The organism is Arthrobacter sp. H35-D1 (genome assembly GCF_030063185.1).
In the GTDB taxonomy this organism is placed as follows: Bacteria; Actinomycetota; Actinomycetes; order Actinomycetales; family Micrococcaceae; genus Specibacter.
In genome coordinates this window covers 57,672-115,342 of record NZ_JASISP010000005.1, presented here as the reverse complement: position 1 = coordinate 115,342, position 57,671 = coordinate 57,672, and the positions used below count along the sequence as shown (strand labels likewise).

The 57,671-nt window shown below is 62.7% G+C and carries 50 protein-coding genes (2 of these 50 cut by a window edge); 38 read left to right on the top strand and 12 right to left on the bottom strand.

Going from position 1 to position 57,671, the window contains the following annotated elements; genetic code table 11:
• On the bottom strand, positions 1–1,052 hold the 5' portion of the coding sequence (locus tag QMG25_RS08385) for a LysM peptidoglycan-binding domain-containing protein (protein ID WP_283459193.1). Its footprint begins 388 nt before the window's first position; the window shows 1,052 of its 1,440 coding nt (coding positions 1–1,052); its start codon is at positions 1,050–1,052; the stop codon falls past the left edge of the window.
• A 176-nt stretch (positions 1,053–1,228) separates the two neighbouring features.
• Here QMG25_RS08385 and QMG25_RS08380 point away from each other — a divergent pair, with 176 nt between their 5' ends.
• Positions 1,229–1,582 (top strand): Rv2175c family DNA-binding protein, encoded by a 354-nt coding sequence (locus QMG25_RS08380; RefSeq protein WP_283459191.1) that lies wholly within the window; start codon positions 1,229–1,231, stop codon positions 1,580–1,582.
• A gap of 194 nt (positions 1,583–1,776) precedes the next feature.
• Here the strand turns inward: QMG25_RS08380 and QMG25_RS08375 are convergent, their stop codons facing one another.
• Entirely contained in the window at positions 1,777–2,880 is a 1,104-nt protein-coding gene (locus tag QMG25_RS08375) for a polyprenyl synthetase family protein (protein ID WP_283459190.1), read from the bottom strand.
• A 62-nt stretch (positions 2,881–2,942) separates the two neighbouring features.
• Positions 2,943–3,542: a hypothetical protein gene (locus QMG25_RS08370; RefSeq protein ID WP_283459189.1), complete on the bottom strand. Its 600-nt coding sequence runs from the start codon at positions 3,540–3,542 to the stop codon at positions 2,943–2,945.
• 197 nt (positions 3,543–3,739) lie between these two features.
• Here QMG25_RS08370 and dinB point away from each other — a divergent pair, with 197 nt between their 5' ends.
• The 26 genes from dinB to nrdR all read left to right on the top strand — a co-directional run bounded on the left by dinB (position 3,740) and on the right by nrdR (position 34,960).
• On the top strand, positions 3,740–4,897 hold the full coding sequence (gene dinB / locus QMG25_RS08365; protein ID WP_283459348.1) for a DNA polymerase IV: 1,158 nt from the start codon (positions 3,740–3,742) through the stop codon (positions 4,895–4,897).
• Between the two features lie 242 nt (positions 4,898–5,139).
• On the top strand, positions 5,140–5,517 hold the full coding sequence (locus QMG25_RS08360) for an SCO2097 family morphological protein (protein ID WP_283459188.1): 378 nt from the start codon (positions 5,140–5,142) through the stop codon (positions 5,515–5,517).
• Between the two features lie 668 nt (positions 5,518–6,185).
• Entirely contained in the window at positions 6,186–6,617 is a 432-nt protein-coding gene (mraZ, locus tag QMG25_RS08355; RefSeq protein ID WP_283459187.1) for a division/cell wall cluster transcriptional repressor MraZ, read from the top strand.
• A 346-nt stretch (positions 6,618–6,963) separates the two neighbouring features.
• On the top strand, positions 6,964–7,962 hold the full coding sequence (gene rsmH, locus QMG25_RS08350) for a 16S rRNA (cytosine(1402)-N(4))-methyltransferase RsmH (protein WP_283459186.1): 999 nt from the start codon (positions 6,964–6,966) through the stop codon (positions 7,960–7,962).
• Positions 7,959–8,675: a cell division protein FtsL gene (ftsL, locus tag QMG25_RS08345; RefSeq protein WP_283459184.1), complete on the top strand. Its 717-nt coding sequence runs from the start codon at positions 7,959–7,961 to the stop codon at positions 8,673–8,675. The genes rsmH and ftsL overlap by 4 nt, the downstream gene beginning before the upstream one ends.
• A gap of 110 nt (positions 8,676–8,785) precedes the next feature.
• A complete protein-coding gene (locus QMG25_RS08340) occupies positions 8,786–10,558 on the top strand; it encodes a peptidoglycan D,D-transpeptidase FtsI family protein (protein WP_349307120.1) in 1,773 nt (590 codons plus the stop codon).
• Positions 10,559–10,571: 13 nt separating this feature from the next.
• Complete coding sequence (locus QMG25_RS08335) at positions 10,572–12,341, top strand: Mur ligase family protein (protein WP_283459183.1); 1,770 nt, start codon at positions 10,572–10,574, stop codon at positions 12,339–12,341.
• On the top strand, positions 12,334–13,881 hold the full coding sequence (locus QMG25_RS08330) for a UDP-N-acetylmuramoyl-tripeptide--D-alanyl-D-alanine ligase (RefSeq protein ID WP_283459180.1): 1,548 nt from the start codon (positions 12,334–12,336) through the stop codon (positions 13,879–13,881). The genes QMG25_RS08335 and QMG25_RS08330 overlap by 8 nt, the downstream gene beginning before the upstream one ends.
• Complete coding sequence (gene mraY / locus QMG25_RS08325; RefSeq protein WP_283459178.1) at positions 13,878–14,990, top strand: phospho-N-acetylmuramoyl-pentapeptide-transferase; 1,113 nt, start codon at positions 13,878–13,880, stop codon at positions 14,988–14,990. The genes QMG25_RS08330 and mraY overlap by 4 nt, the downstream gene beginning before the upstream one ends.
• Positions 14,972–16,546 (top strand): UDP-N-acetylmuramoyl-L-alanine--D-glutamate ligase, encoded by a 1,575-nt coding sequence (gene murD / locus QMG25_RS08320; RefSeq protein WP_283459176.1) that lies wholly within the window; start codon positions 14,972–14,974, stop codon positions 16,544–16,546. The genes mraY and murD overlap by 19 nt, the downstream gene beginning before the upstream one ends.
• Positions 16,546–17,904 carry a putative lipid II flippase FtsW gene (gene ftsW / locus QMG25_RS08315; protein ID WP_283459174.1) on the top strand — a complete coding sequence of 453 codons (1,359 nt, stop codon included), beginning with the start codon at positions 16,546–16,548 and terminating at the stop codon, positions 17,902–17,904. The genes murD and ftsW overlap by 1 nt, the downstream gene beginning before the upstream one ends.
• Positions 17,901–19,055, top strand: coding sequence for an undecaprenyldiphospho-muramoylpentapeptide beta-N-acetylglucosaminyltransferase (gene murG, locus QMG25_RS08310; RefSeq protein WP_283459172.1), 1,155 nt, complete (start codon positions 17,901–17,903; stop codon positions 19,053–19,055). Before ftsW ends, murG begins: the two co-directional genes overlap by 4 nt.
• Before the next feature lie 5 nt (positions 19,056–19,060).
• A complete protein-coding gene (murC, locus tag QMG25_RS08305; RefSeq protein WP_283459170.1) occupies positions 19,061–20,536 on the top strand; it encodes a UDP-N-acetylmuramate--L-alanine ligase in 1,476 nt (491 codons plus the stop codon).
• Positions 20,529–21,785 carry a cell division protein FtsQ/DivIB gene (locus QMG25_RS08300; RefSeq protein WP_283459168.1) on the top strand — a complete coding sequence of 419 codons (1,257 nt, stop codon included), beginning with the start codon at positions 20,529–20,531 and terminating at the stop codon, positions 21,783–21,785. The genes murC and QMG25_RS08300 overlap by 8 nt, the downstream gene beginning before the upstream one ends.
• A gap of 332 nt (positions 21,786–22,117) precedes the next feature.
• The gene (gene ftsZ, locus QMG25_RS08295; protein ID WP_283459165.1) at positions 22,118–23,293 is read left to right on the top strand and encodes a cell division protein FtsZ; all 1,176 of its coding nucleotides are present in this window, start codon (positions 22,118–22,120) and stop codon (positions 23,291–23,293) included.
• A 103-nt stretch (positions 23,294–23,396) separates the two neighbouring features.
• Positions 23,397–24,143 carry a purine nucleoside phosphorylase YfiH/LACC1 family protein gene (locus tag QMG25_RS08290; protein ID WP_283459163.1) on the top strand — a complete coding sequence of 249 codons (747 nt, stop codon included), beginning with the start codon at positions 23,397–23,399 and terminating at the stop codon, positions 24,141–24,143.
• A gap of 80 nt (positions 24,144–24,223) precedes the next feature.
• Positions 24,224–25,006, top strand: coding sequence for a YggS family pyridoxal phosphate enzyme (locus tag QMG25_RS08285; protein WP_283459161.1), 783 nt, complete (start codon positions 24,224–24,226; stop codon positions 25,004–25,006).
• A gap of 97 nt (positions 25,007–25,103) precedes the next feature.
• On the top strand, positions 25,104–25,631 hold the full coding sequence (locus QMG25_RS08280) for a cell division protein SepF (RefSeq protein WP_283459160.1): 528 nt from the start codon (positions 25,104–25,106) through the stop codon (positions 25,629–25,631).
• Positions 25,632–25,808: 177 nt separating this feature from the next.
• Positions 25,809–26,099 (top strand): YggT family protein, encoded by a 291-nt coding sequence (locus QMG25_RS08275; RefSeq protein ID WP_283459157.1) that lies wholly within the window; start codon positions 25,809–25,811, stop codon positions 26,097–26,099.
• A gap of 144 nt (positions 26,100–26,243) precedes the next feature.
• On the top strand, positions 26,244–26,927 hold the full coding sequence (locus QMG25_RS08270; protein ID WP_283459155.1) for a DivIVA domain-containing protein: 684 nt from the start codon (positions 26,244–26,246) through the stop codon (positions 26,925–26,927).
• A gap of 153 nt (positions 26,928–27,080) precedes the next feature.
• The gene (gene lspA, locus QMG25_RS08265; protein WP_283459153.1) at positions 27,081–27,737 is read left to right on the top strand and encodes a signal peptidase II; all 657 of its coding nucleotides are present in this window, start codon (positions 27,081–27,083) and stop codon (positions 27,735–27,737) included.
• Positions 27,734–28,657 carry an RluA family pseudouridine synthase gene (locus tag QMG25_RS08260; protein ID WP_283459151.1) on the top strand — a complete coding sequence of 308 codons (924 nt, stop codon included), beginning with the start codon at positions 27,734–27,736 and terminating at the stop codon, positions 28,655–28,657. Before lspA ends, QMG25_RS08260 begins: the two co-directional genes overlap by 4 nt.
• A 223-nt stretch (positions 28,658–28,880) precedes the next feature.
• Entirely contained in the window at positions 28,881–32,444 is a 3,564-nt protein-coding gene (gene dnaE, locus QMG25_RS08255; RefSeq protein ID WP_283459149.1) for a DNA polymerase III subunit alpha, read from the top strand.
• A complete protein-coding gene (locus tag QMG25_RS08250) occupies positions 32,429–32,938 on the top strand; it encodes a hypothetical protein (RefSeq protein WP_283459147.1) in 510 nt (169 codons plus the stop codon). Before dnaE ends, QMG25_RS08250 begins: the two co-directional genes overlap by 16 nt.
• A 98-nt stretch (positions 32,939–33,036) precedes the next feature.
• Positions 33,037–34,374 (top strand): histidinol dehydrogenase, encoded by a 1,338-nt coding sequence (gene hisD, locus QMG25_RS08245; RefSeq protein ID WP_283459344.1) that lies wholly within the window; start codon positions 33,037–33,039, stop codon positions 34,372–34,374.
• Positions 34,375–34,468: 94 nt separating this feature from the next.
• On the top strand, positions 34,469–34,960 hold the full coding sequence (nrdR, locus tag QMG25_RS08240) for a transcriptional regulator NrdR (RefSeq protein WP_283459145.1): 492 nt from the start codon (positions 34,469–34,471) through the stop codon (positions 34,958–34,960).
• Positions 34,961–35,057: 97 nt separating this feature from the next.
• On the opposite strand, the gene ppgK is transcribed toward nrdR, so the two are convergent.
• On the bottom strand, positions 35,058–35,852 hold the full coding sequence (gene ppgK / locus QMG25_RS08235) for a polyphosphate--glucose phosphotransferase (RefSeq protein ID WP_283459143.1): 795 nt from the start codon (positions 35,850–35,852) through the stop codon (positions 35,058–35,060).
• A gap of 35 nt (positions 35,853–35,887) precedes the next feature.
• Entirely contained in the window at positions 35,888–36,766 is an 879-nt protein-coding gene (gene map, locus QMG25_RS08230) for a type I methionyl aminopeptidase (RefSeq protein WP_283459141.1), read from the bottom strand.
• Between the two features lie 112 nt (positions 36,767–36,878).
• On the opposite strand from map, the gene QMG25_RS08225 reads away from it, so the two are divergent.
• Entirely contained in the window at positions 36,879–37,055 is a 177-nt protein-coding gene (locus QMG25_RS08225; protein WP_283459139.1) for an SPOR domain-containing protein, read from the top strand.
• 8 nt (positions 37,056–37,063) lie between these two features.
• Here the strand turns inward: QMG25_RS08225 and panB are convergent, their stop codons facing one another.
• Positions 37,064–37,999, bottom strand: coding sequence for a 3-methyl-2-oxobutanoate hydroxymethyltransferase (gene panB, locus QMG25_RS08220; RefSeq protein ID WP_283459137.1), 936 nt, complete (start codon positions 37,997–37,999; stop codon positions 37,064–37,066).
• Positions 38,000–38,161: 162 nt separating this feature from the next.
• On the opposite strand from panB, the gene glnA (QMG25_RS08215) reads away from it, so the two are divergent.
• Both glnA (QMG25_RS08215) and QMG25_RS08210 read left to right on the top strand, forming a co-directional pair.
• Entirely contained in the window at positions 38,162–39,502 is a 1,341-nt protein-coding gene (gene glnA, locus QMG25_RS08215) for a type I glutamate--ammonia ligase (RefSeq protein WP_283459135.1), read from the top strand.
• A gap of 8 nt (positions 39,503–39,510) precedes the next feature.
• Positions 39,511–42,606, top strand: coding sequence for a bifunctional [glutamine synthetase] adenylyltransferase/[glutamine synthetase]-adenylyl-L-tyrosine phosphorylase (locus QMG25_RS08210; RefSeq protein WP_283459133.1), 3,096 nt, complete (start codon positions 39,511–39,513; stop codon positions 42,604–42,606).
• Here the strand turns inward: QMG25_RS08210 and QMG25_RS08205 are convergent.
• The gene (locus tag QMG25_RS08205; RefSeq protein WP_283459132.1) at positions 42,603–44,084 is read right to left on the bottom strand and encodes an arylsulfatase; all 1,482 of its coding nucleotides are present in this window, start codon (positions 44,082–44,084) and stop codon (positions 42,603–42,605) included. The two genes, QMG25_RS08210 and QMG25_RS08205, sit on opposite strands and share 4 nt — an antisense overlap.
• Before the next feature lie 289 nt (positions 44,085–44,373).
• Positions 44,374–46,785, bottom strand: a complete 2,412-nt coding sequence (locus QMG25_RS08200) for an HNH endonuclease signature motif containing protein (protein WP_283459130.1) — start codon at positions 46,783–46,785, stop codon at positions 44,374–44,376.
• A gap of 379 nt (positions 46,786–47,164) precedes the next feature.
• On the opposite strand from QMG25_RS08200, the gene QMG25_RS08195 reads away from it, so the two are divergent.
• The 4 genes from QMG25_RS08195 to QMG25_RS08180 all read left to right on the top strand — a co-directional run bounded on the left by QMG25_RS08195 (position 47,165) and on the right by QMG25_RS08180 (position 51,016).
• The gene (locus QMG25_RS08195) at positions 47,165–48,703 is read left to right on the top strand and encodes an amino acid ABC transporter substrate-binding protein/permease (RefSeq protein WP_283459128.1); all 1,539 of its coding nucleotides are present in this window, start codon (positions 47,165–47,167) and stop codon (positions 48,701–48,703) included.
• Positions 48,700–49,440 (top strand): amino acid ABC transporter ATP-binding protein, encoded by a 741-nt coding sequence (locus tag QMG25_RS08190; RefSeq protein ID WP_283459126.1) that lies wholly within the window; start codon positions 48,700–48,702, stop codon positions 49,438–49,440. Before QMG25_RS08195 ends, QMG25_RS08190 begins: the two co-directional genes overlap by 4 nt.
• Positions 49,441–49,547: 107 nt before the next feature.
• Positions 49,548–50,459, top strand: coding sequence for a glutaminase (locus tag QMG25_RS08185; RefSeq protein ID WP_283459124.1), 912 nt, complete (start codon positions 49,548–49,550; stop codon positions 50,457–50,459).
• Positions 50,456–51,016, top strand: coding sequence for a GNAT family N-acetyltransferase (locus QMG25_RS08180; protein WP_283459121.1), 561 nt, complete (start codon positions 50,456–50,458; stop codon positions 51,014–51,016). Before QMG25_RS08185 ends, QMG25_RS08180 begins: the two co-directional genes overlap by 4 nt.
• 71 nt (positions 51,017–51,087) lie before the next feature.
• On the opposite strand, the gene QMG25_RS08175 is transcribed toward QMG25_RS08180, so the two are convergent.
• Both QMG25_RS08175 and QMG25_RS08170 read right to left on the bottom strand, forming a co-directional pair.
• A complete protein-coding gene (locus QMG25_RS08175) occupies positions 51,088–52,308 on the bottom strand; it encodes a hypothetical protein (protein ID WP_283459120.1) in 1,221 nt (406 codons plus the stop codon).
• A 16-nt stretch (positions 52,309–52,324) separates the two neighbouring features.
• Entirely contained in the window at positions 52,325–53,587 is a 1,263-nt protein-coding gene (locus tag QMG25_RS08170; RefSeq protein WP_283459118.1) for a metal-dependent hydrolase family protein, read from the bottom strand.
• A gap of 204 nt (positions 53,588–53,791) precedes the next feature.
• Between QMG25_RS08170 and QMG25_RS08165 the strand changes: the two genes are divergently transcribed.
• Both QMG25_RS08165 and QMG25_RS08160 read left to right on the top strand, forming a co-directional pair.
• Entirely contained in the window at positions 53,792–53,977 is a 186-nt protein-coding gene (locus QMG25_RS08165; protein ID WP_283459116.1) for a CsbD family protein, read from the top strand.
• Between the two features lie 106 nt (positions 53,978–54,083).
• Entirely contained in the window at positions 54,084–54,242 is a 159-nt protein-coding gene (locus QMG25_RS08160; protein ID WP_283459114.1) for a hypothetical protein, read from the top strand.
• A 105-nt stretch (positions 54,243–54,347) separates the two neighbouring features.
• On the opposite strand, the gene glnA (QMG25_RS08155) is transcribed toward QMG25_RS08160, so the two are convergent.
• The gene (glnA, locus tag QMG25_RS08155; protein ID WP_283459111.1) at positions 54,348–55,772 is read right to left on the bottom strand and encodes a type I glutamate--ammonia ligase; all 1,425 of its coding nucleotides are present in this window, start codon (positions 55,770–55,772) and stop codon (positions 54,348–54,350) included.
• Positions 55,773–55,957: 185 nt separating this feature from the next.
• Here glnA (QMG25_RS08155) and QMG25_RS08150 point away from each other — a divergent pair, with 185 nt between their 5' ends.
• Both QMG25_RS08150 and QMG25_RS08145 read left to right on the top strand, forming a co-directional pair.
• Positions 55,958–56,395, top strand: a complete 438-nt coding sequence (locus QMG25_RS08150; RefSeq protein WP_283459109.1) for an RDD family protein — start codon at positions 55,958–55,960, stop codon at positions 56,393–56,395.
• A 91-nt stretch (positions 56,396–56,486) separates the two neighbouring features.
• A complete protein-coding gene (locus QMG25_RS08145; protein WP_283459107.1) occupies positions 56,487–56,906 on the top strand; it encodes a VOC family protein in 420 nt (139 codons plus the stop codon).
• 69 nt (positions 56,907–56,975) lie between these two features.
• Here QMG25_RS08145 and QMG25_RS08140 read toward each other — a convergent pair whose 3' ends face one another.
• On the bottom strand, positions 56,976–57,671 hold the 3' portion of the coding sequence (locus QMG25_RS08140) for a DUF4191 domain-containing protein (RefSeq protein WP_283459104.1). 75 nt of this gene lie beyond the right edge of the window; only the last 696 of its 771 coding nucleotides appear in the window; the start codon falls outside the window, past its right edge; its stop codon occupies positions 56,976–56,978.

Sequence of the window (57,671 nt, the reverse complement as noted above, 5' to 3'; positions counted from 1 at the left end):
GAAGGGGAAGGCGCGGCCAGCAAGGCTGCCTTGTTGCGGTTGGCATCATTGACCACCGCGTCGGGGTAGGTGTAGTGCAGGAAGGTGCTGGGCACCAGCTGGTCTTCCGCCAGGGCGGGAGCCTCTTGGGCTTGTGGGGCCTCGGCAATGACTGTGATGTCGCTGGATGCGGCGCTAACACCCGGGATGATGAGCGTCTTGCCGGGGTAGATGGTCGCATTCTGGTCCGTGCCGTTGGCGGATGCCAGGGCGGAAAGTCCCACATTGTGCTCGGCGGCGATGGCCGAGAGCGTGTCGCCGGCCTTGATCACGTATTTGTTCCCGCTGCTCGGCTTTGCTGCCTGTTGGGTGGGGCTCGACGGCGCAGCCGCCACAGCCTGGCCACCCACCTTGACCTTTTGGCCGGGATGGATAATGGAGCTGGCATCGATCCCGTTCAAGGAAAGTACTGAGGCCAAACTGGTCTTGTGCTTGGCGGCAATGCCGCTGAGCGTGTCCCCGGCACGCACCGTGTAGCTGGTGGCAGGGGAGGAGCTCGTCGTTGCCCCTTGGGCCGCGGGGCCTGAAATGGTGAGTACCTTGCCGGGGTGGATGATGGAGCCGGCTGAGAGCTTGTTGCGTGAGAGCAACGACTCCGTGGACACCCCGTAGCTGGCGGCAATGGCCGAAACGGTGTCCCCTGCCGCGACTGTGTGCTTGCCGGAGGCCGGGTTCTGAGCCTTGATGGAAGCCCTGACAGCTGCCTTCATGGAAGCTTTGGTGGCGCCGCCCACGGCGGTGACGGCGCGTGGCACGGACCCGGCCACGACGGCGGCGGGGATGCTGTTGCCGACGGTGCGTAACTGGACGGCGGCCAGGACCGTCTGGGAGTCCAGGGTGCCGTGGGTGCCCTGGGGCATCGGCTGCGCTGGGACGGGGGCTGCTGCGGCCGGACTGGCCAGGGCCAGCGAGGAAAGCATGATTACGGGAATGGCGGCGGTCGCTGCGGCCGCGAGTTGTTTGCCGCCGGTGGTCTGCTTGCCACCGGGGGTCGAAGGGCGTGGGGGCGTCATGGATGCGTACCTCAAGTTTTCGTTACAGTATGGTGCCAATGATGATGATGTTTCTCGTGTGACTAGAAGTGAATTTACACCAAAGTGCGGTCAAGTGGGCTTTGTACCGCCGCATGTCCCACCACATCTCCCACAAGATTTGCACGGCTTGGCGCAATATGTGGGAACCTTTGAGTGTGAGTAATGTTGAAACAGTAGTCAGTGAATGGTTGCCCCTGCCCGATGTTGCCGAGATTCTTGATGTCTCGGTCACCAGAGTTCATGCCCTTGTCAAGGATGGATCCTTGTTAGCTGCGCGTGTGGGCGAGCGTTCGATCCGGGCGGTGCCGGCCGGGTTTATCGACGGTGACCACGTTCTGGACAGCCTTCGCGGCACCATAACCGTCCTTCATGACGCAGGATTCGAAGACGACGAAGCCATCGTATGGCTCTACACGGCCGATGATTCGCTGCCCGGTCGTCCCATCGACGCGCTGCGTGAAGGCCGCAAGACTGAAATCCGCCGTCGAGCGGCAGCACTCGGCTGGTAACGGACCCACTTTCAAGGAAAAAGCCTGCCGGAACCCCGAGCTGACAACGTCGCCATAGAGCTGACAGAGTCACCGTGGGGATACCGGCGGGCTTTTTGACGTTCTCGTTCCTGCCACCGTGCTCATTGACGCGCTGTACATGGGTGTCCCGGCGCTCCAGTACCCGGGGGAGATTTCCTGCGATGTTGAACCGGCTAGGCCGTGCGGGACACCGCCGCGGTGCCCAGAACGGACAAGGCGGAGGCAACGTCAGGGTCGATGGGAAGCCGGGCCAGCGCTCCGAATGCGGCCTGGCCCAATTCGGTGATCAGTGCCTCCGTGCTGGCCAACGCCCCGGATTCCACCATGATGGAGCGCATGCGCGCGACCTCGTCCGCGCTGAGGTCCTGACGTCCCAAATTGCCATCCACAAACTCCCGGTCCTCGGCTCCGGCCGCGTCAATGGTCATCCCCACGAGAACAGTGCGCTTGCCTTCGCGAAGATCGTCTCCGGCGGGCTTGCCGGTTTTCACCGGATCCCCAAAAACGCCCAGGACGTCGTCGCGCAATTGGAACGCTTGGCCCAGCGGGAGGGCAAAGTCGCTGAAACCGGCCAAGAGGCCTTCGTCGGCTCCGGCGAGGGCTCCTCCCAACACCACCGGGTGTTCGGAGGAGTACTTGGCGCTCTTGTAGAGGATGATGGCGGAGGCCCTGTCCACGGCAGTCTCGGGCGGCTTTGAAGGACCCGAGACTTCTTCCAAAATATCCAGGTATTGTCCGGCCATGACTTCTGCGCGCATCAGATTGAAGACGGCCCTGGCCCGGCTTGCCGCCGGGGAGCCGATGCGGGAGAACATCTCCTCGCTGAAGGACAGGCAGAGGTCCCCTGTCAGGATGCCCGCGGCCTGGCCGAAGCGCTCCCCATTCAGCGACCATCCGCTGTCGGCGTGCAGGGTGCTAAATTGGCGGTGCACGCTCGGGCCGCCGCGGCGGGTGTCCGAACGGTCGATGATGTCATCGTGGATGAGGGCCGCGGCCTGGAACAGTTCAAGGGCGGCGCCTGCCTGGATGACTGCGGTGGCGTCGGGGGCGCCACCGGCTCCGCGCCAGCCCCAGTAGCAAAGCAGCGCCCGCATCCGTTTGCCGCCGGTGACAAGTGCCTTGATGGAGTCAACCAGCACCAGGGTTGCCGGTGAGATCTGCTTCATCAGTTCTTGTTTTTCAGCTAGAAAAGCTTGAAGTTCAGTGGCAACAGATGCAACGAATGCTTCGTTTTCGGCAGCAGGGGTTGCGCCGATGCGGACAGGTGTTGCGTTCATGCTTTGAGGATTCCTAGCTGTGGGGTCGGTTGTGCGGCTGCGACGTTGAAAGCGGCGGCTGCTTACTTGAAGGACGCGGGCACCAGCGTGGCGCCCAAGGTGACCGTGGAGGTGTCTCCGGTCTTGACAATGGAGACCGTCACGATCTCCTGTCCTTCGGCACGCACAAACGTCTTGGTGGGTACTCCGTCAACCGCGTCGCCGGGCTGCGCCTTGAAGCCTTGCTTAGTCAGGACCTTGGTGTAGTTTGCCAGTACGGCGGCCGGAGTTGCCGTGATCGTGGCCGTCAGGGATGCCATGGATACGGGGCTGCCATGAACAAGGCTCGAGGCCTGGATTTGGGCACCCTTCATCAATGGCAGAACTGCGGAAGGGAAACCTGCAACAAGCTCCTTCACCGCTGTATCGGCCGACGGCATGGCCGTGCTGCTGGCAGGTGTTGTGCTGGCTGGCGCTTTGCTGGACGCTGACGTGCCAGTTTGAGCGGTGCCGGTTGCGGCAGCAGTTGCTGTTGCCGCACTGCCTGTCGTGGACGATCCAGCGGGCGTTCCCGGGGATGAGCAAGCAGCCAACAGAACGACGGCGGACGCTGCGGCAGCTGCCAACAGTCCCCTGCGGGTCGAAGGGGCTACGAGTCCGTGGCGCGGGGTGGAGCTGGTCATGGCGGTTTCCTTAGCTGCCGGGGCGGTGGCTTCGAGACCAGTTTACCCATGCCCGGCCGAGGCCCTCCTGCCGGTGTGGTTCACCCCACTGCCAGGCGGGACTGCGTGTGGGTGCGGATCACTAGACTTGAAGAGTGAATGATGAACAGCAGTCCTCGGGATCCGGGCGGTCCCCCGACCAAACGGGATGCACCGTCATGCACGTGGACATGGATGCGTTCTTTGTCACCGTGGAGTTGCGCGACCGGCCCGAGCTGGTGGGAAAAATGGTCATTGTGGGCCAGCCCGAGGGACGTTCTGTGGTTCTTTCGGCCTCCTATGAGGCCCGTGCCCTCGGGGTGCGTTCGGCCATGCCCATGGTGACGGCGCTGCGCATCTGTCCGTCCGCCGTCGTCATCCCACCCAGGCAACAGCTGTACCAGCAGGTCTCGGCCAAGATCATGGAAGTTTTCCACTCGATCACCGACACAGTTGAACAGCTCAGTGTGGACGAGGCGTTTCTGGACGTCAGCGGTTCAATGCGCAGGCTCGGCACGCCGCTGGAAATTGGGGCGCTGATCCGTTCGCGCATCGCTGCCGAACTGGGCATCACGGCCTCAGTGGGAATTGCCGCCAATAAGTTTGTGGCCAAGGTTGCTTCGACCCGCTGCAAGCCCAATGGCATGCTGCTGATCGAAAAGGAGCAAACGGTGGCCTATCTGCACACCTTGCCCGTCGAGGCGCTGTGGGGAGTCGGGGCCAAAACGAGGGAAGTGTTGGCCCGGCTGGGAATCTTCACAGTTGCCGACGTTGCGGCAACACCGATTACCTCCCTGCAAAAGGCGTTGGGAAGCACGGGGGCTGCGCTGCATGCACTCTCGTGGGGCATCGATCCGCGGCCCGTAACGCCGGAGCACCGGGAAAAGAGCATTGGGGCTGAAGAGACTTTTGCCGTGGATACTTTCGACGACGCCGTGCTCACCCGTGAGCTGCTGAGGCTCTCGCACAGGGTGGCCACCCGACTGCGGGAGACCGGGATGACCGGACGCACCCTGGCGATCAAGATCAAGTTCACGGATTTTTCCACCATCACCCGTTCAAAGGCACTGAGCGCCAACACCGACAGCGCAACCCAGCTCTATGCCGGAGCCGTGGCCTTGCTGCAGGCGCTTGGCCACCGGCCACAAAGCGTGCGGTTGATAGGGGTGCGGGTGGAACGTTTGGAGTCGGTCGAGAACGCACCCCTGCAGTTCACCCTTGACCCCCGCGACGACCATTCCCGCAATGCCGAAGTGGTGGGCGATGCCATTGCCGCAAGGTTTGGCAGCGCCAAAATCGTCCCCGCACGCCTGCTTAAACCGCGTGGTGACCACTAGTTCCACATGCTGCCCCGGCTTATATGCGAACTGTGTCGCGCTTGGCTTTTAGTTCGGCACAATCAAGCCTATTGTTGATAGTAGGAGTTGGCTCATTGACGACTTCAAAACTTATGGGCGCCCAAGGCACCTAGGCCACACAACGAAGCCGAACGTGTGGAACCGGTTGGCGGGGAACCAATAAGGCGACAATGACGTTAACGAGCAAAGACGCCCATGGCCCTGACCTGAAGGAGGTCGTCATGCCCCTCTCCGAGCACGAGCAGAGGCTGCTGGAACAACTAGAGCAGCAGCTTCATGCCGAAGATCCGAAATTTGCCAGTGCGCTCTCATCAGCGCCGTCTCGGTCGTTGTCAACACGCAACATTGTCATTGGTGTGCTGGTGATGATCGCAGGACTGCTGGTCCTACTCGCTGGCGTGGCGACACACCTGATTCTGTTGGGTATTCTGGGATTCCTCGTCATGGGAGCCGGCGTGTACATAGCCGTCTCCAAGCCAAAGTTTGGCGATGCCGCAACAAGCGCAGCCAAGCCAGGAACGAAGGCCGGGTCCAAGGCAAAAAGCGGATTCATGAACGGTCTGGAAGAAAAGTGGGAGGAACGCCGCCGCGAGCAATAGGCGACGGATCCGTGCTTCCACACCCATCCGAGGTCAGTTGCGCCCTTGATGTGCTGCAGGTGCCACCTGCTGCAGGTCCCATCCGAAGCACGGGCCCGGCCTGGAGCGATGAAGGCGTGCGCAGTCTGTGAGGCTGCGCGAAAATAATCAGTAATGACGGCCACGGTGCGATGCGCCCGCGGCCGCTTTCGTTTGACCCCAAAAACCCGCACCCAGGCCTGCTCTGGCCGCCAGCCCACCCTGGGTCGCCGACCCTGCCCTGGTGGGCACCTCTGGCATTGCCGGCAGCGAACATGGCCCCGCAAAGGGTCGCCGCCCACGGCACACGGGCAGGTCCCGCGCATGCACGGCTGATCCACCACTTCGACGCGGCTTAACCTTCCGTCCCCGTCCGGGGCTCTCCATTTCACACCACCGGGGCCCCCCTGACGCCGAAAATGGCGCATTCAGGACGTTTTGCTGTCTCCGTGGCTGCTGCCAGCCGACATTCGGTCCCATTTCCCTCCACCTGCAAATCCCTTGCCATGGCAAGGATCCTCCCTCCGACACGAAGCGAACACACCCCATTCCTGTGTTGACGGTGGAGGATTGTGGAGTAATGTGGAGCGCGTAGGAGGGAGTGGGGTCATGGTGATCCCTAAGTCTCGATCAATGAAGGTGGTGGGGGATTGTTTCTCGGAACACATTCACCACGCCTTGATGAGAAGGGGCGGATCATTCTCCCCGCCAAGTTTCGGGAGGAACTTGCCAGTGGACTTGTCCTGACCAAGGGACAGGAAAACTGTATTTATGTCTTCAGCGCAAGGGAATTTGAGAAGGTGCTAACCCAAATGCAAGATGCGCCGCTGTCCAACATGGCGGCACGTGACTACATTCGAATCTTTCTGTCAGGTGCCTCCGACGAGGTTCCCGACAAGCAGGGGCGGGTGACCATCCCGGCCACCTTGCGAGCCTATGCAGGTCTTGAGAAGGAGCTGGTCGTCATTGGCGCCGGCAGCCGGGCGGAGATCTGGGATGCCACAGCTTGGAATGAGTACTTGGCAGCAAAGGAGACGGCGTTCTCAGCAACCGATGAAATCGCCATCCCCGGCATCAGCTGACACGGACACGTCAGTGCACCACCAGCACCACCAGTAGTTGGAAACACCAGAAAAGTGTCGCTTCGCAGGACGCCTTTTCGTTGGCTCGGCAGGTGATCTTGAATGAGGTCTCCAGCCGCCCAGCACCTCCAATCCTGGCTCACCTTCCCCGGAGCCAGGCGTGGCAGGGCTTGGCGCGGAGGGGGACCTGGTTCAAGAACACCTTTTGCAAGGACGCGAAGGCGTGGACTGGGATCAACACAGCTACACCGAAGCACAGCACCACCCAAGTTGTTTGCAAGATTTGCATTGCCAATGGGGGAACGAATTTCCCTCCCGGTTTTGACCGAAGAGAAACGGAGGCGTGATGACGTCGGAGAACCCCACGCCACCTACGTCCGAACGCCACACTCCCGTTCTAAAAGATCGCTGCATCAACCTCTTGGCCCCAGCCCTTGAAGCCGCCCGTACAGCCGGGCGCACCCCCTTCGTCATTGACGCCACTTTGGGCATGGGCGGCCACTCCGAAGCAATGCTGCAGCGTTTCCCGGATCTGCACCTGATCGGGATCGACCGTGACACGGAGGCTCTGGGCCTAGCGGGCGAGCGTTTGGCGCCCTTCGCGGACCGCACCGATTTGGTGCACGCCGTCTATGACGAAATCGCCGAGGTCCTTGAAGACTTGGGCATTCCCAGCATCGACGGCATCTTGATGGACCTGGGAGTTTCCTCCTTGCAGCTGGATGAGCGCGACCGTGGCTTCGCCTACTCCTTCGACGCACCCTTGGACATGCGCATGGACACAAGCCGCGGCCAAACGGCGGCCGACGTCCTTAACAGTTACTCCGAAGAAGACTTGGTGCGGATCATTCGCAAGTGGGGCGAGGAGAAGTTTGCCGGCCGCATTGCGAACCACATTGTTGCCGCCCGCGACAAGGCGCCGCTGACCCGCACCGGCGAACTGGTGGAGATCATCCGCAATGTGGTTCCTTCCGGTGCGGCCAAGACAGGCGGGCACCCGGCCAAACGAACTTTTCAGGCACTGCGTATCGAGGTCAATGAAGAGTTGAGTGTTTTGGAAACAGCCATTCCGGCCGCCGTGGAGGCACTGGGACTGCACGGTCGTGCCGTTGTCATGTCCTACCACTCCTTGGAAGACAAGATCGTGAAGTCGGTGTTTGCCGCCGGCTCAAGGTCTTCGGCCCCAGTTGGGTTCCCAGTGGAACTCGAAGAACACAAGGCCATCCTGAAACGTTTGACCAAGGGCACGGAAATACCCACAGACGAAGAAATTGCAGAGAATCCCAGAGCCGCATCGGCGCGGCTGCGGGCAGTGGAAAAGATTAAAGTCAGGAATGCCGCATGAGCCAGCTTGCATCACGTACCGCACCAGTAAGCCTGGGCAGCAATGCCCGTGTGCTGAATATGGGGCTGGCCGACCCTGAGCTTCCCGCCGCAGTACCGGCCGTCAATCCGCGGAAGTCACGCACGCCGCTGTCGCTTGTTGTTTCCACTCCCCGGCGCAACCGCTCCTCGCTGGTGGTGATCTTGTTCATGGTGGTCGTGGCTGCACTGTCGGTAGTGTTGGTCATGAGCATTTCCGTTTCCAAGGGGCAGTACGAACTGGTTGGGTTGAAAAACCAGCAGTCCGACTTGTACAAGTCGAACCAGGCCCTGGAGCAGGAGATAGCCGCCAAGCAGGCCCCGCAGGAATTGGTGTCGCGGGCGGCCGACCTGGGCATGGTCCCAGCCGGAACAGCCGGGCAGATTGATGTGCGGTCGGGCAAGGTCAGCGGATCCCCGCAGCCAGCCGCGGCAGACACCAAGGGTTTGGTCAGCATTCCGCCGGCCCGCATCGACAAGCCAGTGGCCGCCCCGGCGGCCGGGGCGGCGGTGGTGCCGCTCAGCCCCGCGGCCAAGGCGGAGAAGGTGGCCGCAGCCAAGGAGAGCCAAGCCAAGGCGGCTACGGCCAAGAAGGACGCAGTGAAGAAGGACGCGGCCCCGGTGGTGCCTGCGGCAGCCGTGGCGCCGGAACTCAACGGCGGCACCATCCCCGCACCTGCCCAAAAGGACAGTTAGGGTTTAACCAGGATCTGGCAGCATCGACTGCCCCGAAGTCGAGAACGCTAGGATAAGCAGCAGTGGCACATGAACCCCATCAGTCCGCACGTGGTGCAACTGCACGACAATTGAACAAGGTTGGACGCACGCGGATACGCGTGGGGTTCATCTTGATGCTTGCGTTCCTGCTGGTCATTGCCGGCAGGCTCGTCATGGTGCAGGGATTGGACGTGGGCAACCTTGCCCAGGCAGCCGAAAAACAGCGCACAGTGGTGCAAACCCTTCCCGCGGTCCGAGGCAAGATCATTGATGCCAAGGGCAAGGTCCTGGCCGAGAGCATCATCCGGTACAACATCACCGTCTCACAGGTCAACATGGCGGACTACACAACGTACAAGCACCGGAACGTCGATCCGGAAACCGGCATTTCCAGCATCGAGGAGTACACCAAGGACGACGGCCTGCAACAGGTGGCGGACGTGCTCGGCCTGGACGTCGCGGACGTCAAGAAGAGTGCAACGGGAAAGAAGAACTTCGACTACATCACTCAGGACGTCAGCCCGCAGGTGGAGAAGAAGGTTGCCGAACTGGGTGTTCCTGGTATCTACTCCGAGGCCATCACCAAGCGTGTGTACCCGATGGGGTCGGTCGGTGGCCCCATTGTCGGCTTTGTTGACAATGAGGGCAAACCATTGGCCGGCATTGAGCAGACCATGAATGACAAGCTCACTGGAACCGACGGCTCCCGCACCTACCAGGCAGGCAAGAACGGCATCATTATTCCCACGGCGCCGGTGCGAACGGAGCCTGCCGTTGACGGCCAGACAATTCAGCTGACCATTGACCAGGACATCCAGTACTACGCCCAGCAGGCAGCCCAGCAGCAAAAGGAGCAATACAGTGCCGAATGGGCAAGCATCTCCGTCATTGAGGTCAGCACCGGCAAGGTCGTAGCTCTCGCCGACAGCGACTCATACGACCCCAACGACGTCGCTGCTTCGGACCCTGCCAACATTGGTTCACGCACCGTCAGCTCGGTGGTGGAGCCTGGTTCCACCAACAAGATTGTCACGGCCTCGGCCCTGCTCCAGGAGGGCCTGGCCACGCCCGGGAGCAAATTTCTTGTCCCTCCGTCGTTGAACATTGGCGGACAGAATTTCTCCGACTCCTTTGAACACGGCACCGAAAAACGCACCCTGTCCGGCATCATTGCCGACTCCATGAACACCGGCACAGTCATGGCAGGATCCAGACTGAGCCTCGAGCAGAACTACAACTACATGCGTAAGTTCGGGATCGGGGCAAAGACGGGTATTGCGCTGCCGGGTGAAAGTCCGGGCATCCTCGCCGACTGGCGCACTTGGGACGGGCGCCAGAAGTACACCGTGCTGTTTGGCCAGGGTGTGGCCCAAACACCCCTGCAGACCACCATGATCTTCCAAACGATTGCCAACGACGGTGTCAGGCTCAAACCCCAAATCGTCGAATCGGTTGCTGACGCCAACGGCAAGGTTGAAACAGTTCCGCAGGCACCGGGCACGGAGGTCATCAGCCCCAAGACAGCCCAGGGCGCCCGGGACATGCTCGAAGGGGTGGTGACCATGACCGACTACAAGGTGGTCAACATTCCCGGGTACCGCACGGGCGGCAAGACGGGCACCTCCGAAGCCCCGGCGGACAATGGCGTCGGCTTTGACGGCTACACCTCCTCCTTTATCGGCATGGCACCGATGGACGACCCCAAATATGTGGTTGGCATTACTGTCCAACGGCCCAAGGGAAGCATCTATGGCGTCACCCAGGGGTATACGTTTAATCAGGTGATGGGACAGGTGCTGCGCAGTTACGACGTTCCGCCGTCCACCACGCCGCCCGTCAAGCTGCCGAAGTTCTACAAGTAATCCGGGACCAACCATGAACACTGTGAAAGAAGGGGATGTAGTGCCCGTGCCGCAAAACCATGACCCTGCACCGTTGCGACCAATCCACCATCGGGGAGCGGCCTTGGCGCAGCTGGCCGAGCTGGTGTGCGCGACACTCGGGGCCCGGCAGGGTGAGCTGCCGGGTGCGTCCCCCGTGCACGTGAGCGGTGTCAGTCTTGACTCGCGCAGCATTCTCCCGGGGGATTTGTACGCGGCGCTGCCCGGTTCACGGGCCCATGGCGCGGAATTTGCCGCCCAGGCGGTTGCCGCGGGTGCGGTGGCGATCTTGACGGACGACGCCGGAGCCCGACTGGTGGGGGCAGCGGTGGCTGTCCCCGTGCTCACCGTTGCAGACGTGCGCGGTGCCGTGGGAGCCGTTGCGGCCGCTGTATACGGAACAGGCAGGGCCGGGAACGGAGCCGGCCTGGACCTGTTTGCCGTGACGGGAACCAATGGAAAGACCACCACCACCTATTTCTTGAACTCCCTGCTGCGGGCGCTGGGAAAAACAACAGGGCTCATTGGCACCATTGAGATCTTGGCTGGCAGCGAGGCCATTCCCAGCAAGCTGACCACACCGGAGTCCACCGATGTGCACGCCTTGTTGGCCGTCATGGCCGAGAAGGGCTTGGATTGTGCCTCCATGGAGGTTTCCTCGCATGCCTTGGCGTTCGGCAGGGTTGACGCCGTGGTGTTCAACGTGGCTGGTTTCACCAACCTGACCCAAGACCACCTGGATCTGCACGGCAGCATGGAAGAGTACTTCGCCACCAAAGCGGCACTCTTCACTGCCGGGCACAGCCAAGCCGCCGTCGTCACCGTTGACGACGACTGGGGCAGGCGCATGGCAGCGGCCGGCACGGTCCCCGTTGTCACCTTGGCCACGGCCGTGGAGGGGCAGCGCTCGGATTTATCCCACCCTGAAGCCACTGTTCAGCGCACCGACTGGCAGGTGCGCAATGTTCGTCGCGACGGCATCGGCTCGCGCTTTGAGCTGTCCGGACCGAACGGCGCGCTCCTGCACGTCCGCACCGGGCTGCCGGGGGACTTCAACGTTGCCAATGCCGCACTGGCGTTGCTCATGGTCCTCACCAGGCTGCAGTTGGTCCAGCAGGCGACACAACAGACGACGCAGCAGGCGACCCAGCAGCCGGTTGCAAATGAATACGGCGTGTTGGCTTTGCTGCAGGACGCACTTGATGAGCACGACCCCTTCACAGTGGAGGTCCCCGGCCGCATGCAGCTCATCGGCACGGCGCCCGTGGCCGTCGTTGATTTTGCCCACAACCCGGATGCCTTGGCCCGTGCCTTGGACGCCGTCCGTCCCGACACGCAAGGTGCCCGCGTGATTGCCGTTTTTGGCGCCACGGGGGAGCGCGACGCCACCAAGCGGCCCATCATGGGCGAGGTGGTGGCCCGCGGTGCCGACGTGGTCATTGTCACCGACGACGACCCCCACGACGAAGACCCGGCAGCCATCCGCGCCGGTGTGCTGGCGGGGGCCCTGGCGGCCAATGAACGGCTGGGGCTGGGGCGCGTGGTGGAAGAAGTCGGCCACCGTGCCGACGCAATTTCCCGGGCCGTGGAACTGGCGTCGCCACAAGACGTGATCCTTGTCGCAGGGCGCGGCCATGAAGTTTACCAAGAAGTCAAAGGGGTCAATCTTTCCCTCGATGACAGGGTTGAATTGCGGTCGGCGTTGGCTGCCCGCGGATTCCCGTTCACTCAAGCAAGCAAGATAGAGTCCTCATCAAATGATTGAAATTACTGCGGCTACGATTGCCGAACTGACCGGCGGCACGCTCACGGCCGGCACCGACCCCGCCACGCTTGTCGATGTGGCGCGCATTGCCACCGACTCCCGTGAGGTGGTGTCCGGCAGCATGTATGTGGCGAAGTCGGGCGAGCACGCCGACGGCCACGACTTCATGGCAGCGGCTTTTGGCGCCGGTGCCGTGCTGGCCCTGGCCGAACGTGTGGTGCCCGCGGACGACGCCGGCACCGTCTTTCCTGCTGTTGTCGTCGCCGACGCGGTGCTGGCCATGGGGACGTTGGCGTCCGAGGTGGTGCGCCGCATCCGCGCGCACTCACCGTTGAGCGTCATCGGCATTACCGGTTCCGCCGGCAAGACCACCACCAAGGACCTGTTGGCGGGCATTTTGTCCCCGCTGGGTGAAACGGTGGCTCCGGTGGGCTCCTACAACGGCGAAGTTGGCGTCCCGCTGACGGTCTTCCGTGCCGTGGAAAGCACCCGCTACCTCATCATTGAAATGGGCGCCACCAAGAGGGGCCAGATCGCCTACCTCGGGGCGATGGTGCGCCCGGATGTAGGCGTGGTGCTGTGTGTGGGCAGCGCCCACGCTGGCGAGTTTGGCTCCATCGAGAACATCGCAGCTGCCAAGGGCGAACTCGTGGAGGCGCTGCCCCCGCACGGCCGGGCCCTGCTGAACTACGACGACGCACGCGTCCGGGCCATGGCGGTGCGTTCCGGCGCGCCAGTCACGTTCTTCAGCAGCGCCGACGCCCCCGTCCTGGACACGGAAGACGTCCCGGCGACCACGGGGGCATCGACGAGTGCCGACGGGCAGGCGTTCCTGCAGGCCCGCAATGTGCAAACCAATGCCGACGGCCAGCCCGAATTCGACCTGCTCTTCCCCGGTAGCACCGAAGCGCTCACGGTGCGCAGCAAACTGCTTGGCCTGCACCATGTGGCCAACCTGCTCGCTGCGGCATCAGCGGCGCACGCCGTCGGGGCGGCGCCGGAACATATCGTCGCCTCGCTGAACGAGCAGCGCGCAGCCAGCCGGTACAGGATGGAACGCACAGACCGTGCCGACGGGGTGAGCATCATCAACGACGCCTACAACGCCAATCCCGAGTCCATGCGCGCCGCCCTGCGCACTCTGGCCGAACTGGGCGGCAGCGGTGCCCGGCGCACCTGGGCTGTGCTGGGGGAGATGCTTGAACTGGGCGAGGAGTCGGTGCTGGAGCACGACGCCGTGGGCCGGGTGGCTGTGCGGCTGAACATCTCCCGGCTGCTGGTGGTCGGCGCCGGCGCCCGTGCCATGCACGTCGGAGCGGTCATGGAGGGATCGTGGGGGAACGAGTCAATGTTCCTCCCCGACGCCGACGCCGCCTACGAGCTGCTGGTGGCCGAACTGGCCCCAGGCGACATTGTTTTGCTCAAGTCCTCCAATGGCGCAGGCCTGCGGTTCCTGGGCGATCGGATAGCATTGTCCCCGGGGAACCGCCCCACCAACACCACCAATGCCCCCTCAGGCGAAAGGACTGCCCAGCCATGATCGCATTGCTCATGGGTGCAGGCTTGGCCCTGGCCTTTGCCATGATCGGCACCCCGTTGTTTATCCGTTTCCTTGTGAAGAAGGGGTATGGGCAGATCATCCGCGAGGACGGTCCCACCACCCATCAGGTCAAGCGTGGCACCCCCACCATGGGCGGGACGGTGGTGGTCGGCTCCGTGGTGGCCTCCTATTTCATCACGCACTTGATCGTGTGGCTGCTAAACCCCAACTCCGCCGGGCCCTCGGCGTCCGGGCTGCTCATGATCTACCTCATGGTGGGCATGGGTTTGGTGGGTTTCCTTGACGATTTCTTAAAAATCACCAAGCAGCACAACACTGGACTCAACCCCAAGGGAAAGCTCGTCGGGCAGGCCGTGGTGGGTATTTCCTTCGCCGTGATGGCGTTGGGCTTTCCCAATGCCGCAGGCCGTACCCCTGCCAGCACCTTCATTTCCTTCGCACGTGACATCCCCTCCCTGAACCTGGCCTTTGCCGGGGCGGCTTTGGGCGTGGTGCTGTTTGTGATCTGGTCCAACCTGATCATCACTGCCGCCACGAATGGCGTGAACTTGACCGACGGCCTGGACGGACTGGCCACCGGAGCGGCCATCCTCGTCTTTGGCGCCTACACGCTCATGGGCCTGTGGCAGAGCAGCCAGGCCTGCGGATCACGCAAGGTTCCTTCCGAGTCCGTCTGCTACGAAGTCCGCGATCCGTTGGACCTCTCGCTGCTGGCAGTGATCATGTTTGCCGCCCTCATCGGCTTCCTGTGGTGGAACACATCCCCGGCGAAGATCTTCATGGGCGACACCGGCTCGCTGGCCATCGGAGGAGCCATGGCAGGCTTCGCCATTCTCTCCCGCACCGAGATCCTGCTGGCCATCATTGGCGGGCTCTTCGTGCTGATCACCTGCTCGGTCATCATCCAGGTGGGCTTCTTCAAACTCACCAAGGGCAAACGGGTCTTCCTCATGGCACCGCTGCAACACCACTTCGAACTCAAGGGGTGGAAGGAAGTGACCGTTGTTGTCAGGTTCTGGATCCTGGCCGGCCTCATGGTCGCCGTAGGACTTGGGGCTTTCTACGCTGAATGGATTGTTCGACTGTGAGTACCCAAGAAAACCGGCTTGAAACTCTGCGCAGCTGGGACGCCGACTGGTCGGGGTTGCGTGTAGTGGTCACGGGGATCAGCAAAACCGGCTTCTCCGTGGCCGACACCCTGGCAGAGCTGGGTGCCCGTGTGGTGGTGGTTGCCGCCTCGGACGACGACGAAGCCCGGGCCCACGCCGACACTTTGCGGATCGTGGGGGTCGCCGACGTCATTCTCGGCGCGGGCACCTCCACCGTGCTGCCCCTCGTTGATGGGGAGCAGGCGGAGCTTGTTGTCACAAGCCCCGGGTTCCGGCCCAGCCACCCGCTGCTGGCCGCCGCCGCAGAGGCAGGCATCCCCATTTGGGGCGACGTGGAGCTGGCTTGGCGCGTGCAGACCAAGTCCGGGCGCAAAACGGCCCAGTGGATCACCATCACGGGCACGAACGGCAAGACCACCACCACCACCATGGTGGAATCCATGTTGCAAGGCGCCGGGCTGCGGGCCATCGCGGCAGGGAACATTGGCACGCCCATTCTCGACGCCGTCCGCGACCCCGAGGGCTACGACGTGCTGGCCGTGGAACTTTCCACGTTCCAGCTGCACTGGAGCGAATCCCTCGAGCCGGTCTCCAGCGTCTGCCTGAACCTGGCCGAAGACCACGTGGACTGGCATGGCAGCTTTGCCGCCTATGCCGCCGACAAGGCCAAGATTTATGAAAACACCCAAGTTGCCTGCATCTACAACGCCGAGCAAATTGAAACCGAGCGCATGGTTGAAGAGGCCGATGTCAAGGAGGGCTGCCGAGCCGTGGGCTTCACCACTGGCATCCCCGCCGTCAGCATGGTGGGAGTGGTCGAAGGGATGCTGGTTGACCGCGCCTTCATCCACGAACGCAAGGACTCTGCCGCAGAGCTGGCCAAGGTCAGCGACATTGGCGACCTCGTCCCGCGGCACCTGGTGGCCAACGCGGCAGCCGCAGCTGCCCTCGTGCTGGCCTATGGGTTGAGCCCGGCGGACGTGCAAAAAGGCCTGGTGAACTACCACAATGGCGAGCACAGGATTCAGCCGGTGGCCAGCGCGGACGGTGTGCTGTGGATCAACGATTCCAAGGCCACGAACCCGCACGCCGCCGCAGCCTCGCTGGCGGCCTTCAACCCCGTCATCTGGATTGCCGGCGGGCTGTCCAAGGGCGTCGACTACGACGAGCTTGTCAAGGCCCAGGCGGCACGGCTCAAGGCGGTGGTGCTCATTGGCGTGGACAGCAGCACCCTGGCTGCATCGCTGGCGCGCCACGCACCGAAGGTTCCGGTGATTGCCGCCTCCGGGGTGCACACTGGAAACAAGGCCGATCCCCAAGCCGCGGCAAACCCAACACTTTCGGACGGCGACGCCATCATGGCCCGGGCCGTTGCCGAGGCAGCGTCCCTGGCAGTTGACGGCGACACCGTGCTGATGGCGCCGGCGTCGGCCTCCATGGATCAATTTTCTTCCTATGCCCACCGCGGCCAGGCCTTCATGGACGCAGTCCGGAAACTCATGGAATCTCGGGCAAGCGCCGACAAGGAGTCATAGTGGCAAAGACCCCCACACAGCAGGGCAAGGTCGCCGCACACGCAGCGCAGGCCAACACTGATGTGGAGGCCGGCAAAGCCAAAGTCGGCTCAGCAAAGACCGGAACCGGCAAGACCGGCTCAACCAAAGTCGGTTTATCCAAGGCCGGAAAGCGGCAGAAGCCGCGGGCGTTCCAAGGCGCCCGCAACTGGTTCAACGCCCGGGTGGGCCGTCCCACAGCCATGTACTACTGGATCATCGGAACCACCGTGGCGCTGACATTGATCGGGCGCATGACGGTGCTTTCGGCCTCGACGGCGGAGACGATTTCACAGGGCAAGGATCCCTACAGCTTGTTCGTGAAGGAATCGGGCTTTGCCGTGGCCGGCTTGGCGCTGATGTTTGTACTGTCGTGCGTTCCGGCATGGCTGTGGAAGAGGTTCGCTCCGTTCCTCTTTCTTTTGGCCATTGCCCTGCTGGGGTTGATCTTTACACCGTTGGGCGTTGACATCAACGGCAACTTGAACTGGTTGGAATTGGGTCCTGTGCAGTTCCAGCCCTCGGAGGCGGCCAAGCTGGCCCTTGCCCTCTGGATGGGCGCGGTGCTCACGGCCAAGGGCAGCCTTGTGCGCAACACCTGGCATGTGGTTCTCCCCGTGGGAGTGGGCGGCGCCGCAGTGCTGGCCTTGATCCTGGGAGGCAAGGACTTGGGCACTGCCGTCATTGTGGGCATGATGATCCTTTCCGGGTTGATGTTTGCCGGCGTGCGCAAGTGGCTGTTGGCCCTTGCCCTGGTCGGCGCCGGCCTGGTGGCGGCGGTATTCTCGATGATAAGCAGCAACAGAACGGACCGGTTCGCCAGCTGGCTGGGCGACTGCAGCCAGGACGGTGCCTGCGACCAGTACCTCAACGGGGTCTATGCCCTGGCCTCCGGGGGTTGGTTTGGCGTGGGGCTGGGCCAGAGCCGGCAAAAGTGGAACTGGATCCCCGAGGCGCACAACGACTTTATTTTTGCCATCATCGGCGAAGAATTTGGCCTGTTGGGCACCCTTGTCATCGTGGGCTTGTACGGGGTTCTCGCCTTTGCCATCTTCCGGGTCGTCAACACGCGCAACGACCCGTTCTCGAGAATTACCTGCGGCATGATCCTTACGTGGATCATCGGCCAGGCCGTGGTGAACATTGCCGTGGTGGTTGGCTTGCTGCCAGTTATTGGTGTTCCGTTGCCGCTGATCTCGTATGGCGGAACCGCACTGATCATGGTTCTTGCAGCCTTGGGCGTGGTCTTGTCGTTTTCCCGCACTGATCCTGCGCTCACTGATGCTGCCGGCACTGATGCTGCCCTCACTGATCCAGAAGGAACCCTGAAGAGAACATGACGAACAATGACAACCCGAACACGGTGGAAGCTCCTGTGCAGGGATCCCCCCTGCAGGAATCCCCCTTGTCGGTGGTCCTGGCCGGAGGAGGCTCGGCAGGGCACGTCAGCCCTCTGCTGGCCATCGCCGCGGCCCTCCGCCAGCGCTTTCCCGCAGCAGCCGTCACGGCCGTCGGGACGAAGGACGGACTGGAAACCACGTTGGTGCCTGCCGCAGGACATGAGCTTGTCTTCATTGAGCGCATCCCGCTCCCGCGCAAGCCTTCCCTGGACTTGGTGAAACTGCCGGTGCGCATGCGCCGGGCCGTCTCCACGGCGAAGAAGATTCTCCGTGACTCCCGCGCCGACGTCCTGGTGGGTGTGGGTGGTTACGTCTGCACCCCCATGTACCTGGCGGCCAAGTCGCTGGGGGTGCCCATCGTGGTCCACGAAGCCAATACAACGGCGGGGCTGGCCAACAAGGTGGGGGCCAGATACACCACTTATGTGGGGACGGCGTTTGCCGCGACCAAGATTCGCCACGCACACCTTGTGGGCATGCCCATGCGTCGGGCCATTGCAACCCTTGACCGGGACAAGGCCAGGGCCGGGGCCAGGGAACGGTTGGGCCTTGCAGTGGATGGGCCAACACTCATCGTGACAGGCGGATCCCTCGGGGCGTTGCGCCTGAACCAGGCCGTGGCAGCTTCCCTGGAAGCGCTTGCTGCCGCCGGCATTCAAACCCTGCACATCACCGGCAAGGGAAAAGCTGTTGCTGGCTCCGACGGCTCCCCACTCACCGGGGAGCTGTACCGCCAGGTTGAATACGTTGACGGCATGGAGGACGTTTATGCCGCAGCGGATCTTTTGCTGTGCCGCTCCGGGGCCGGAACTGTGTCCGAAGTTGCTGCCGTGGGGCTGCCGGCCGTCTTTGTCCCGTTGCCCATCGGCAATGGCGAGCAAGCCCGCAATGCCGCCGGTCTGCTCGAGGCAGGTGCCGCCCTGGTGCAACCGGATGCAAGCCTCGATGCCCAATGGATCCAAGACAACGTGATCCCGCTGTGCCTCGACGTCCCACGGCTGGACCGGATGGGCCGCGCAGCGGCCCAACTGGGAATACGTGATGCGGCAGATCGCATGGCCGACATGGTTCTTGCCGCAGGCGGAAAGTAAAACACATGACACAGGAAGAATTAGCCGTGGCGTACATTCCCCCAACACTGGCCGAGCTGGGCCGCGTTCATTTCATTGGCATGGGCGGTGCCGGAATGTCCGCCATTGCCCGGATCATGCTGGGCCAGGGCGTTACTGTCAGCGGTTCAGACGCGAAAAGCTCCCCGGGACTGCGTGAATTGGACACCTTGGGTGCCACAGTTTACGTGGGCCAGGCCGCCGGTAACGTGGAAGGCGCCGACACGGTGGTGCTGTCCACGGCCATCCGTGAAAACAATCCCGAGCTGGCGGCAGCCCGTGCTTCCGGACTACGGATTTTGCACCGTTCCCAGGCCCTGGCCGCTACGATGGCCGATGACGTGGTGGTGGCTGTTGCGGGAACGCACGGCAAAACCACCACCACCTCGATGATTACCGTCATGCTCAAGGGCGCCGGCGTGGATGCCTCCTTCGCCGTGGGCGGCACGGTCCAGGGACTCGGTGTCAATGCAGCGCACGGCACGGCAGCGGTGTTTGTGGCAGAAGCCGACGAATCCGATGCATCCTTTTTGAACTACCGCCCCCACATAGCCGTGGTCACAAATCTCGAGGCGGACCACCTCGACCACTACGGCACAGCCGAGGCCGTGTTTGCTGCCTTCAGGAAGTTCATGGCGCTGCTGCCCGCAGACGGCACACTTGTTGCCTGTGCCGATGACCCCGGATCGGCCAACTTGGCCGTTCAGGCTGCCGCCGCCGGCAAGCGCTGCCTCAGCTATGGGTTTGCCCAGGGAGCCGACATTCGCCTTGTGCCCGGGAGCCAGGACGGCCTGCACGCCACGGCCACCATCGAACTGCGCGGCGACCTGCTCCCGGATGGTGCTGCGATCCCGCTGACCCTGGCCCTGCAGGTTCCCGGCAACCACAACCTCAGCAACGCCGCCGCGGCCGTGGCCGTGGCTCTGGCACTCGGGGTCGACGTCGAAGCAGCCTTGGCGGGGCTGGCCGCCTTCAGCGGCGCCGCCAGGCGCTTTGAAGCCAAGGGGGAGGGGCGGGGCGTCGCCGTGTACGACGACTATGCCCACCACCCCACGGAAGTGTCGGCAGCGCTGCGGGCGGCGCGAACGGTCGCCGGAGACCACAAGGTCCATGTACTGTTTCAACCCCATCTGTTTTCCCGCACCGTGGAGTTCGCCAAGGAGTTTGCCCAGGCCCTCGACCTGGCGGACACCGTGGCCGTGCTCGACATCTATCCGGCGCGCGAAGATCCCCTGCCGGGAGTCACCAGCGAGCTCATCACCACTTCGTTGACAAAGCCCTTCGGCTACGCCCCGGACAGTGGAGTGGCCGTCAGGCAACTGGCTCGGGAAGCAGTGGCCGGGGACATCATCTTGACAGTCGGGGCAGGGGATGTCACCGAACTTGGTCCGGCCCTGGTGGAGGCGCTCAACACCGAAGAGCCCGCACGCGGGTCGGCACGGAAGGGGTCTGTCGATGGTTGAGCCCCGCAAGCCGCGGGTCATCAGGACCCGCCCGGGAACGGTTCCGCCGCCAGCAGCAGACAACGGGCCTTCCGGCACGGATCCGTTTGAGCAGGCACCCTCCATCACGGCACCCTCCAACACGGCGGCTGCCGACGTTGGGACTGCCAGTGTGCACAGCACAAGTGCCAAGGTCTCGGTCGAACCTGTCCCCGTGGAGGACACATCCACAGGGGACCAGCCTGTCAAAGTCAAAGTCAAAGCCAAATCCAAATCCACGGCCAAGGCCAAAGCCAAAGCCAAAGCAGCATCAGCTGCCGGCGGTGCGGCCGACGATGATGCCGGAGCGGCGCAGGGCCGGAAATGGAGGCTTCCGAAGCTTCCTGCCATCAGGAGGCGTCCCAACAGTGCAGCTCACGCCGATGCTTCCGGCGAAGGTGCCCCCCGCGACGGGTCAGCCCGCGACGGATCTGTCCGCAACACCGATGGGAGTAGGCAGGGGAGTGAGCAAGGACCTGAAAAAGGCGCGAACGTGCTGGCTTTTCCCGTCTCCAGCTTCAAGCGTCGACGCCGCAATGTCCTCTTGGGCGTGTCCGTCGTCGTTGCCGTGCTGGCCTTGGTGATGGGTGTGGCCTTGTTTTCGCCTGCGCTGGCCGTGAAACAGGTCGTTTTTGACGGACAGAAGTTGGTAGGGGAGGACATTCTGCAGGCTGCTGTCTCCCCGATTCTGTCCAAGCCGCTGCCGCAAGTCACCGAGAGCGAGGTCCAGGAACTGTTGGCGCCTGTCATCCAGGTCAAGAGTGCCCGCATCGAGGCCAAACCGCCGTCGACCCTTGTTGTGCACATTGTGGAACGGGTGCCGGTGGCTTTGTTGAAAAACGATTCGGAATACCTGCTGGTTGATCAGGACGGCGTGGAGCTGGGTTCCACGAAGGACCCGGCAAAAGTGGCCCTGCCCTTGATCGACGGCGGCAAGGCCGCGATTGGGAATGACACTTTCCGTGCCATCACGGCTGTACTGGCGAATTTGCCGCAGCCCATTTTGGCGCAGCTGGCAAACGCTTCGGCCAAGTCCCCGGATGCAGTGGAGCTGAAGCTGGCCGACGGGCGAATGGTCATTTGGGGCAATCCCAGCGACATGGAACTCAAGGCGGAGGTCCTGGGTGCCCTGCTGAATGCCCCGCCGCCCACGCCAGAGCCCGGAAAGCCCGCGCCCGTGCCGGCGAAGGTCTTTGACGTCAGTGCCCCGCGACACCCTGTGACACGCTGAGGTGGCGGCCCTGGGACAACGGATAGTGGGAGAATAGGGACCATGCAGGCCAAAATACGGGTAGGCAGGGATGAATGAGTTTTTTTTACCGGATTCGGGCGACACGCGGCAGTGGTAATTGCATGCGGCGCAGATGCACCATAGCGTCACTGACAAGAGTTAGTTGACATAACTATAACCTTCAACTTGAAGGTTAAGCTATCAAGGTTTCAAGTACTGCTTCAAGGTTGCTCCCAATATTGATGCCGGCACCTTGAAAACAGCACCATTCCTTGGCAGTCAAGCACGATTTTTAGATCTTCGAAGCAACACACGAACAAGGGACACGTAACGTGGCAGCACCCCAGAATTACTTGGCAGTCATCAAAGTCGTCGGTATCGGCGGCGGCGGCGTCAATGCAGTGAACCGCATGATTGACGTGGGTCTTCGCGGCGTGGAGTTCATCGCCATCAACACGGACGCCCAAGCGCTGTTGATGAGCGACGCCGACGTCAAGCTTGACGTTGGACGAGAACTGACGCGCGGCCTTGGCGCAGGGGCCAACCCGGATGTCGGACGCCAGGCGGCGGAGGACCACGCGGAGGAGATCGAAGAGGTGCTCCGCGGAGCCGACATGGTCTTTGTGACGGCAGGCGAGGGTGGCGGCACCGGCACCGGCGGCGCTCCGGTGGTGGCACGCATCGCCCGCACGCTGGGCGCACTGACCATTGGAGTGGTCACGCGGCCGTTCACCTTCGAAGGCCGCCGCCGCGCCTCGAGCGCCGACAGCGGCATTGAAGCCCTGCGCGATGAAGTGGACACACTCATCGTGATCCCCAACGACCGTCTCCTGTCCATCAGCGACCGCAACGTTTCCGTCCTTGACGCTTTCCGCTCCGCCGACCAGGTGCTGCTTTCAGGTGTTCAGGGCATTACCGACCTCATTACCACCCCGGGCTTGATCAACCTTGACTTTGCCGACGTGAAGTCCGTGATGCAGGGTGCCGGGTCAGCCTTGATGGGCATTGGCTCCGCCAGGGGCGAGGATCGTGCAGTGAAGGCTGCCGAGCTCGCGATCGCATCCCCGCTGCTGGAAGCCTCGATTGATGGTGCACACGGCGTGCTGCTGTCCATCCAGGGCGGCTCCGACCTGGGCTTGTTCGAAATCAACGAGGCCGCTCGCCTCGTGCAGGAAGTTGCGCACCCCGAAGCCAACATCATCTTTGGTGCCGTCATCGACGACGCCTTGGGCGACGAGGCTCGCGTGACGGTCATTGCCGCCGGGTTTGACGCCCCGGATGCAGAAACTGAGCAGGCAGAGCCCACTGCTGCCGTGGCACCGCCGGCCCCGGCCACGGTGCCGGCCAGCGCCAGTGCCACCGTGACGAACCTGAACCAGTGGGGCCAGCAGTCGGGCTCCCAGGTTCCGGCGGACGGCGGCTTCGACGTTGAGCTTCCTGCCATTGTGGAACCCGACCTCACCGGCCACCGCGCCGATGACCTGGATGTTCCCGACTTCCTGAAGTAAACCATTTCTAAAGCAAGCACTTCCTGAACCAGGTGCTTCCCGAAGTGCGTTCGTATCCCGCCGACGGCTGCCGCCGGCACCCGTGATTGGTCAGGTTGTTTGCATGTGGTCTTCTTTGCAGGTTCGCCCCGGAATTCGGGTCGGCTTCACTGATGCCACAGCAGGCAACCTGGCTTTTCACGTTGGGGACGACCCCGCCCTTGTTGCCGGACGTCGGGTCGCCGTTGAGCATGCCCTTGCCCACGGAACCGGCGCGTCCCCTGTTGATGTTCAATTGGCCTACATGGAACAAGTGCATGGAGCCGAGGTTGCCGTGCTCGACGGCGGATCCCAGGAGGCGGCACCCACGGCAGATGCCATGGTGGTGACGGCTGGAGCAGGATCCGCAGCGGGGCTTGCCGTCATGGTTGCCGACTGTGTGCCGGTGGTGCTGTTGGGCGAAACCCAGAGTGGCGAAGCAATCCTGGCAGTGGCCCACGCAGGCCGTCCTGGAGTTGAAAAAGGCGTCATTGCAGCCGTGGCTGAGCAAATGCGCCGCAGTGGTGCTGTTTCCATTGAAGCGTGGCTAGGCCCGGGCGTGTGCGGACGCTGCTATGAAGTCCCCGAAACGATGCGCGCGGTTGTTGCTGCAAGGGTGCCGGAATCCTGGTCCACAACCTCCCTTGGAACGCCGGCGCTTGACCTGCCGGCGGCGGTGCTGGCCCAGTTGGCGGCGTGTGGCGTGCCGGCACACCCCTCTGGCGTGTGCACGTTGGAGGACGAGCAGTACTTCTCCCATCGGCGTTCCCAGCGCGACGGCGTGGACGAAGGCCGCTTCATCGGCTTCATTACAGCATCCGCGGTACCGTAGCACCAAGGGGCGGGCACGCGCCGTTCCCATCACCACACACCAGCACTTTGAGTGCGCCTTGATGAAAGCCGCTTCGTACAATGCCCCTGCACGACCCCCGCACCGCTGAACTCGCAAAACGCCTGGGTGCCGTCAGGCAGCGCATCGCCACCGTCGTGGCGGGCAGCCAACCCCGCGCATCGGCGGGCTCTCCCACCACGGAGCCCACGCTCATCGTGGTGACAAAGTTCCACCCCGGTGCCGACGTGGTGCGGCTGCGCGAGCTTGGCGTGGTCGACGTTGGGGAAAATCGCGACCAGGAAGCCGCAGCCAAGGCCCTCGAAGTGGCGGACCCGGGCCTGCGGTGGCACTTTGTCGGGCAGTTGCAAAGCAACAAGGCCAAGTCGGTGGCGGCGTACGCGCATTCGGTTCATTCGATTGACAGAGGTTCCGTTGCCGCTGCGCTGGGCAAGGCCATGGTCCGGCAGCAGCTGCTTGATGGACGGGCGGACCTCGAGTGCTTCATCCAAGTGGAACTCACAGGACCGTATGGGGCGCTGGTGGCCGGCGGGCAATCGCCCACGGCCGGGCCCGGCGGCCGGGGAGGCGCGGCGCCGTCGTACGTCCTGGAACTTGCGGACAGCATTGCCGGAACGCCCGGGCTGGTGCTGGCGGGTGTTATGGGGGTGGCACCCTTGGGCGCCACCCCGGAACCGGCCTTCCAATTGCTGGCGGAGGTGTCTGCCCGATTGCGTTCTGCACATCCCGGCGCCACCGGAATTTCTGCCGGCATGAGCCATGACCTGGAGGCCGCGCTGGCTGCGGGGGCGACACACCTGCGTGTCGGTTCCGATATCCTCGGCCCCCGTCCTGCGGTGCTGTAGCGTTTTGACTGTTGGCAATTGCACGTGATGTGCAGGAATTGCCGCACAACGATTCGAACGAAGAGTTTTGTGCTTTGCAGACTAATGAGGAGCAACCATGGCGGGCGCTATGCGCAAGACAATGATCTTTCTTGGGCTCGCCGACGGTGACGAGCACTACGACGCCGAGCATGCCCCGTCCCCGACCAAGGACGAGGACAATGCCGAGGTGTTTGAGCGCGAGGCAGCACCTGCGCAGGCTCCTGTCGCAGAGCCTGCCGCACCCAAGGCAGGCGACGAGGAATACAGGGCTCCGGTGACCCCCATCAAGCGTGCCGCATCAAATCGGGAAGAGGCTGAAAGTTTGCGCCAGATCACCACTGTCCACCCCCGCTCCTACAATGATGCAAAAATCATTGGGGAGAGCTTCCGGGACGGGATACCAGTCATTATGAACGTCACGGACATGGGCGAGGCTGACGCCAAGCGCCTCGTGGACTTTTCCGCGGGCCTGGTCTTTGGCTTGCGCGGCTCCATTGAGCGCGTGACGAACAAAGTATTCCTGCTTTCCCCGTCGTACATTGAAGTTCTGGGCGACGACAAGAAGATCTCGGACACGCAGGCGAGCTTCTTCAACCAGAGCTAGGGGCAAAGAGCCCTGAAACATATGGATTACACTGCCCGGGCACTTTGTGTCCGGGCAGTGCGTTGTATGGAGTGTGGAATGGTTCTGCCTGGGAAAAACGATACAGTGCCGGGGCTGGTCTATTCTGGAAGTCAAGATTTGTCGTTTTCCGCCATCTAAGGGATTGTGTGCACGCGCGTGACAATTGTTTTTGCTCTTCTCTACTTGCTGTTGCTGCTGTACTTTCTGACGCTTTTGCTCCGCATGGTGTTTGACTGGATACAGGTCTTCGCCCGCGACTGGCGGCCCAAGGGTGCTGCCCTTGTCGGGGCTTCAGTTGTGTACAAGCTCACAGATCCGCCGCTGCACAAGCTGCGGGCCCTGATTCCTCCCCTGCGGATCGGGACGGTGGCCTTGGATATTGGCTTCCTTTTACTGCTTGTTGCCGTCGGGATTGGCATGAGTATTACAAAAAGTTTTGTCGGTTAGCGCCGCGTCGTTCGTTTTCGCAAGAGAAAAGCTATATTGTAAAAACCGAGAGACCCCGGTGCAGGCCCACAAGCTTGCATTAGGTACCGCAGTCGGTAGGGCTTCGGCCGGTTCCAGACTCACTAAGACCAATGAGGTGACTAGATGGCGCTTACGCCAGAAGACGTTGTCAACAAGCGGTTCCAGCCGACCAAGTTCCGTGAAGGCTATGACCAGGACGAAGTCGACGATTTTCTTGACGAAATCGTCGTGGAGCTTCGCCGCCTGCATCAGGAGAACGAGGACCTGCGCAAGCAGCTCGCACAGGGGGAAACTGGAAACGCTTCGGTTCCCGCCCAGGCAGCGCCCGTGCCGGCCAAGACTCCCGATGTTGTCGAAGAGCCCAAGAAGCCGGAGCCGAAGGTTGCCGATCCGGCAGCCAAGTCCAAGCCGGAGCCAGTCGTTGTGGAGAAAGCCGTTGCCGCTGAGGCTCCTGCACCCGCAGCTGCGGAATCCCCGGCCGAGACCGCCTCAGGCGTCATCGCCTTGGCCCAGCGCCTGCACGACGAATACGTCAATGCCGGTGTGGAACAGCGCGACAAGATCATTGCCGAGGCTCAGATCGAGGCAAGCACGCTTGTCAACGATGCCCAGGAAAAGAGCCGTAAGACGCTCGGCGCCCTGGAGCAGCAGCGTTCGGTGCTTGAGCGCAAGGTGGAGCAGCTCCGCGGCTTCGAGCGGGACTACCGTTCACGCCTGAAGACCTACATTGAAGGTCAGCTGCGCGACTTGGATGCGCGCGGTTCGGTGGCAGCACCGGACTTCTCCGAGAGCAACTCGGACTCCTAGTCAAGAATTAGAAGCCGGTGGTGCAAGGAAACTTGTTCCACCGGCTTCTTTCTGTTTAATGCAGTGCCTGCGTTCCTTGGCCGCCGGTGCCGCCGGGTCACAAAGCCCGCCTATGATGGAAGCTGTCCCCTTGCCGCAACCAATGAAAGCACCATGAGCGAGAACTCTTTGCCGGGCCCGCACTCCGCCCCCACCACCGCCGCCCGCCGCACGTACTGGTGGCTGTGGATAGGCCTTGCCGCCTTTGCCTATGTCTGCGACCAACTGACCAAGTGGTGGGTGACTTCCACCATGGTGGAAGGCCAAACCACCCCCGTGATTCCGGGGATCCTGCAATGGTATTTCATCCGTAATTCAGGTGCGGCCTTCTCCATCGGTGAAGATTTCACCTGGTTCTTCACCCTGATCATGGCAGCGGTGTCCATTGCCATCATTGTGATTGCGCGCCGCCTCCGCTCCGCATGGTGGGCGATCGGCCTGGGCCTGGTCCTGGGCGGCGCCCTCGGCAACCTGACGGACCGGCTGTTCCGGCCGCCGTCGTTCGCCATGGGCCATGTGGTGGACTTCATCTCCTTCCCCCACTTCGCCATCTTCAACATGGCCGACATGGCCGTTGTGGGCGGCGTGATCACCGTCTGCCTGCTGACCTTGTTGGGTGTGCCGTTGCACGGTGCAAAGGCCGAAGGGAAGGCCGGTGCCGAGACAGTGGCCGAGCCGATGGCCGAGTCTGAGCCCGGGGCCGACTCCGGAACCATTGCGACCGCCCCGGAAACCCCGGCGGACGGGCAGGGAGGGAGGGAGCAACAATGACTGAAACTTTCAACGTCCCCGATGACGTTGCCGGACGCAGGGCCGATGCTTCGCTGGCAGCGCTGCTGGGCATCTCGCGCTCCGCCGCTGCCCTGCTGTGCGCCGAAGGCAACGTCCTGCAAAACGGCGCGGTGCTGGGCAAGAGTGAAAAATTGACTGCCGGAGCCAGTGTGCAGGTGACCATTCCACAGCGACCGGACCCGCTCGCTGTGGTCGTGGAACCTGTGGAAGGCCTCGACATCCTCCTCGACGACGACGACTTTGTGGTGGTGGACAAGCCTGTCGGGGTGGCTGCACACCCTTCGCCTGGCTGGGTCGGACCCACGGTCGTGGGCGGGCTCGCTGCGGCCGGTTATCGCATTTCAACCTCCGGGGCCCAGGAACGGGTGGGCATTGTGCACCGCCTGGACGTGGGCACCTCGGGGGCCATGGTGGTGGCCAAGACCGAGCACGCGTACACCGTCCTGAAGCAGGCGTTCCGCGAAAGGACGGTGGAGAAGGTGTACCACGCCGTGGTCCAGGGCCTGCCCGATCCGTTGCAGGGCACCATCGACGCCCCCATCGGCCGCCATCCGGGCCACGACTGGCGTTTTGCCGTCCTTGAGGACGGGCGCCCCTCGGTGACCCACTATGAAGTGCTTGAGGCGTTTGGCAAGGCTTCGCTGGTGGAGGTGCACCTTGAAACCGGGCGCACGCACCAGATCCGTGTCCATTTCTCGGCCCTGCGCCATCCCTGCGCCGGCGACTTGACCTACGGGGCGGACCCGAAACTTGCCGCCGAACTTGGCTTGACGCGGCAGTGGCTGCACGCCCACCGGCTCGGGTTCACGCACCCGTCGTCGGGGGAGTGGGTAGTCGTGACAAGCCCCTACCCGCAGGACCTGAACTATGCATTGGATCATTTGCGCGGGGAGCACTGACCGCCGCGCCCCGGCGTCCAAATCTCCACGCTCCTGCACTTTCAGGGGTCTTTTCCGGAACGCTCCTGCACCTTTGGTTGAAGAAACGCGAACGCTCTCGCACCAGCTGTGGAGCGTTTGCGATTTGAGCGGCAAAGGTGCGGGAGCGTTGGGGTTTAATGCCCCGAAAGTGCAGGAGCGTCTGGTGGGGGTGGGGCGCATCTTTGGCACGTAGAATGGTCGGGTGGCTAGCTCATCGACTGACAGTTTTGTCCATCTTCACTCACACACCGAATACTCCATGCTTGACGGTGCCGCGCGCCTGACCGAACTGTTTGACGAGGCTAAACGGCTGGAAATGCCCGCCTTGGCCACAACGGACCATGGTTATCTCTTTGGGGCTTTCGACTTTTGGCAAAAGGCCACGAACGCCGGGATCAAGCCGATTATTGGTGTTGAAGCCTATGTCACCCCTGGCACAGCCCGCACTGACAAGACCCGTGTGAAGTGGCGCACCGAGGAAAGCCAGAAGAAGGACGACATCTCCGGCGGCGGCTCCTACACGCACATGACGCTGCTCAGCTACAACAACCAGGGCATGCGGAATTTGTTCAGGGCCTCCTCGCTGGGTTCCCTCGACTCGCCCATGGGCAAGTACCCTCGACTGGACCGTGAACTGCTCAACGAATACCACCCGGGACTCATCGCCACCACCGGCTGCCCCTCGGGAGAGGTGCAGACGCGTTTGCGGCTGGGCCAATACAACGAGGCCAAGGCAGCCGCGGCGGAGTTCCAGGACATCTTCGGCAAAGAGAATTACTTTTGCGAGCTCATGGACCATGGGCTGGACATTGAACGCCGGGTGGTCAAGGACCTGCTGCGCCTGGCCAAGGAACTGGACATTCCACTGGTCGCCACCAACGACCTCCACTACACGCACGAGCATGACGCCAAGGCGCACGAAGCCTTGCTGGCACTGCAATCCGGCTCCACCTTGACCGAGCCCACCTATGACCAGGGCGGGAAGCGCTTTGCCTTCAACGGCAGCGGCTACTACCTGAAATCGGCAGCGGAAATGCGCTCCCTTTTCGCCGAACTGCCCGAAGCCTGCGACAACACGCTGCTCATCGCCGAGCGCTGCGACGTCTCCTTCAACACCGATGCGAACTACATGCCCAGGTTCCCCTGCCCGCCGGGGGAGGACGAAACGTCCTGGATGGTGAAGGAAGTGGACTCCGGCCTTAAATACAGGTACCCGGCCGGCATCCCCGACGACGTCCGCAAGCAGGCGGACTACGAGCTGGAGGTCATCATCAAGATGGGCTTCCCCGGCTACTTTTTGGTGGTGGCCGACTTCATCAACTGGTCCAAGGACAACGGCATCCGGGTGGGGCCCGGGCGTGGCTCGGGAGCCGGTTCCATGGTGGCCTATGCCATGCGCATCACCGACCTGGACCCGCTGCGCCACGGACTGATCTTTGAGCGCTTCCTGAACCCCGAGCGCGTGTCCATGCCCGACTTCGACGTGGACTTCGATGATCGACGCCGCCATGAAGTCATCAAGTACGTGACGGAAAAGTACGGCGACGAGCGCGTTGCCATGATCGTCACCTACGGCAGCATCAAGACGAAGCAGGCGCTCAAAGACGCGTCCCGCGTCCTGGGGCACCCCTTCAGCATGGGTGAAATGCTCACCAAGGCGCTGCCGCCAGCCGTCATGGCCAAAGACATTGCCCTTAGTGACATTGAAAACACCGAGGCCAAGCGCTACGGCGAAGCCGCGGACTTCCGCAACCTCATCAACTCCGACCCCGAAGCGGCGAAGGTCTTTGAACTTTCCAAGGGTCTGGAAGGGCTCAAGCGCCAGTGGGGCGTCCACGCCGCCGGTGTGATCATGAGCTCGGACCCCATCATCGATGTCATCCCGATCATGCGCCGCATCCAGGACGGGCAGGTCATCACCCAGTTCGACTACCCCACCAGTGAGGGCCTCGGCCTGATCAAGATGGACTTTCTGGGGTTGCGCAACCTCACGATCATCACCGACGCGTTGGAGAACATCAAGGCCAACCAGGGAATCGACTTGGACCTGGAGCGCTTGGAGCTCGACGACAAACCGTCCTACGAGCTCATGGCTCGAGGGGACACGCTGGGTGTCTTCCAGCTCGACGGCGGGCCCATGCGGTCCCTGCTCAAGCTCATGCGCCCCGACAACTTTGAAGACATTTCCGCTGTCCTGGCACTGTACCGGCCGGGGCCCATGGGCGCCGATTCCCACACCAACTATGCGCTGCGCAAGAACGGCCTGCAGCCCATCACTCCCATCCATCCGGAGCTGGAAGAGCCGCTTGCCGACATCCTGGGCGGAACCTATGGCCTGATCGTTTACCAGGAGCAGGTGATGTCCATCGCCCAGAAGCTCGCCGGCTACTCGCTGGGACGAGCAGATATTTTGCGCCGTGCAATGGGCAAGAAGAAGAAGTCGGAGCTTGACAAGCAGTATGCCGGCTTCCACCAAGGCATGATCGACAACGGCTATTCCGATGCGGCGGTGGCCACTCTGTGGGCCATCCTGCTGCCGTTCTCCGACTACGCCTTCAACAAGGCCCACTCGGCCGCCTACGGCGTCATCAGCTACTGGACCGCCTACCTCAAGGCGCACTTTCCCGCCGAGTATATGGCGGCTCTGCTGACAAGTGTCGGCGACGACAAGGACAAGCTGGCGCTTTACCTGAACGAATGCCGCCACATGGGCATCACGGTGCTGGCCCCCGACGTCAATGAGTCGGCCTTGAACTTCACCCCGATTGGGCACGACATCCGCTTTGGGATGGGCGCCATCCGCAACGTGGGGGCGAACGTAGTCAACGCACTGGTTGAATCCAGAAAGGAAGCGGGGAACTTTGAGAACTTCCCCGACTTCCTCATGAAGGTCCCCGTGGTGGTGTGCAACAAGCGCACCATTGAATCACTGATCAAGGCCGGTGCCTTTGACACCCTGGGACATCCCCGGCGCGCCCTGGCCATGATCCACGAAGAAGCCGTCGACTCGGTCATCACCATCAAGCGCAACGAGGCCGTGGGGCAGTTTGACCTCTTCGCCGGACTGGGCGACGCGGAACCCGAGTCGGCCTTGGCCACCGAGATCCCGGACCTGCCCGAATGGGAGAAAAAGGACAAGCTGGCTTTTGAGCGGGACATGCTTGGGCTCTACGTCTCGGACCATCCGCTGCAGGGCCTGGAAGGCATTCTGAGCCAAAACGCGGACATGTCGATTACCCAGGTGCTCTCCGACGACGGTCCCTCCGACGGGCACATCTTCAGCATTTCCGGCATGATCACCAACCTCCAGCGCCGCATCGCCAAGAGCAGCGGCAACCCCTATGCTCGCTGTGAAGTTGAGGACTTGGGCGGCTCGCTCGAGGTCATGTTCTTTGGCCAGGTCTACGGACCGATCGCCACCATCTTGGCCGAGGACTTGATCGTGGTGGTCAAGGGAAGGCTGCAAAAGCGCGACGACGGTGCCATCACCTTGAACGCGATGGAACTCTCCGTCCCCGACCTGAGCGAAGGCCTCGCCGGTCCGCTGGTGATTTCCATGCCGGAGCACAAGGCCAACGAGGGGGTGTTGGTGGCGCTGAAGGACATCCTGGGGGACCACCGCGGCAACACCGAGGTCAAGATGCACCTCGCAGGGAGCCGTGCCGTGAAGGTCATGAAGCTGCCCCTGCACCACAGGGTGAATCCCACTCCGGCGCTCTTTGGTGACTTGAAAGTTTTGCTGGGGCCGACATGCCTGGAGGGATGATGTGGGGCCGCTGGCTTGCCGTGTTCGGCATCACCGGGGCAGCCGCGGGGATCCTCTGGTGGCTGGCAGCCCCCACCGGGGCCTTTTACGGCGACGGCAAGGACTACATCGAGTGGTTTCCGCGCGACGCCGTGCTTGCGCTGCTGCTGACGCTGGCCGGGGTGGGTGCTGGGTTGCTGGCACTGTGGACCCGTCGCCGCAGGCGCCGCAACGGTGACGGAACGGTGGTGCCGGAAGGCGTCTTGGTGCTCGTGCTGGCGGTGGGGGGTCTGGCAGGCTCCGTCCTTGCCTGGCGCATGGGCGTTTTTGCCGGGGACCTCTTTGGCAGCCCGCCCTCGCCCATGGAGAATCCCAGCATGGTCTTCTCCCTGCGCTCGGGCCCCGTGCTGGTGTTGTGGCCGTTGGCCAGTGTGCTGGTGCTGTTCCTTCGCTCGTTGTACTCCTATGCCTTTCTCCCTGCGGCGCTGGACCACGAGGTGGGAAGCAGCAGGTAAACTCATGTGTTGTGAGCAACTTTGAATCCACTGAGTCCCCTGAGCCCAGCCCGGAAACAGCAACAACAGCGGCAACAGCAGACAACGGAGCCACTTCCGTGGTGTCCCTACGCCGCACGGACTTGCGCGGACAGACCCTCACCCTTGCTGAGATGAAGCATGCCGTGCCCCGCACGGCGCAGTCCACCGTTTCCACTGCCGAGGCGGCTGTGCACGGCATCATCGCAGACGTTCGCGGGCGTGGCCATGCAGCCCTGGCGGACCTGGCAAAGAAGTTCGACGGCGTCGAGCAGGAACATGCCCGTGTCCCTGCCGCCGCCCTCGCCAACGCCCTTGAATCGCTGGATCCACAGGTGCGTGCGGCGTTGGAGGAGTCCATTGCGCGGGCGAAAGCCTTTGCGCAGGCGCAAAAGCCCGCCAATGTCGACTTCCAGGTGGCCGACGGGGCCATGGTTTCCGCGCACTGGATTCCCGTGCGCCGCGTGGGCCTGTATGTGCCGGGGGGCCTGGCCGCCTACCCGTCTTCAGTCGTCATGAACGTTGTCCCGGCCTTGGCCGCCGGAGTGGCTTCCGTGGCCCTGGCGTCGCCGCCGCAGAAGGACTGCGGCGGGCTGCCGGACCTCACCGTGCTGGCAGCGGCGGCGCTGTTGGGCATTGACGAGGTGTATGCCATGGGCGGGGCGCAGGCCATTGCTGCCTTCGCCTACGGTGCGGCCGCCGGCAGCAGCGCCAACGGTGAAGGGGATGCCATTGAACCGGTTGACGTTGTCACCGGGCCCGGCAATATTTTTGTGGCCACGGCCAAGCGCCTTGTCAAGGGCGTTGTCGGCATCGACTCGGAAGCCGGCGCCACTGAAATTGCCGTGTTGGCCGACGGCTCGGCCAACCCCGTGTTCGTCGCAGCAGACCTCATCAGCCAGGCGGAGCACGATCCCAACGCCGCCTCGGTATTGGTGACGACGTCCGTGGAACTGGCCGACGCCGTCGAACGCGAAGTGGTGCGCCAGGCGGCACTGACCACACACCGGGAACGGGTGGAAACGGCGTTGGTCGGACCGCAGTCCGGTATTGTCCTGGTGGAGGATCTGGACCAAGGGGTGGCTGTGTGCAACGCCTACGCCGCCGAACACCTTGAAGTTCTCACCGAAAACCCTGCCGCCGTGGCTGCCCGAATCACCAGTGCAGGGGCCATCTTCGTGGGGGCGTACAGCCCCGTGAGCCTGGGCGACTACTGTGCCGGGTCAAACCACGTTTTGCCCACCAGCGGCACGGCCGCCTTCTCCTCCGGCCTGAATGTGACGACGTTCCTGCGCGCCGTGCAACTCGTCAACTACAGCAAGGAAGCGCTGGCCCAGGTGGCCGGGCACGTGATGACACTCTCAAAGGCCGAAGGGCTGCCGGCCCACGGCGACGCCGTGGCGGTGCGCTTCCCCTGAGGAGTGCGCGCCGCGCAGGCATAATTACACGATTGTTATTTGATCTTTTCCCCGCCTAGACTGGGAAAACAACGATCCTGAAGGGAGCCAGTGCATGTATTGCCCGTTTTGCCGCAATCCCGACTCCCGAGTGGTTGATTCCCGCCTCTCCGACGACGGCTCGTCCATTCGCCGCCGTCGGCAATGCACGGAGTGCGGGCGCCGCTTCAGCACCATGGAAACTGCGAGCCTGTCCGTCAGCAAGCGTTCCGGGGTGGCTGAGCCCTTCAGCCGCGGCAAGATCATCAGTGGCGTGCGCAAAGCCTGCCAGGGCCGCCCCGTCACCGACGACGACTTGGCCAAGCTCGCCCAGGAGGTCGAGGAGTCCATCCGGGCCAGCGGTGCAGCGGAAGTTGACGCCAATGAGGTGGGATTGGCCATCCTTGAACCGTTGCGACGCCTCGATGTGGTGGCCTACCTGCGCTTTGCCAGCGTGTACCGGGCCTTTGAGTCGCTGGAAGACTTTGAAACGTCCATCGCCGATCTGCGCCGCGAGTATCCCGACGGCACCGACCGGCGGGACGAATCCGCAGCCGCGGAGCAGTAGCCAGGCAGCCAGCGCCGCTCCATGGGACATGCGGACGCAACCTTCGCCGGCTCGCCGCCCACGGCCTTGACCCTAATGCCGTGGGCGGCTGTCGCGGCTACTTGGTCAACTTGAAGTGCACTGCGGCCTGTAGCGCTCCGCCCACGATGCCGGCATTGTTCTTTAGCTGCGCCGTGATGATCTTGGTTCGCAGCTTCAGTTTGGGAAGGTAATCCTCACTGCGCTTGGAAATGCCGCCGCCAATGATGAACAGCTCCGGTGAGAACAGAAATTCCACGTGCGAGAAGTAGCGCTGCAAGCGCACCGCGTACTCGTCCCAGTCCAGATCGTCGCGTTCGCGCGCACTGGCGGAGGCCCTGCTTTCAGCGTCGAAACCGTCAATTTCCAGGTGTCCCAGCTCCACGTTGGGGACCAGGATGCCGTCGTGGATAAACGCCGAGCCGATGCCCGTACCCAAGGTGATGAGAAGGACGGTGCCCTTGACACCCTGGCCTGCGCCATAGCGGGCTTCGGCCATGCCGGCGGCGTCGGCGTCGTTCATGACCTGCACGTCGCGTCCCAGTTCCTTGGTGAAGATGGAGTCCACGTCGGCGTCAATCCACGACTTGTCAACGTTTGCCGCTGAGAGGGCCACCCCGTGGGAGATGATGGCCGGGAACGTGATGCCGACAGGTGCGTCGTGGGCCGGCGCGTCCGGGCGGGTCATCAACTCGTCCACAATCTCCTTGACCACCCTCGCCACAGCGTGGGGCGACGACGGGCTCGGCGTGGGGATCCTGTAGCGCTCGCCCAGCATATTCCCGGTGCTGAGCTCGATAATGCCGCCCTTGATGCCAGTACCGCCGATGTCGATGCCAATGACAGTGCTGGACGAAGAATGCTTCTTGGACATGGATGCTCCAGGGGTAGAAGTGGTGTGGGTGGTTGCTAGGGAAGTGTCAGGACTTCGGCTCCGGTGGCGGTGACCACCATGGTGTGCTCAAACTGGGCCGTGCGCTTGTGGTCGCGGGTGACTACCGTCCAGTCGTCGGCCCACATGTCCCAGTCAATGGTACCCAGGGTCAGCATGGGTTCAATGGTGAAGACCATTCCCTCTTCCAACACGGTGTTGTAGGCGGGGGCTGCGTCATAATGCGGAATAATCAAGCCCGTGTGGAACGCCTCGCCCACGCCGTGCCCGGTGAAGTCCCGAACCACTCCGTAGCCAAAGCGCTTGGCGTAGGAAGCGATGGTGCGGCCGATGACGTTGATTTCACGCCCGGGCGCCACTGCCCTGATGGCCCGGTTCAAGGACTCCTGCGTGCGCTCCACCAGCAGCCTCGACTCTTCATCGACGTCGCCGACGGTGAAGGTCCAGTTGGTGTCGCCATGCACGCCGTTCTTAAACGCGGTGATGTCAATGTTGATGATGTCCCCGTCTTCGACGACGGTGCTGTCGGGGATGCCGTGGCAGATCACTTCATTGAGCGATGAGCACAGGGACTTGGGGAAACCGCGGTAGCCCAGCGTTGACGGATAGGCCTTGTGGTCAAGGAGGAACTCGTGGCCAACTCGATCCAAGGCGTCGGTGGTGACGCCGGGAACAATGTTGTTTCCCACTTCAACGATGGCCTGGGCGGCAATCTTGGAGGAAACGCGGATTTTCTCCAGCGTCTCGGCGTCCTTCACCTCTGATCCCTTGAACGGGGCAGGGCCCGTCCTGCCCACGTATTCGGGGCGTGGAATGGAGTGCGGGACGAAAAGCTGCTCGCTGACGGTGCCGGGAACAAGCTTGCCGATGGGGGCCGTAAGTGCTGTGGAAGACATATAGCCATCCTATAAGTTTTGCTCGCCGTTTGTGGTGCACCTGCCAAGACTGCCCGGTCGGCCTAGGATGGCAACTGTCGAGCAAAGATCCCGCGCAGAAACGGAGAGCACCATGGCACAGTATTGGTACAACGTGGAAACCCATGAAGTGGAAAAGAACGCCCAGTCAGGGTGGAGGTCGCTCATTGGTCCCTACGACAGCAGGGAGGAAGCCGAGGCTGCCCTTGCCAAGGTTCGCGAACGCAATGAAGTTGCAGACACCCTCGACGAGGAAGACGACGACTACTAGGTCGACTGCTAGAAGGTGTGCTCGGGGCCGGGGAACACGCCGTTGCGCACCTCGTCACCATACTCCTTGGCCGCGTCGGCGAGGATGGTGCGCATGTGGGCGTATTGCTTGACGAACTTGGCCATTTTCCCGGTCCGCAGCCCGGCCATGTCCTGCCACACCAGCACCTGTCCGGTGGTGGCGTTTCCGGCACCGATGCCCACAGTAGGCACGGCAACGGCGGCGTCCACGGCGGCGGCCGTGGTGGCCGGAACCATTTCCATCAACACACAGAACGCCCCGGCGTCGGCCAGTGCCACGGCGTCGTCAATCATGTCCTGTGCCATGTCGCCGCGGCCCTGCACACGGTAGCCGCCCAGCATGTGCTCGCTTTGGGGAGTGAAGCCGATGTGGGCCATGACGGGGATGCCGGCCTGGGTCAGTGCGCGCACGGTGGGGGCGTAGTAGGCGCCGCCCTCCATCTTCACGGCGTGGACCAGGCCTTCCTTCATCAGGCGCACACAGGAGGCAACGGCCTGTTCAGTGGATGCTTCGTAGCTGCCGAAGGGTAGATCGGCCACCACTAGGGCGCGCTTGGCACCAGCTGTGACGGCGCGGCAGAAGATGATCATTTCATCAAGGGTGATGGGCAGCGAGGTTTCATTTCCCAGGACGTTGTTCGAGGCAGAGTCGCCCACCAGCAGCACCTCAATGCCGGCCTCATCAAAAATTTGCGCCGTGTACTGGTCGTAGGCGGTGAGCATGGCGAACTTTTCACCGGCCAGCTTGGCCGCCCGCAGGTGATGCGTGCGGATTTTGGCAGCCGTGGAGGGAATGCCCGAGGGAGAGTTCTTGGTTCCTGCGCCGGCGCCGTAGGGGGCGGCCAGCTCGGCGGGCTCTGCCGCTGCATCGGGGGCTTCCGTGGCTTTGGACACGGCGGAATCAGGGGTGCTTGTCGGTGACATGCCACCAGCCTATTACGACTCGGGGCGGGAAGCGGGCAATGCACCGGGCGGCCAGTTGAGTAGAGTATTCACAGAAGGAAGCAATCGTGTTCGCGATCCAGTCCACGGCCGGCCGGTACGCGGCGGCTGCGGACCGGGCGTCAACGAAAAGAGGCAGCGAAAATGAACCGTCAGCAGGAATTTGTATTGCGCACCATTGAAGAGCGCGATGTCCGGTTTGTGCGGCTCTGGTTCACCGACGTTGTGGGCAGCCTGAAGTCGGTGGCCCTGGCCCCTGCCGAAGTGGAAGGCGCCTTTGAAGAGGGCTTGGGCTTTGACGGCTCCGCCATTGACGGCTTGGCCCGGATCTTTGAATCCGACATGCTCGCCATGCCCGACCCTTCCACCTTTCAGATCCTGCCGTGGCGAGGGGCGACCGAGCAGACATCTCGCATGTTTTGCGACATTCTGACCCCTGACGGCGAGCCCTCCGCCGCGGACCCGCGCAACGTTCTCAAGCGCACGCTGGAGAAGGCCGCCGACATGGGCTTCACGTGCTACACCCACCCCGAAATTGAGTTTTACCTGTTGAAGTCGGACCGGCCGGGACCCGACGGCGTCCCTGTCCCTGTTGACTACGCGGGCTACTACGACCATGTGCCGGGAGGCGTGGCGCAGGACTTTCGCCGCACAGCCGTGACAATGCTCGAAGACGTCGGCATCTCCGTGGAGTTCAGCCACCACGAGGGCGGCCCGGGCCAAAATGAGATCGATCTGCGCTACGCCGATGCACTCCAGACGGCGGACAACATCATGACGTTCCGGACGGTGGTCCGTGAGGTGGCCATTCAGCAAGGCACCTACGCCACGTTCATGCCCAAACCGTTCTCCGACCACCCGGGGTCCGGCATGCACACCCATTTCTCCCTGTTTGAGGGCGACAGCAACGCTTTCCATGAGCCGGGAGCCGAGTTTCAGCTCTCCAAGACGGCGCGGCAGTTCATGGCCGGAATCTTGCACCACGCACCGGAATTCACGGCCGTCACCAATCAGTTCGTGAACTCCTACAAGCGCCTGTGGGGCGGAGGGGAAGCCCCCAGCTATGTGTCCTGGGGACACAACAACCGCTCTGCGCTGATGCGAGTGCCGCTGTACAAGCCGGGGAAGGGCCAGTCCGCCCGGCTTGAGTACCGTGGAATCGACTCCGCAGCCAACCCGTACCTGGCCTATTCCGTGTTGCTGGGTGCCGGGTTGAAGGGCATCGAGGAAGAATACGAACTTCCGGAGTCGGCCGTTGAGGACATCAGTGCGTTGACGAGCGGCGAACGCCGGGCCATGGGTCACGATCCGCTGCCCTCCAGCCTGCACGACGCCGTGCGCCAGATGGAGGAATCAGAACTGATGCCACAAATCCTGGGCGAACAAGTCTTTGAGAACTTTTTGCGCAACAAGCGTGAGGAGTGGCAGGAGTATCGGCGCCAAGTGACCCCGTACGAAATAAACCGCTACCTGGGGGTGCTGTAGGACCTGCCATGAGTTCGCTGACCCGCACCCTCATCACCCGTGGCTTCTCCGACTTGGAAACGTGCGAGCGGTTCCTGGGATTTTCCGAACTGGCGGAGCTGGACCAACTCTGGCTCCTTGATGCCCTGTCCGTGGCCGACAACCCCGATCTGGCGTTGCAGTCGCTTGTGCGGTTGATCAGTGCCGTGCCCGAGAGCTCCGCCAAGCTGAGCGTGCTTGATCCGGAGACGGGGGAGTCGGTCGCCAACGAGGGGCTGTTCAGGCTGTTGGGTGCTTCGGAGGCCCTGGCCGATTTCCTGATGCGCCACCCCGAACACCTTGACGTGGTCGATGCCGTGGCTTCCCCCGAACCGGTGCCGATTGACAGTGAAGCGCTGCGGGATTCGCTGCTGCACGCGGTGGGCGCGGACCCGGCGGCGGCGACGCCTGTGGCGACGCTGTCCGGCACCGAAGCACGCATTGCCTTGCGCACTCGGTACCGCCGGCACCTATGCGAGCTGGCGTTGCGGGACCTTGGGGCCGCTGCCCCGCAGGAGGCTATGCCGTTGGTGGGCGCCGAACTGGCGGATCTGGCAGCCGCCGCGGTCGAGGCTGCCTTGGCGGTGGCCCGCAATGAAGTGGGCGCAACTGCCGGGGTGGAGAATGTTGCTGCGGTGCGTCTGGCCGTCATCGGCATGGGCAAGTGCGGGGCTCGGGAGTTGAACTACATTTCCGATGTTGACGTCATGTACGTCGCCGATCTGTTGCACGACGGCGAACCCGCCTCGGGCGGTTCGCACACCCCGGGCGCGGGCCATGCGGGCGATCTGGACGACGGGCACGTGGCACGGATCGGCAATGCCCTGGCCGGGGCCGTCTCACGGACCATTTATGCGGCGGAACGTGAACCAGGCCTGTGGGAGGTCGACGCGAATCTGCGTCCGGAGGGCAAGGACGGGCAGCTGGTCCGGACACTGGAGTCCTATCTGGCCTACTACCATCGCTGGGCGCAGAGCTGGGAGTTTCAAGCCTTGCTGAAGGCGCGCGCCATCGCGGGGGACAAGGAGTTGGGCACGGCGTTTGAGGAAGCTGTTGCGCCGCTGATTTGGTCCTCATCGGAACGCGACGGCTTTGTGGGATCCGTCCAGGCCATGCGCCGACGGGTTACGGCCCACATTCCCGACGCCGAGTCGGCACGTCAGATCAAGCTGGGCCGGGGAGGGTTGCGCGATGTGGAGTTCACTGTCCAGCTGCTGCAACTTGTCCATGGCAAGAATGACACCAGTTTGCGAGTCCGGTCCACCACCGCCGCCATTGATGCCCTGGTGAAGGCCGGGTACGTCGGCCGCACCGACGCTGCGCTGATGCTTGGGCACTACACCTTCCTGCGGGTCTTGGAACACAGGATCCAGCTTGTGCAGATGCGCCGCACCCACACCATGCCCACGGCGCCCGATCAATTGCGGGCATTGGCACGGGCACTGGAAGGTCCGTTGAGCGTGAAAAGACCCAGTGCCGAGTCGCTCCTGGCAGATTGGGCAAAGGTCAAGCGGTCCGTCAGTTCCTTGCACGAGCAGATCTTCTACCGCCCCATTTTGGCCAGGGTTGCGAACCTCAGCTCCGAGGATGCGGCACTGACCACGGATGCGGCGCGAGCCCGTCTGGCAGCGTTGGGCTACCGGGACACTGAAGGCGCGGTGCGCCACATTGAGGCCTTGACGGCAGGGGTGAGCCGCCGTGCCGCACTGCAACGGCAGTTGTTGCCTGTTCTGCTTGGCTGGCTGGCCGCCGGCGTCGACGCCGACGCCGGCCTGCTCAATTTCCGCCGGGTCAGCGATGCATTGGGGACCTCGCACTGGTATCTGGGCATGTTGCGCGACCATCAGGCTGCGGCCGAACGGCTGTGCCACCTGCTTTCCAGCTCAAGGCTGATCAGCGACCGGTTGGAGGTGTCCCCGGAAGCCACGGCTTGGCTGGGCAACGCCAAGGACCTGGTGCCGCAGAGCTTCTCCGCGCAGTGGGCGGAGATCCAGTCCACCTTTGTGCGCCACGGGGAAACCATGGAGTCCATTCGGTTGATCAGGCTCATCCGGCAGCGGGAAATTCTGCGCGTGGCCATCGCCGACTCTTGCGGCCTCCTGGACCAGGACCACGTTTCCCAGGCGCTTAGCGACACGGACAGGGCCGCCGTCCTGGGCAGCCTGATGGTTGCTGAAACCGAGGTGCAGGCGGGCGGACCAGCCATGACCAAAATGCTGGTGGTCGCCATGGGGCGCCAGGGCGGACGGGAGATCGGTTACGGATCCGATGCCGACGTCCTGTTCGTGCACCGTCCAGTGGAGGGTCTTCCCGAGCAACTGATGGAGCAAGCGGGACAACAGGCCAAGGCCATTGTGCAGAAGTTGGTGTCCCTGCTCACCGCGCCGGTTCGCCCGGCCATCCAGGCTGAGCGGGTGCTCAGCATTGACGCAGACCTGCGCCCCGAAGGGCGCAAGGGCCCGTTGGTCCGTTCCCTGGACGCTTACCGGGAATATTATGCCCGCTGGTCCTCAGCGTGGGAAGCGCAGGCGCTGCTGCGCGCCAGGCCGATGGCAGGCTCCGACAGCCTTGCCTTGGACTTCGTGGAGATGGCCGACCCCATCCGCTATCCAAGAAACATTTCCGAAGCGGACCAGCGCGAGATCAAGCGTCTCAAAGCGCGCATGGAAGGCGAACGCTTGCCGCGCGGTGCCGATCCATCCCGCCATGTGAAGCTGGGTCGGGGCGGGCTCAGCGACGTTGAATGGCTTGTCCAGCTGTGGCAGCTCCAGCATGCCCACACACACCCGGAACTGCAGACCACGCAAACCATTGCCGCGTTGCACGCCGCTGCCGCCATCGGCCTGGTGGACGCGACGGATGCGGAAATCCTTGAGTCGGCGTGGCGCTTGGCAGGCAAGATCCGCAACGCCATCGTGATGTGGACGGGAAAAAATTCCGATGTTCTGCCATCGGACAGGCGGGATCTGGAAGCCATTGCCCGGTGGTGTGGCTACGAACCCGGCCAAGCAGCTGCTTTTGAAGAGGACTATCTGAGCCTGACCCGCCGCGCCCGCGGCGTCTTTGAGCACTTGTTCTACGGCTAGCCTGTCATGCGGGCCCGAGCGTGCGAGAGCATGGTGACAACCGGCACTCCGGTGACCAGTTCGCCGTCGTGCACGAAGCCTTCCTCACGGCCGGTGAGGTCCGCGATGAGGCGGCCTTTCCACAGGGCCAGAAGCCCTGCATGTTCCTGCAACGGGGCCAGGTTGTGCAACTCCCCAGGATCGTCGTCGAGGTTGAACAGTTCCTGGGTTCCCCATTCCGAAGCCCACAGGTATTTGATGTGGCCGTCGGTGACCCATTGCAGGGACTGGCCGAAGTACACGTGCTCGCCGTGCAACCACTCCCGCCACGGTTCCTGCGGATCCGCCGCGGCAGAGCGCACGAATCGTGCCAGGGACTTTCCATCACAGGACTCGGGGACGGGGACACCGGCCAGTTCCAGCAGGGTGGGCATGACGTCTCGCAGCTCCACCACTTCATCCACAACGGCCCCGCGCGTGGCGGAGGCGTCGTTGGGTGAGGGGCAGACGATCAAGGGCACTCGGGCGGAACCCTCGTAGCCGACGGCCTTGCGATAGAAGTCGTGGTCGCCGAGCATTTCGCCGTGGTCGGACGTGAAGGCAAGGATGGTGTCGTCGGCCAGCCCAAACTCGTTCAGCGCTTCAATCAGACGCATGAGCTGGAAGTCTATCTGGGTCATCAACCCGTAGTATCCGGCCCTTGCCCGATGTGTGACGGCCTCCGAAAGCTTGCCAAAGGCGAGCTGGTGGTTGCCGTCTGTGCGCACCGACTCATAGTGGTTTTCCCAGTCGCCCAGTCGTCGCTTGAAGGCCGGCAGGTCAAGGTACATGTCCATCGCCCAGGCCGGCGGATCGTACGGCGGATGCGGACGGTGAAAGGACAGGTAAAGGAAGAACGGACGGGTTGGGTCGCGGCGGTACAGCCACTCGACGGCTTGGGTTCCGGCCCATGATGTGGGGTGCAGTCGTTCAGGCTTGTCCCACGGCCTGGCCACGGTTGAGTTGCAGCCTGCGCCGTGGTCGAAGTACTCCTCGTCGGGGGTGACGCCCGGCTGGCGGCGCAGCCACGGGACGTAGTCGTCGAAGAACTTGAAGTCGCGTTTGTGCTCCTTGCGAGCAAAGTGCAGGAAGCCGTCGTGCAGGATGACGTCGTCAAAGCCCACGCGGCTGCGCTCGGGATAGACATGGAGTTTGCCAATGGCCTGGCTTTGGTAGCCAGCCTTGCGAAACTCGCCTTGCAGCGTGACGGGATGGACGTCGTCGAAGTTCACGCCCTCTTGGTAGCCAACGCGACCATGCCGTTCCTGAGACTGGCCGGTAAACAAGGCGACCCGGGCTGGGACGCACGTGGGGGTGGCCGAATAAGCGTGCCGGAAGCGGGCCCCCTTGCCTGCCAACTCATCCAGATGCGGTGTTTGGACGTAGGGATGTCCTTCCGCGCCAAGAGCGTCGCCGCGCCATTCATCGGCACAAATGAGGATCACATTGGGCTTGTCCATTTGCTGCTTTCTTTGGGCCGCCATGCGGCGGCAAGTCATCTGGAACACCTCCACCGTACTCGATAGCTACTTACCAAGGGTGACGCTCGAAGCCGGTTGGTGAGCGTCGGTCTTGGCCGAGAGGCTTTGGGTCGATCTGGCCGATTCCGGACCACCTGGTCCGCCTATGCGTCAGCCCACATCGGTCCACGTGGAATTGTTCATCCAACATCCGGGCGAGGAACTTCTTAGCGATCTTCTGCCCTTTTTGGTCTCATCGCGTCATCGCTGCGTTGGCTGTGCCATGGCGTTATTTGTGGTGTTTGTGGGTGTAGGTGATGAGGAATTGTTCTAGTGGGCTTGTGTGGGTGGGGTTGGTGGTGGGTGCGGTGGTGTGGAGGTTGGTGTTGAGGGCGTTGTTGAGTTTTTTCTTGAGCCATTTGGGGAAGGCTGGTGGTCGGGGTTCCTGGTATTGGGGTGGGTGGTATGTGCCGGAGGGGCTGAGCCAGGCGGTGGTGCCGTCGTTGGCGGGCAGGGGTTTCCAGCCGCGGAGGCGGATCGTGGTGCGTTGGGGGTCGTGTTCGCGGCGGTAGTTCCCGTGTTGGTCTTTGTCGTCTGTGAAGTGTTTGAGGTGGTGGTGGCGCTTGCAGGCGGGGCGTTGGTTGGCCAGGGTGGTTTCCCCGCCGTGTTCGAATGCTTGGAGGTGGTCGGTGTCGGTGTCCATGACGGGGTTGGGGCAGTTGGGGACATAACAGCCTCCGGCGAGGGCGCGCAGGACAGCTTTTTCGGTTTCGCGGATCGTGTATCGGGTGGGGTTCATTGCCAAGGGCTCATCGGTGACGGGGTCGGTGAGTACGCGCAGGAACGTGGTGGAGTTGGCGAGGAGTTTCCGGGCGATCGGGGCGGGGACGGGGCCGGTGCCGACGAGTTCGCCTGGTTCATCGGTGATGTTCAGCGCGGACAGGAACGGCACGGTGACCAAGACCAGGGCTTTGGGCATGGGAGGGTCGGTGATGGTGTGGTGGGTTCGGATTGCTTCGAGTTGGTCGAGGTAGTCCTGTTCGGGATGTTCCGGGATTCCGTCCACGACCCCGTCAATGTAGCCTGATCCATCGCTGAGGAGTTCCCCGACCACGGGCACGTCTTCCACCCCGGCCTCGGGCGGCTCACCTCCGTCGTGCTCCACACGATCAGGGTGTCCCGCACCAGCAGGGTGTTCCGCCGCATCCGGGTCGGCGTCTTGGCCGGCTCTGGGGCTGTTTTTCATCGTCTTGTTGCCGGTGGTGGTGGTGTTTTCGCTGGCAGTGGGTTGTGTGGAGCTTGCGCCAGGGGCACTTTTGCCGGTGGCAGCGCTTTCCTGGTCACCGGTGGCGGCGGGTCCTGCATTATCCGAGTTGGCGGCACCGTCGGCACCGTCTGCATCGTCGTTGTCCTCGCCGCCGTCTGTGGTGTCTGTGTCGCCGTCGTCGTCGATGTCGTCGCTGGGGTTGCGGTGCGCCCATGGCGGTGCTTCTTCGATGAGCGAGACTCCGAAAGCGGAGTTCGCACCGAACGGGACGTCGCCGGCCTGGTTCGGGGGCTCTGAACTATCCGTATCGTTGCTGTGGCTGCCCATGCTGCCAGTGCTGGCGTCACCGTGGCTAGCATTGCTTCCTGAGTGGTTCTTTCCGGCACCAGTGTTGCCGTTGTCACCAGCATCGGCGTTGTCGTGGTCGGTGTGGCCGTTGTCGGTGTTGCTGGCTGGGGTGGGGAGGGGTTGTTGGTTGAGGAGGAGGGTGGTGGCGACGTCGACGCGTAGTTGCGCCAGGGTCCTGTGCTCCCCGCTGCCGTTATCGCTCTGCTGGCTGCCCCGGCCGGGCTTGCCGCCGTTGCCATCGTTGTTGTTGCCTGGTCCGGTGGTGTTGTGTTTGATGGTGCGTGCTGTGCGGGTGGCGTGGACCCAGATGGCTTCGGCGCTGATGGTGGGGATGTGCAGGGTGAGCCAGGACATTCCGTCGCGTCCGGGGTCCAGGGTCATGGCCCGGTGCCGGTAGGCCTGGCGGGTGGCGGTGGTCATGGTTTCCGGGTGGGTGCTTTCCCTGGCGCGGCGGGCTTTGGAGGCGAATCCGGAGGCTGTGGTGCCCGGGGCCAGGCGCAGCAGGCGTTGTTCAAAGACGGTGATCTGTTCGGCGGTGATGGTGGGGGTTTCGGCCAGGGTGTTGCATTCATCCACGATCAGCCCCGCGTGGCGGTAGGAGAGCACCCCGGCGTGCAGTGCTGCCAGGGTGTGTCGGTGGGTGGTGGTCAGGGCGGTGCTGTGGTGCGCCAGCGCGGTGACAGTGCGTTCGGGAAGACACAGGGTCAAGGCGATGTCGGTGCAGGCACTGGCTTCGGCGATTCCTGCCTGCCAGGAATCAAGACCCACCGCGGTGCCCTCGACGTTCGCTGCTGCGATGATCCGGGCGACAAGTTCTGCCTTGCAGGCCGCGGTGGCGTCTTCGAGGCGCTTCAACACCAGCAACGCCTGGATTCCGGCGTCGTACACGGCCCGGGCAACCCCCACCCGCGAGGGCGGCTCGGGAACCGGGGGAGGAAAAGGAATAAACCCCGGCAGGCCTGCCAGTGCCGCAGTGTCAGGGCCAAAGGGTTCAATGGAAGGAAGAGTGATCGCACCAAGCAGTGCAGCCACATCCGCTGTGGCTGGAAAGCCCCGGTCCCCGGGGAACTCCTCCCGACTACTCATACCCCCATAATACCCTCACCGTTATGTAACTGCAATAGATACGCGTACATAGATACGAATAATTCGCAGCGTTCCACCACCGGTCCCGTCAATCCCGAGCACCGGATACGACACGCTTAATCAACACCGATGGCCGCCTATCCATTGGAAGTCGTGCATGCAGGGCCACGATTGCACGAAGTTTCCGGCGAATGTTCGACGCGTCGGAGACGGACATCCAGAGAACAACGTTTCAAAAGTTGGACGTCGGTGGCGCCAAGCGCGCCGGTGAGGTGAGCGCAATCGTGGCGTGCATCGCATGGGGCAGGCAAAACCTGTACCGTCGAGGGGTACTTCATTCGGCCAACGCGGGTCGAAACACCATTTCAAGGGAAAATTTATGCTGAGGCGTCCACCCATGTGGCGGCGCAGAGGTGGCACTTTTGCCGCTCTCGCCGCCTTTTTTACTGTTGCCATCATGTTCTTCGGGATCGGCGGGGCGTCGGCGCTGACGGCTCCGGCCACCCTCGCAGACCAAAGTGCACCCCTTCCGCTCGGTTCGACCGTGCAAACCGGAGCCGTTCACACTGACGTCAAGGGCAAGACGTTCGCGATTGCCACGGATACCACTTTTGCGCCCTTTGAGTTCCGTGACGGTAGCGGCGAGCTCGTGGGCATTGACATGGACCTCTTGCGGGCCATTGCCACGGATCAGGGCTTCGAAGTTGATGTCAAATCCCTTGGCTTCGACGCCGCACTGCAGGCCTTGCAGTCGAACCAAGTGTCGGGCGTCATCGCCGGCATGTCCATCACGGACGAGCGCAAAAAGGTTTTTGACTTCTCTGCTCCCTACTTTGACTCCGGCGTGCAGATGGCTGTTACCAAAAATAACCAGGACATCAAGTCCTACGAAGACCTCAAGGGAAAAACTGTAGTCGCCAAGCGCGGCAGCGAGGGCGAAACGTTCGCCAACTCCATCAAGGGCGAGTACGGCTTCACGGTCAAGGCGCTTGCCGACTCGGCCACCATGTACGACGACGTCAAGGCCGGCAATTCCGTGGCCGTCTTCGACGACTATCCGGTGCTTGCCTACGGCGTCAGCCAAAACAATGGACTGAAGATCGTCACGGAGAAGGAACAAGGCAGTTCCTACGGGTTCGCAGTCAACAAGGGCCAGAACCAGGATCTGCTGGCAGCATTCGATTCGGGCTTGGCCAACCTTAAAGCCAATGGCGAATACCAGAAGATCCTTGACAAGTACTTGGCCAAGTCCGAGGTGGAGGAGCAAGGCGGCTTCTTCCAGCTCGTCAAGGACAGCTTTCCGGCGCTGATGAAGGGCCTGTGGCTGACAATGGTCGCCACTGTGCTGTCGCTGGCCATAGCGCTGGTGCTTGGCGTCGTCTTTGGCTTCTTCAAGGTCGCCGAAAGCAGGATTCTGCGCGGCATCGCCACGACGTATGTGGCAATCTTCCGCGGCACCCCGCTGCTGGTGCAAGCGTTCTTCTTTTACTTCGGCCTGCCGCAGATGACAGGGCAGCCCCTTAGTGTACTGGCCGCCGGCGTCATCACCCTGAGCTTGAACGCCGGTGCCTACATGACCGAAATTGTCCGCGGCGGCATCCAGTCCGTCGACGCCGGACAGCTGGAAGCCAGCCGCAGCCTGGGCCTGGGCTACGTCACCTCCATGCGCCGTGTAGTGGTACCGCAGGCGGTCAAGATCATGACGCCGTCGTTCATCAACCAGTTCGTCATCACCTTGAAGGACACCTCCTTGCTGGCTGTCATCGGCTTTGCGGAATTGACCTACCAAGGCCAGCAGATCTACGCCTCGAACTTCCGCACCGGCGAGACCCTGCTGATTGTGGCGGCGCTGTACTTCATTGTCATCACCGCCTTGACCCAGCTTTCCAACGTCGTGGACAGGAAGTTCAACAAATGAGCGCAAGCAAAGCAAAAATCAGTGTCAAGGGCCTGAAGAAGTCCTTTGGCGCCAATGAAGTGCTCAAGGGCCTTGATGTGGACATTGTCGAGGGCGAGGTGGTGTGTGTCATTGGCCCCTCTGGATCGGGGAAGTCCACGTTCCTGCGCTGCCTGAACAAGCTTGAGGACACCAGTGGCGGCACCGTGGAAGTCAACGGTTTTGACCTGACGGACCCGAAGGTTGACCTGAACGCCGTGCGCCAAAACATTGGCATGGTGTTCCAGCACTTCAACCTGTTCCCGCACATGACGGTGCTGCAAAACATCATGCTGGCCCCGGTTGAGTTGAAGAAGCTGGACAAGGCGGCCGCCCGGGCGAAGGGCATGGACCTGCTCAAGCGCGTGGATCTGGTCGAGAAGGCCGATGCACGCCCCGGTTCGCTCTCCGGCGGCCAGAAGCAGCGCGTGGCCATTGCACGCGCGCTGGCCATGAACCCGGACATCATGCTCTTCGACGAGGCCACCAGCGCCCTTGACCCGGAGATGGTGGGCGAGGTGCTGCAGGTCATCCGTGACCTGGCCGCCGAGGGCATGACCATGGTGGTGGTGACCCATGAGATGGGCTTCGCCCGTGAAGTTGCCGACCGTGTCATCTTCATGGATGACGGATATATTTGCGAGGAAGGCACCCCCGACGCCATGTTCTCCAACGCGCAACAGCCGCGACTGCAGGAATTCCTGGCAAAGGTTCTCTAGCGCTTTCGCAGGGGCCGGCCCGGTTGCTGGCCCCTGCCACCTTTTAGTACAACTTTGGGCACGGTTTGTTGGAACGACGCCGACACAACAGTTTTGGAGCGCGCGCGATGGACATGCAGGGGATCCTGGACGAGATAGTGGTGAACATTGGCTCAATGGGCCGGCAGGGGGCGGTTGCTTCCTATATTCCCAGCCTGAGTGAAATCTCCCCGGACAAGTTTGGCATCTGCGTGGCCATGGCCGACGGCGGCGTGTATGGTGCGGGGGATTGGCGCCAGCCGTTTTCCATTCAGAGCATTTCCAAGATCTTCTCGCTTGCCCTGGTGATGTCATATGACTACGACTCCATCTGGAAGAGGGTGTTTCGCGAACCGTCCGGCACCCCCTTCAATTCCATGGTCCAGCTCGAGGCGGACCAGGGCATACCCCGCAATCCCTTCATCAACGCCGGCGCATTGGTGGTGACCGACAGGCTGCTGACATTGACAGGGGATGCAGCAGCTTCGGTGCGTGGGCTGCTGCGCAGTGAATCCGGGAACCCCGAGGTCGATGTAGACGAGGTGGTTGCCGCCTCCGAGGCAGACCACGGACACCGCAACGCCTCCATGGCCCATCTGCTGGCCAGCTACGGCAACCTCGAAAACCCCGTGGACGATGTCCTCTCCAACTACTTCAAGCAATGTGCGCTTAAAATGTCGTGCGAAGATCTGGCCAAGGCATCGTTGTTCCTGGCCCGGAACGGTGTCGCAACGGGTGGTACGCCGTTCCTGAGCCCCAACCAGAGCAAGCGCGTCAACGCGGTGATGCTCACCTGCGGAACTTACGACGCTGCGGGGGAGTTCGCCTACCGTGTGGGCGTCCCTTGCAAAGGCGGCGTGGGCGGAGGCATTGTGGCGATCGTCCCCGGCATCTGCTCGGTGACGGTGTGGGGACCGGCGCTGGGCCCCAACGGCAACTCGATGGCCGGCATCGCCGCCCTGGATGCGTTCACTGCCAAGACCGACTGGTCGATTTTTTGAGCACCCGGCATTTGAAGAGCAAAGTCAGTGTGGTCCCCTTGAAGTCCTTGGACGGCCCCGTCCTTGAGCGGCTGGCGACTGAAGTGTCGGGTCTGCTGCTGGCAACGGGCCAGGCGGCCTTTGTGGGGGAGCCCGCCGAGATGCTGGCCACGGCATTGGCGGACTCGGCACGGCACCCTTTCGCGATCCTGGCCAGTCCGTCCGGCAGTCATGCAGACAAGGTGGTTGGCATGGGCGTGCTGCACGTGGGAGTGGCAACCGAAGCGGGCTGGCAGGACGCCGACGACGCAGTGCTCCTGCGCGGCTTCCTCATCGACAGGAGCTGCCAAGGGCTCGGGCATGGCGCAGGGGCCACTTTGGCGGCCGTGAACCAGGCTGCGGACCTGGTCCGACGGTTTGGATTGCCTGCCACAGGCGTTGTGCTCAGCGTGAATGAGCGCAACCTGGCCGGAAGGGCCGCGTACTTGAAGGCCGGTTTTATGGATCGCGGACAGTACCTCGGCGGCCGGTCCGGCCCGCAGCGGACCCTGCATCTTCCCTTCGTTAACAAGGGTTGACGCTCTTTGCAGCACTCGCCGGAAAATGCCCCCACCTGCCCGTAAACCGCCCGCAACCTACCAAGCTCCTTCTAGAGCGTGGACACCAGGATTGAGGCGACCAGGATGGAAGCGGTGGTAACGGTGGTGAAACCGGCAACCAGCATGGGTGTAACGAGTTCGTCGAAGATCGCCTTGCGTTCGTGTTCGTTCCGGCCGACGGAGCGGCTGACTTCCTGGCAGAGCATGAAGTCGCCAGGGAAGCCGAAGAGGGCGGTCAAAGCGATTGGCATGCCCTTGAGTGGATCCCACCTGAAAAGTTTGGACGCCAGCCATCCACCGATCATAATGCCGATTGCTCCGACGGCCAAGATGAGGATCGCCGGTCCGATGGTCGCCCTGACTGTCTCGAACGTTACGGCGCTTACGGACGCCATGATGACGACGATGACGGCGATGAGCCCGAAACCGAAGGCGTTGGCCTTCTCCATAGCCTTTTCGGGAAAGACCCCTAGTACGCGGCCCAGCAAGCCCAGCAGCAGCGCCCAGACACCGTAGTTCAGCCCGGTCAGCGAATCCAACCAGGTCGCCAGGCTGGCGGCGATGAACAGCAGAAATAGCAGGGTCGAGGGTTGCTGGTACTTCTCCGGGACCAGCTGGAACGTGCGCTTGGGAGGTGCCGCGAGCACCTGTTGGACGGCCACCGCGGAATCGGCCCCTGCGTCGTCCCTAGGGGAGGCGGACGGGGCAGGTGCCTCCGGGACGTCGAACGCGCCGTTGTCGCGGAGCTTGGTCGCGTACTTGCGCAGCAGGATGTTGGCCAGCGGCAGGCCGACAAGGCTCTGCAGCCCGAGCACTATCGCAGCGACCGCCACCAGTGACGGCAGCCCGGCCTCGGTGAGCTTTTGTGCGGTGATCAGGTAGGCGATGAGACCGCCGGTGACCGGCCCGGTCCCGGCGACGGCGGTCGGGTAGCCCAGCACGGGCCCCAGCACCGCCAGAATCAGCCCCGCGCCGAAGAGAATCCCGGTCAGGGCGATCAGGATGGCCTTGTACTGCGTCTTGATCTGCCGCAGCGGGATCAGGGTGCCCATGTGGGCGATTACGGCGCCGACCAGCACGACTCCCACGGTGGTGAATGCCGATTTGGGGATCAGGTCCGGTGGCAGGACCCCGGTCCACAGCAATACCAGGTAACCGGCAATGATCACCAGCAGCGAGGGAACCCACGCTTTGGTGACGAGGGAAAGGACTTCGGCGAAGGCCAGCAACGCCAAAATGATGGTGACCACATAGACCGGTGATTCAAACATGTTGTTTGTCCTTGGATCAGTGCTGCTGGGAGGTTTCGGTTTCGAATTGTTGGACGCCGTTCTGGAAGACCCGCTCGATCATGGAACGGAGGCCGGACAGTTGGTCGGTCGACTCCAGTTTTCCGTTGAGGACGACGGCGTCGGCCAGGTAGTTCTCGGCCAGCCTGCCCACTGCACCGACAGGGGTGATGAGTTCACCGGCGATCGAGGTTGTGGAGGCCAACACCTGGCGCAGCGACATCCCTGCGCCAGCCAACAGGGCTAGTTCCTCAAGGTTCTCGCCATGGACGCCAACTCCTGAATCGGTGCCCATTCCGATCTTCACGCCCGCCTCGATGGCACGGCTCACCGAGGCCAGATGGTCGTCGTACACCCGGTAGGCCTTGTCGATCACCTGTTGCGGCAAGCCGCTGTTGCCGGCCTCGGCCTTTTTGATGACCGCAGCGGGGGCGGCCAGCGTGGGGACCAAGTACGCATCGCGGTCCAGGAACGCTTGGATGGTCTCGTCGTCAAGGTAGATGCCGTGCTCGATGGTGCGCACGCCGGCGTCCAGCGCGTTGCGGATCCCCGCGGTGCCTTGCGCGTGGGACATGACGTACTTGCCTTGGGTCTCGGCTTCCTCAACAATGACCTTGATCTCTTCGAGGCTGAACTGCGAGTGGCGCGGGTCGTCGGTGGGGGAGAGGACTCCTCCAGTAGAGCAGATCTTGATCTGGTCGGCACCGGCGCGCAGGAGCGTGCGCACGGCCTTGCGGACTTCCTCGACGCCGTCTGCCACACCGCTGGGCCGGCCGGGGTGTGGGCCCAGCGCGGGGGAGGAGACTCCTGAGGGCATCCAAAAGTCGCCGTGGCCGCCGGTTTGGGACATGATGCTGATTGCGAGTCTCAGCCTGGGTCCCTGGAGCAGCCCGGATTCCTGGGCGACCTTGGCGCCCAGGTCGGCGCCCCCAGCGTCGCGGGCGGAGGTGATACCAGCGCGAAGTGTGGCCTCGAGGTTGCGTACGGACTCGTAGAACTGCAGCGAGAACGGCTCGATGAACGCCTGCACGGACCCTGGGTTGGATGAGGTGGCATGGATGTGAAGGTCGATCATGCCGGGAAGCAGCGTTTTGCCCGTGCAGTCGACAACCATTGCTGTTGCATGCTGTTCGGCGTCGCCGGCACCAGGCCCGACGGCGGCAACTACGCCGTCGGCAAAGACGACGTCGGTGGGTTCGGGGAGGAAATCCTCGCCGTCGAACACGTGGGCGTTCTTGAAAACTGTTGATGTGGTGGTCATTGTTGCCTCCTGGCACTCGCTGGTGGCATTGCCTCCCGGCAAATGTGTCCTACAACCATAGTCCCGGCATTTGCGCCAGTGCCAGCATGTCTCCGGACTGGCCGGCCACGGGTGGACGTCCTTTTCGGCACACAGGTAATTCCCAGTTTCAGTCCGTAAATTCTGAACCGTAACCACGTTGGATTCATATTGAAGGAGGTCCCCATGGGACTCGGAGATAAGATCGGCAACAAGGCACAGGAAATGAAGGGCAAAGCCAAGGAAACTGCCGGCGATGCAACGGACAATCAGAAGCTTGAAGCAGAGGGTGCAGCCGACCAGGCCGCGGCGAAAGCCAAGCAGGCCGGAGAGCATGTCAAGGATGCAGCCAAGGACGTTACCGGCAACTAGCTGCTAGAACTCGCATGGCAACAGTCAGGACCGGGAGAATTCGTTCCGGTCCTGACTCATTTACCACCGGCTGGCGTTCCGCATGCCATGGCGGTAGATTTTGGGAATGCTGCAAATACTAGTTGTCTTGCTTGTTATCTGGCTGGTCCTCGTTCTTTTGGGCTTTGTCATCAAAGGTTTGTTTTGGCTGGCCGTCATTGGAATTGTGCTGTTCATCGCCACAGCCGCGGTCGGCTGGGTGCGACGGAAGGCCATGTCCAAGTAACCGGAACCAGGTCCTGCGCGCATCGTCACCTGACGGTGACGCGCTGGCACCTATGACAACAAAAGGGCCGGAACAAGGTGTTCCGGCCCTTTTGCATGTGGTGGCCTAGCAGCTGTAGTAGAGCTCGAACTCGTACGGGTTCGGGCGCAACTGCAACGGCTTGATCTCGTACTCGCGCTTGTAGTCGATCCAAGTGTCGATCAGGTCCTGGGTGAACACGCCGCCTGCCTGCAAGAACTCGTTGTCGTTCTCAAGGGCGATCAGGGCCTCTTCGAGCGACTCGGGGGCCTTGGGGATGTCCTTGGCTTCTTCCGGGGGGAGCTCGTACAGGTCCTTGTCGATGGGAGCGGGGGGTTCGATGCGGTTGCGGATCCCGTCAAGGCCGGCCATCAGCTGGGCCGAGAACGCCAAGTACGGGTTGGAGGAGGCGTCCGGGGCGCGGAACTCCAGGCGCTTGGCCTTCGGGTTCGAGCCCGTGATCGGGATGCGGATGCCGGCGGAGCGGTTGCCTTGCGAGTACACCATGTTCACCGGTGCTTCGAAGCCCTTGACCAGGCGGCGGTAGGAGTTGACGGTGGGGTTGGTGAACGCCAACACGGCGTCGGCATGCTTCAGTAGGCCGCCTATGTACCAGCGGGCCATGTCGGAGAGACCTGCATAGCCCTTCTCATCGTAGAACAGGGGATCGCCGTTGCTCCACAGCGACTGGTGGCAGTGCATGCCGGAACCATTGTCGCCAAAGACCGGCTTGGGCATGAATGTGACGGACTTGCCCCAGGCCCAGGCGGTGTTCTTGATGACGTACTTGAACTTCTGCAGGTCGTCGGCAGAATGGACCAGTGTGTTGAACGTGTAGTTGATCTCAGCCTGGCCGGCCGCACCAACCTCGTGGTGTGAGCGCTCAACGGCAAGGCCGGCCTTGTCCAGTTCGATGCACATGGCGTCGCGCAGGTCGGCCTGGTGGTCAATCGGGGCCACGGGGAAGTAGCCACCCTTCTCCGGGGTCTTGTAGCCGAGGTTGCCGCCCTCTTCCTTCCGTCCGGTGTTCCAGTAGGCCTCTTCGGAGTCGATCTTGTAGAAAGACCCCTTGGCCGAGGACTCGTACTGGACGTTGTCGAAGACAAAGAACTCGGCTTCGGCACCGAAGAATGCGGTGTCGGCAATGCCTGTGGAGGCCAGGTAGGCTTCAGCCTTCTCGGCAACGCCGCGCGGATCGCGGTGGTAAGGATCACCGGTGCGCGGGTTCACGATGGAGAAGTTCAGCGCCAGCGTCTTTTCCTTGCGAAAAGTGTCAACGAAGGCCGTCTTGGGATCCGGGATGAGCTGCATGTCAGATTCTGCGATGCCCTGAAAGCCCCTGATGGAGGAGCCGTCGAACAGCTGTCCTTCGACGAAGAAGTCAAGGTCCACGGTCTTGGCTGGCACGTTGAAGTGCTGCTGGACGCCGGGAAGGTCGGTGAATCGAATGTCGACGAACTTTACATCCTCGTCTTTGATGAACTGCAGGACTTCTTCCGCGTTCTTGAACATCTTGCTCCTTGGTACTTGGTGCTGGGGGCTTTGGCCGGCGGTGACCGGCCGTGGGCATGTGCAACTTCTCATAAGACTAGAACGACGCTATTTCTCGACCGTGTCCGTAATGTTTCCAGCACGTTACACGCGTCCGGACCGGCGTCCGATACCCTGGTTCCTCCCTGCGCCGGTAGGCTGGGGGAGTGGTAGATCGTAAAGACATAGGTTCATGGCTCAGCGGGCCGGACACATCCAATATATCGAAATTCCCGGGCGAGCGTTTGGGCAGGCCCGAATCGGGGCGTGGATCCATTGCTCGTGCCGGTCGGCGCATCCTGGCCCTCTGCATTGACTGGGGGCTGTCGTACCTGATTGCCGCCGCGTTCTTGGACAGCAATCCCAATGCAATCCTCGCCATTTTTGCAGCCGAGCAAATGGTCCTGGTGGGCACTCTTGGCTACAGCGTGGGCCACAGGATCATGGGCATCCACGTCACCACGCTCAACGGCGGGCCCCCGGGCTTGCTGGCAGGTGTAGTTCGCGCGCTGCTCGTGTGCCTGGTGATCCCTGCCATCATTGTTGATGCAGACCACCGTGGCCTGCACGACAAGGCCATGAAGACCATCCTGGTCCGCCGCTAGGGTCTAGGCGTCTCCATAGCCATTTTCCCCGGTTGCCTGCGGTTGTTGGAATTCTGTGGCGCCCACCCCACGGCTGTGGCACACTCACAGCATGCTCCTGCGTATCCAGTGCCTCTGCATCGACAGCGTCGACCCGTCGAGCTTGGCGGCCTTCTGGCAAGAAGCCCTGGGCTGGCGACGAACCTACGCCACCGACGAAGAAGTGGTGCTGGAGCCGCCCGCGGGCAGTCCGGAGGACGGCGTGGCTCCCGACCTGCTGTTCCTGCGTGTGCCGGAAGGCAAATCCGTGAAGAACCGGCTGCATTTGGACCTGCGACCGCACGACCAGGGCGTCGAGGTGAAGCGGCTCGAGTCGCTCGGTGCAAGAAGGGTCGACGTCGGTCAGCCGGCCACGACGAGCTGGGTCGTCATGGCCGACCCTGCAGGCAACGAGTTCTGCGTCCTTTGCCCGCTCACACCCGAGGAGCTCGAAGAGCCCCAGCCAGGATCCATGGAGTCTCAGCCCGCGTAGTCCGGGCCCGTGGAACCAGGGCACAAAAATGCCCGGCAGGTCATCCCGCCGGGCATTTTGCATGTCTGTTTAGCGGCCGCGTGCTGCCTTGCGGTCCGGGCGCGCCTTGTAGGGATCGATGCCCTTGGGGATGGGTAGTTTGTTGCCCATGGAGGTGATGCGCTTGTTCACGGCGCCCACTTCAACCTTTGTCAGCTCTTTCTTGAGCTTGCCCATCTTCTTGGTGACCTTGGCGATCGGCACTTGGCCCTCGCCCTTGCCAGTCTCGATGATCGTGATCTTGACGTTGGGCAGAATCCTGTTCAGCCGGCGACGCTCTGCATCGACCAGGCCCTTGACCCGGTTCGAGGGGCCTTCGGTGACAAGAACAATGCCAGGCTTGCCGATGGCGCGAAAGACCACGTCCTGGGTGCGCGGATTAACCGAGGCAGGCTGCTCGTCGAAGATCCAGCCCTTCTTCAGCGAACCCAGTGCCGCGCCAGCAGCACCGGCCTTGCCTTCGATCTGTGAATAAGCCGCACGTTCGGCGCGGCGCGACATGATCAACAATGCACCCAGCAAACCCAAGGGAATGCCCACGAGCAAACCGGTGATCCAGTTGCCGGGAGACAGCAGCATCGCCACCAGTACGGAGACAAGGATCAGCCCAACAAAGGCACCAAGCATCAGCCACGTGACCATGGGGTCATGGCGGCGGGTCATCTTGAAGATGTCCACCATTTGCTTGACGCGGCTGGGTTTCTTCGTCTTTTTCGGCTTCTCAGC

Coding starts and splice junctions, on each gene's coding strand:
- QMG25_RS08375 (WP_283459190.1), bottom strand. CDS start 2,880: ATGAACGCAACACCTGTCCGCATCGGCGCAACCCCTGCTGCCGAAAAC.
- QMG25_RS08370 (WP_283459189.1), bottom strand. CDS start 3,542: ATGACCAGCTCCACCCCGCGCCACGGACTCGTAGCCCCTTCGACCCGC.
- dinB (WP_283459348.1), top strand. CDS start 3,740: ATGCACGTGGACATGGATGCGTTCTTTGTCACCGTGGAGTTGCGCGAC.
- QMG25_RS08360 (WP_283459188.1), top strand. CDS start 5,140: ATGCCCCTCTCCGAGCACGAGCAGAGGCTGCTGGAACAACTAGAGCAG.
- rsmH (WP_283459186.1), top strand. CDS start 6,964: ATGACGTCGGAGAACCCCACGCCACCTACGTCCGAACGCCACACTCCC.
- ftsL (WP_283459184.1), top strand. CDS start 7,959: ATGAGCCAGCTTGCATCACGTACCGCACCAGTAAGCCTGGGCAGCAAT.
- QMG25_RS08335 (WP_283459183.1), top strand. CDS start 10,572: ATGAACACTGTGAAAGAAGGGGATGTAGTGCCCGTGCCGCAAAACCAT.
- QMG25_RS08330 (WP_283459180.1), top strand. CDS start 12,334: ATGATTGAAATTACTGCGGCTACGATTGCCGAACTGACCGGCGGCACG.
- mraY (WP_283459178.1), top strand. CDS start 13,878: ATGATCGCATTGCTCATGGGTGCAGGCTTGGCCCTGGCCTTTGCCATG.
- murD (WP_283459176.1), top strand. CDS start 14,972: ATGGATTGTTCGACTGTGAGTACCCAAGAAAACCGGCTTGAAACTCTG.
- murG (WP_283459172.1), top strand. CDS start 17,901: ATGACGAACAATGACAACCCGAACACGGTGGAAGCTCCTGTGCAGGGA.
- murC (WP_283459170.1), top strand. CDS start 19,061: ATGACACAGGAAGAATTAGCCGTGGCGTACATTCCCCCAACACTGGCC.
- QMG25_RS08300 (WP_283459168.1), top strand. CDS start 20,529: ATGGTTGAGCCCCGCAAGCCGCGGGTCATCAGGACCCGCCCGGGAACG.
- QMG25_RS08290 (WP_283459163.1), top strand. CDS start 23,397: ATGTGGTCTTCTTTGCAGGTTCGCCCCGGAATTCGGGTCGGCTTCACT.
- QMG25_RS08285 (WP_283459161.1), top strand. CDS start 24,224: ATGCCCCTGCACGACCCCCGCACCGCTGAACTCGCAAAACGCCTGGGT.
- QMG25_RS08280 (WP_283459160.1), top strand. CDS start 25,104: ATGGCGGGCGCTATGCGCAAGACAATGATCTTTCTTGGGCTCGCCGAC.
- QMG25_RS08270 (WP_283459155.1), top strand. CDS start 26,244: ATGGCGCTTACGCCAGAAGACGTTGTCAACAAGCGGTTCCAGCCGACC.
- lspA (WP_283459153.1), top strand. CDS start 27,081: ATGAGCGAGAACTCTTTGCCGGGCCCGCACTCCGCCCCCACCACCGCC.
- QMG25_RS08260 (WP_283459151.1), top strand. CDS start 27,734: ATGACTGAAACTTTCAACGTCCCCGATGACGTTGCCGGACGCAGGGCC.
- QMG25_RS08250 (WP_283459147.1), top strand. CDS start 32,429: ATGCCTGGAGGGATGATGTGGGGCCGCTGGCTTGCCGTGTTCGGCATC.
- nrdR (WP_283459145.1), top strand. CDS start 34,469: ATGTATTGCCCGTTTTGCCGCAATCCCGACTCCCGAGTGGTTGATTCC.
- ppgK (WP_283459143.1), bottom strand. CDS start 35,852: ATGTCCAAGAAGCATTCTTCGTCCAGCACTGTCATTGGCATCGACATC.
- map (WP_283459141.1), bottom strand. CDS start 36,766: ATGTCTTCCACAGCACTTACGGCCCCCATCGGCAAGCTTGTTCCCGGC.
- QMG25_RS08225 (WP_283459139.1), top strand. CDS start 36,879: ATGGCACAGTATTGGTACAACGTGGAAACCCATGAAGTGGAAAAGAAC.
- panB (WP_283459137.1), bottom strand. CDS start 37,999: ATGTCACCGACAAGCACCCCTGATTCCGCCGTGTCCAAAGCCACGGAA.
- glnA (WP_283459135.1), top strand. CDS start 38,162: ATGAACCGTCAGCAGGAATTTGTATTGCGCACCATTGAAGAGCGCGAT.
- QMG25_RS08210 (WP_283459133.1), top strand. CDS start 39,511: ATGAGTTCGCTGACCCGCACCCTCATCACCCGTGGCTTCTCCGACTTG.
- QMG25_RS08205 (WP_283459132.1), bottom strand. CDS start 44,084: ATGGACAAGCCCAATGTGATCCTCATTTGTGCCGATGAATGGCGCGGC.
- QMG25_RS08200 (WP_283459130.1), bottom strand. CDS start 46,785: ATGAGTAGTCGGGAGGAGTTCCCCGGGGACCGGGGCTTTCCAGCCACA.
- QMG25_RS08195 (WP_283459128.1), top strand. CDS start 47,165: ATGCTGAGGCGTCCACCCATGTGGCGGCGCAGAGGTGGCACTTTTGCC.
- QMG25_RS08190 (WP_283459126.1), top strand. CDS start 48,700: ATGAGCGCAAGCAAAGCAAAAATCAGTGTCAAGGGCCTGAAGAAGTCC.
- QMG25_RS08185 (WP_283459124.1), top strand. CDS start 49,548: ATGGACATGCAGGGGATCCTGGACGAGATAGTGGTGAACATTGGCTCA.
- QMG25_RS08175 (WP_283459120.1), bottom strand. CDS start 52,308: ATGTTTGAATCACCGGTCTATGTGGTCACCATCATTTTGGCGTTGCTG.
- QMG25_RS08170 (WP_283459118.1), bottom strand. CDS start 53,587: ATGACCACCACATCAACAGTTTTCAAGAACGCCCACGTGTTCGACGGC.
- QMG25_RS08165 (WP_283459116.1), top strand. CDS start 53,792: ATGGGACTCGGAGATAAGATCGGCAACAAGGCACAGGAAATGAAGGGC.
- QMG25_RS08160 (WP_283459114.1), top strand. CDS start 54,084: ATGCTGCAAATACTAGTTGTCTTGCTTGTTATCTGGCTGGTCCTCGTT.
- glnA (WP_283459111.1), bottom strand. CDS start 55,772: ATGTTCAAGAACGCGGAAGAAGTCCTGCAGTTCATCAAAGACGAGGAT.
- QMG25_RS08145 (WP_283459107.1), top strand. CDS start 56,487: ATGCTCCTGCGTATCCAGTGCCTCTGCATCGACAGCGTCGACCCGTCG.